The organism is Halobacterium jilantaiense (genome assembly GCF_900110535.1).
GTDB classification, from domain to species: Archaea; Halobacteriota; Halobacteria; order Halobacteriales; family Halobacteriaceae; genus Halobacterium; species Halobacterium jilantaiense.
In genome coordinates this window covers 57672-115342 of sequence record NZ_FOJA01000002.1, presented here as the reverse complement: position 1 = coordinate 115342, position 57671 = coordinate 57672, and the positions used below count along the sequence as shown (strand labels likewise).

Below are 57671 nucleotides of genomic sequence, written 5' to 3'. Positions count from 1 at the left end.
CAATATCTTCGAGAGTCCGGTCGAGTTCGTCTTTCGCTGAGGAGATATCCGAATCTGAGAGCCCCTTGTTGGAGAGATATTCGTCGACATCGTAGTCAGATTTGAGGTAACGAGAACGAAGGAGAATCGATGTGTACCGAGTTGAGGCATCTTTGAGCTGCCGAAGGTCATTGCTTCCGAGCGCGGTAATGAGTTTGTTTGGATTATCAGTAGCCTGTGAGGTAGCAGGGTTGACTGATTCCTCTGTATCGCTATTCAATTTCTCATCTACCCACTCGTCATCTTCAGCCTCAACGCAATAGATAGAACCGTACAAGCGGGAATCAACGCGGCCGACCCGTCCGACGAGGTTCTGGAAGTCGAGTTCTGACAGCTCATCGTCTCCGCGATATGCACTGGTCAAAAAGATTTTCTCCGCGGGGAGGTTCACCCCCTCCAGTAGAGTGGAGGTACATACGATTGTGTCTAAACCCACTTTCGAGCGATAGAGATCTTCTATCTCTTCCCTTGCAATCTTTGGAACTCGACCATGGTGGAAGGCCACTCCTTTTTTAAGATGATCGATAAGTGGGTAGTTTTCGTGGATCGTATTCTTCAGGAATTCGGTGAGTTCATCGATTCTCGCAGACGTTATTTCGCGGTCCCGGTTGTTCGCGATTGCGTCGGCCCGATCCTCAGCTAGATTAGTTTTACTGGCATATACTAGATTCTGGCTATTCTGCCCATATTCATCGATTATAGTGGTCAATGCTCTAGTCTTGCTTTTGTTGACCGTCGTATACGTGAGATCGTCCGGTTCGGCTATCGTGAACTCTAATTTGTCTCCAGAAGGACTGTAGAGGACGACATCGACCATCCGCCTGGATCCGGATTGGTTTTTTGCGCTCTTGAACCGCATAATCGCCTTCATCTGAAGGACCGGTGTAAATGCGGTTTTGATCTGTACGACCTCTCGGTCAGTCAGATTGCTCAGAGTATCCTGTGGCTCCTCAAGATAGGGGCCGGCAGCGACGATTTGAGTTTCCGGCCAAGATTCGCTGAGTAGCTGGATGATATCTTCGAATAAGACACCTCTCTGCCCATCTTGGATATTCTGGATTTCGTCGAAGAATATCAGGTCTGGGTCAATTCTCGCCCTAGTGTCCTCATCAATGAGCCGCAGACACCGCTCAGGTGTAACTACCAAGAACGAGTTTGAATCTGTATCTGGGTCCTCCGATTCCTCCTCAAAATATGCGCCGGTTCTGACCTCAATCTCTTGCTCTCCCTCTAGATAGTCGTTAAGACTGGAGAGTTTCTCACTCACCTCCGCAATGAGTGCTCTAGTCGGGACGACGTAGATTGCTTCAAAACCATCCTGGTTTTCAAGCTCTCTCTGGATATATTTCCGGAGTATGAATGACTTCCCGGAAGATGTCGGACCGGATATCGCGATATCCTTCCCTGCCTGAAGGGCATTTAGGATATCCTTCTGAAAGGAGGACAGTACAGTCCCATCACCGAGCTCGTGCTGCTGGAGGTCAGAGCTCAGCTCAAGGCCCAACGCAGAATCAAGCGATGAAATGAGCCTCTCCTCAAAGCTTACATCTGCTTGTTCTCGCCGAACAGTATTGAACGTTTGAAGATTTCCGATGCGAGAGAGAACAATATAGAGGTACCGTTCGTACATCTCCTCGTCATCAGTCCCTCGCTTCTCAATATATGCGAGAATCGCAAAAGAAAGAGCCTTGGACTGGTGTTCCTCGTCATCGCTGGACGCGAGAAGTGATGCTACCCAAGCACTCTTTTGGAGTTTACTCTCCGAATTGTGATCCCAACGATAATCAGTAACGCCGAGATCATTATAGAGCAGATCTTTTATCAGTGTATCGAGACATTCATTAAAGAATTCTAGGTCCGCTGCGTTTTCGTATGTAGTAGACATTAGTGGTTCGTCGTCCAGGGGTAGATAGCCGTTTTGACGTTCTCTACAAACCGATCTTTGTCCTCTAGAGGGAGGAAAAAGAAGGTCAGCCAGTGCTTTCGAAGATGACTGTAGTCATCCTCCAGAGAGTCCGTTACCTTGGAGAGTAAGTCAGTATCCTCAACATGGTCTTGGAGCTGGTCTACTAGTTCCTGATCGTCCTCAACCGGCTTTGTCTGGAATTCCTCCAGCTCCTCATCTTCATACCCAACGAAGATGGGATGCAACATTTGATAATCTTGAGATTCACCTGTGAAAAGAGATGAAAGCAGTTCGATCTTCTCTTTCGAGAGATTGTCGCTCGGATTACCCATAGCAACCGTTAGCTCGTGCTGATTTCGGAGTTGACTATCTTCTCCGTGGAATCGATCTGTGCTGTCAAGAGCTTCCTCAATTCCACTATCCAAATCGGTGTACATTTTTGCCTCACCAATTCCCAACGTAGGAGTTCCTTCGTATTCCCCGAAGAAGAGACCGTCAGACCCCTTTACTTGGTCAGTTGGGTTCTGTTTCCATCCAAGCTTGTGTGACATCATAGGGATGTCAAGGAAACCTTCAACCATCGTAAATAGAATCAGCTCCCCCCACTTGCCATCCATCTTAGCATCATCCTTGTAATCTGAGAGCTGCTGCGCTTCAAGATGGGGGCGTTCAGACTCCTGAATCTCTTCTTCCGACAGCGCAAAGAACATGAATTTGTTCCGAAGAAAACTCACGAAGCCGTCATAATCCAAGGTTCCGTAACTTGGGCTGACGATGAAAGAGGACGCCTTGATTTTGTCTTCACCCCATTCACCAGCATCAGAGAGGTTATCCAGTAATTCTGACTCCTCGATTACGGTGTGCTCTGACCAAGGAACTTCTATTTCATTCTCCATTTGGGATTCTGTTTAGTTGCAAGAAGATTCAGCCCCTGGGGCAAAAACCTATTCCAGAACGACATATGGGATATGAGGGATAGGCATTAGGACATTTAGAACTGATCTCGTGGACTCTTCCCAACCTCCAGCCAGTGAACACCGATAAGCTCCGTTTCAACCTCCTCGCGCTTGTGCTGAGCGTCGTGCTCCCCAAGTTCCGAGTAAGAGAACAGCAACGTCTCATCCCGGTTCCGCCGGTGGCGATACAGCCGTGACTTGAGATTCGAGCTCTGCCCGATGTACTCCAGAGGTGGTGCCTCGTCCTCGCGCCAAATTCGGTATAGCCCGTCATCCGTCGGAATCGACGTATCCGCCTTTGCCAGCGGTCGCGGCGACGCCCACCAAAGGCCCATCCAGTCTTCCGATAGCACGTCGTCGCTCCTGCTCCAATCAAGCGGCCCAACGCCATCCTCTGTGTTGGACTCCGTCTCACCCGGTTCAAGCGGGCCGCCGCGTTCCTCTCCGCTGCGATACGTCGACTGCCGGTAGCCGTTGATGATCCGACCGAAATTCGCTGTCGGACTCTCACCCGTTTCGCGTCGGTATACTGCAATCAGCGCGTCCTCGAACGCCTTTCGGGCCTGCTTGTCCTCTGCGAGTGTCGGCGTCGCACCCGATACCTCCAGCTTCTCGCCGTCCTCCTGCTGGACAGCCCAGATACACGGTGCCGCGGTGTGTGGATCGCGATACGGCATTTCGTCAGCGAACGCCCCGTGGGCGAGCGAACGAACACGCCCGCGAAGGCTCCGCCCAGTCTCACCGATGTACTCCAGTCCGGCACGGGCGGGGTGGCGAATACGGTAGAGACCCTCGTCAGTGGAGAACGTAGATAGATGGTCACCATCGGGATCGAGAGTCCCCCAGTTCGACCAGTTGACACCGAGCCAATCGGCGGCGTGGAACCTAGATTCGTTCATTATACCACGACAGCGTCTCTCCCATCCGTAGTCCCTCGGTCGGAATCTTGACGTCGACGGGCTTGTCGTCGAGCAGCGGCAGGAGTTCCTCGTAGTACGACTTCCCGGCATGAATGACGAGCGTGTTCCCCCCTGCAAGCAAGTCGCGCTCTCGTAGCTGTTTGAGGACGTTTTGACTCCACTCCCGCCGCTCTTCAACGCTAGCGTTGTTCAGCGTCTTGTCGTAGGGCTCGATCGGCGAGCCGTCTGGATCGAGAACATGGTACTTCGCCGAAAGCACGTACCACCCGTCATGATTCTCCTCAGCGTAGCTTCGAGCCTTCCGGAACAACGCAGAGGGCTCGTAGAGTTTCCTCGGCGTCGACGATGAATCCACCTTTGCTTTCGTACAGCTCACCAAGCCGATCTCCATACCCTGTCCGTCCATCGTCACGCGAAAATACGTTCCGCCTGATGAACAGAATTCGCTAGTTACAGCCAAGTGACTTTTGCACAGCCCTCACTTCGCTGACTGCGTGCAGAATGTCCACGTCTCGCCGGTGTGACTTTGCGTTCTGTTTTTCGTGCCCCCTGAGAGGGCGAGGGCTCCTTCGAAAGCTCTCAGAGGTGACTTCCAGTGAGTCAACAACAGAGTCCCGACAACGTCTCGATCGACGAGATCCCGGTCGATATCGATACCACGCAATCAGCAGAAGTCGATTCCGCTGACGTCCCCGACGAATCAGCTGGTCGTGCTGAAAGCGGCCCGGTGGTGGTACATTCACGGCAAGGGCGGCTCGGATCCCGCCTTCCAGTGGGCCATCGAATGGGCGCGTCACCTTGCGACCGACACGCCCAGCGACGTCGAGCGGTTCGACGAGTTCCTCGAGTATCTCGTCACGGTCGGCTTCGCTGACGAACGCCACGAGCTCCGCTGACCGACAGCTCGGTTTTTTGAACGCCCCGGAGGGGTGCGGCGCGGTCTGAACAGACGCAGTCGCCGTGAATTCGATTCGGTGAACACAATGGCTACGACCAGTGACTCGTCGGTCTCCTTCGACCAGACCGACACGCGATCAGACGAGATGAACAGCACTATCGAACAGTGGATCGACGACCTCGTCGCCGGCGTCGACGACGCGCAGACCAGCGCGGAGTTCCAGAAGTGGCTTGACGTTCAGAGTCGCTTCCATGACTACTCCTACCGGAACACGCTCCTCATCAAGCGGCAGTACCCCGAGGCGATCCGGGTGGCGGGCTACCGGACGTGGCAGGAGGAGTTCGACAGGCATGTCTAGAAGGGTGAGTCGGCCATTTGGATCTGGGCGCCGATCATCACCACGCAGTGCCCGGAGTGCGAGAACTCGCCGAGCTACCACGAGGACAGTGACTGTGAGTACGACGAGACGCCGCCCGAAGAGTGGTCCGAAGGGCTGGTCGGGCTCAAGCCTGCGCCAGTGTTCGATGTCTCCCAGACGGAGGGCGAGCCGCTTCCCGACTTGGACACGGAAGCCACCGGGGACGCCGGCGACCTCGTCGACCAGTTGACTGCCGCCGCTGATGGGGTCGGCGTGACGGTGCGAATTGTTCCAGCCGAGGAGTAGACCCACGGCGAGGCGAAAGGCATCTGCGAGCAGCTGAGTCTCGTCAATATGCAACCGCGTGTCGAGGTACGTGATCGCGAGAACGAGGCCAATCTTGCCCGGACGCTGATCCACGAGTACGCCCACGCCCTGCTCCACTTCGACGTCGACGACGACACCGAGCGGGCCAAACGCGAAGTCGAGGCCGAAGCCGTCGCGTACGTCGTCGGGCGTTACTGCGGGCTCGACACCAGCGGGTCGGCGTTCTACCTCGCTGCGTGGGAGTCCGACGATCCCGAGGTCGTTCGCGAGCGCCTCGTCCGAATCAGTTCCACAGCAGAAGAGCTCATCGACGTGCTCAAAGACGGCGCTTGGGTCCTTAACCAACGCTTGGTTCTACGCCTCGATTTCGTTGGTTAAGCCTGCTCATCTCGGTCGTCGGTAGCAGTCGCAAGGGTAAAGCGGGTCCGTGTTGATACTCTATGTAGGAAACGCAGGTATGAGTACAATAGAGCAGTCACAAAATATACGTCAAGGCCTCTCGACTCGAGAAAGTCGACTCCTTGTACGGCTCGCTGGCGCGGGTCACCAGATTATCTCCGTCGACGACATCGAGACGACGCTGGAGGTCCCCCCGAACACCGCCCGCGAGATCGCCTCCCGGCTCACCGAGAAGGGCTGGCTCGACCGGCTCTTCCCGGGCACGTATCTCATCGTGCCACTCTCAGCCGGCGAGGAGGCCGTGTACACAACCCACGAGTATCTCATCGCCGCCCACGTTGCCGAGCCGATGTACATCGGCTACTACAGCGCCCTCAGCCACCACGGGCTGACCGAACAGGTCCCCCAGACGGTGTACGTCGTCACGCCGACCCGGGCGCAAAGACGAGAGATCCACGGCGTCCCGTACCGCGTCACGACAGTCACCGAGCGGAAATTCTTCGGCTTTGAGCCGACATCTATCGAGGGCACGACCGTTCAGGTCAGCGACCTGGAAAAGACGCTGGTCGACTGTGCGGACCATCCCGAATTCTGTGGTGGTCTTCAGGAACTCGCGAGAGCAATGCGAACTGCCGACGAACGGGGCTGCGACTGGGAGACCGTCGGCGAGTACCTCAAACGCCTCGACAACGGCGCTGCGACCAAGCGGATCGTCTACCTCGCCGACCAGCTCGGCATCGACCTCCCCGCCCACGACGAACTCGTCGCGTCGTTCACGAGTGGGTACTCGCTGCTGGATCCGACGCAACCTGAAACGGGCTCGACCGACAGCACGTATCGCCTCCGAATCAACGTCGAACCAGCGCAACTGGAGAGGGTGGAGTCCTAACCGGATCACTCGAGGACCAGAGCGTCCGCCTGCGTGACGCCGCCATCTATTTATATGTCGTTGCACAAAATCAGATAGTGTCTGAAATGGCGAAACAGGATATAACGGTCTGCATCGATGCGTATCCCGACCCGGATACCGATATCTTTCGTATCGGTGCCGCAGACGACATCCTCCGACTGCTCGCCGACGCCCACGATACGGAGTTTACGATCCCCGAACTCGTCGACGCCACGGGTGTCACCCGGTCGACGGTCTGGCGGGCTGTCGACCTCCTCGACGGTATCGGAGCCATCCGAATTCGAGAGACGCCACAACGAAACCACATCGCGATCGACCCCAACCGACTCCAGAAGGGCGATCCGATACTTGCCATTCCGCAGTCGGAGTTCTATGCACCGATCCGGGCATTCGTTGACCGCGTGCAAGCCACGCTCACTGACGCCGACGACGTCGGCGCTCTCCTCGGCATCGTTATTTTCGGGAGCGTCGCTCGGGGCGAAGCTGACCGCCAGAGCGACATCGACTGTTTCGTGGTCGTCGAGGGGAACCGGACGACAGCCCGCCGGCGGATTACCGATGTCGTTGCAGATCTCCAATCGGACCGATTCGACGGTGACCGGTTCGCGTTCGAACCGTATGTTGAATCTGCCGAAAGCGCACGCAGAGCCGGGTCAAAACTCCGAGAAATCTTCGATGAAGGAATTACCGTCTACGGCAGCGGCCACCTTGACTCGCTCCGAAAGGAGGTCATCGCCGATGAGTAGTACTCGAATCGAGCAACTCATCGACAACGTGCAAGCCGCGTTCGACCGCCGCCCAACAGATATCGAAGCCGGACTCAACGTCGAGGATTCCGCCCTCCTCCAGCTGCGGAAGGCCTGTCGCTTGCTCGCCGGTGCTGAGGCACTGCAGGATGCCAGCTACTACACGCTCGTCATCGAAGCGTCGTTCGTCGCCATCGAACGAACCGTGGAATTTCGCCTCCTCGAACGCGGCACGATGCAGCCGGACGATCTTCCCGGCACGCATCCTGGGGTTTATCGGGAGGCGGCAGCGGCCGGCGTTTTCGGTGAATCGATGGCGGCTGATCTCGCAGATCTCTGGCGCGACCACCGAGCAAAAACGTACTATCAGGATGGCCTCGCCTCAGCAGCGCGTGCCGAAGCGATGTACGAACTCGCCACCGAGATTCATACCTACGTTACTGGGCGGTCTCGCCAGGGGCACGAGTGTATCTGCGGGGAGACAACGTAACGAATGTGTCTCTATCAGTCGAGAGGAGATAGCGACTTTATTAACCAACATAAGATGCGATAAGACGGAGTTTTGTTGGTTAAAATAGATCGGGATCTTCGTAGTTTACTCTTGGGTAAACTGCTTTGCCACTCTCAGTCGAACACACAGCTATGGGCGTCAGTTTGGACGATAATGACACGTAGCGAGCGGAAGCCCACCCCTTTAGCGTAACTCCCGAAATTCGTTCCAAATTGGCACTCGATCAGGATTCGATTTTGTAATCAGCCGCCAGCTCCTGGAACTTGTCCCACTCCGGGAGCCAGTCATCGTCGATCTCGCCACGCGTCTTGAGGTAGCGGAGCAAGACGTCGATTTCGTCTTCGAGATCATACTTTTCCGCCTGCTCTCGAAGGTCGTCCTCGTCGACGTCGACGTGACTGAGCAAGAGAAGACAGTACGAGCGGTGGCGGCTGCCGTCGTCGATTACCAGCGTGTGACAGCAGAGCGCCGCCGGCGAAACGGCATCGAGCTCCTCGGAGTAGACGTAGTAGCGGTGGTCAGTGAGCAAGAATTGGAGATCAAAGGCCGCGAATCGAGCGAGGCCGGTTTCGTGGAACCCCTCCGCGTCGATCTCCGTCTCGGCCTGGGCGAGGAATTCGTCGTAGTCCTCCCAGAGAATCGTCCCCTTCGGCGCAACGGCTTCGAGGCGGTGACGATGCAGATGGTGTGCGAGTTCCCGGGCGAACTCGTGGAGGCGGTCAAAGTCGGCATTGAACTCGTAGTGGCCGTCGGCCGTCCCGACGAGACCGCGGTCGCGAAACCGCTTGAGGACGCGGTTGACCGTGTTGCGGTAGTTGTCGCTTCGATCGGCGATCTCGGAGACGGTTCGCGGCTGGTCGAGGTAGGACAGCACCTCGAGTGCTTTCCCGGTCAGCAGCTCGGGGAAGGCGATGTGGGAGTGCTGGCGGACGTGGTCCCGGTAGAGTTCGACGGCGCGAGCATCCGACGGGACGACTCGTTTTCGACGGCCATCGCGTTCCGTGTAGATGAGCCCCTTTTCGACGAGGTCGCCGACGGCACGAGAGAGGTAGCTCTCGCTGTGGTCGAGCTTCGTCGCGAGTTCGGAGATCGTGTCGCCGCGGTCGACCGTGGCGAGGACCTCGAGTTCGATGCGCCGGAGCACAATGTAACACAGTACGAAATTACTATATAAAGAAGTTTCGGGTAGTGTTACAGACAGCAGGCGCGGCAACCGTTTCCACCGACTTAACCAACAAAACTATGGATTCGCGGGTCGTGTTGGTTAACACGAGAGGAGCCGATGTCCGACGAACCCCCGACCCCACCGGCGACCCTCCCGACGGAGATCGTCAACACGCTCAACGAATCGGATCCGGAACGGCTCCGAGACGTTGCTTCGTACGCTGAAGCGCTCGCCGAGCACAAGGAACGAGAGGCCCGTCTCGAGGAGTCGGCAGATCAAGATGAGGTCGAACAGCGTCCAGATGTTCTTCCGGACGACGTCCCTGCCAAAGCGACGATCACGATCAAGGAGATCAACGACAATCGCTACTACTACTGGCAGTGGCGGGAGGGTGATACAGTTACCTCCAAATACAAGGGGCCGGTCAATCCTGATGACTAGGTTTCAGTGAGATGGTTGTCGTTGACGTTGGAAGCTTAGGAGATTGTGAAGAGGGGTATATCGAGTATCAACTCGAGGCAGACCTATGCGTAAAACTAACCATACCAGTTTCATAACCCGCGTTTCCTGAGCTTTTAGACCGGACACCAGGTTCCCCGATTGTCCGCAACCCAGACCGTCCCATCCCGCACGGACGCCGACCTGACAATCTTCCCAGATGAGAGATGCCACCGCTGTTCACCATCGAGATCGTGGCCGTAGATGCCACCCCACCCATTGACGTTCTCTGTGCTGTAGACGCGCCTGTTGTCGAGTGGTCCCCACCATCAACGCTCCACAAGCGATCTTCCGTCCGCACATCGATAGCACGCAGAGACGGCCCCGCGAGGAAGATCGTCTCATCACGCGACGCAACGGACGTCGCCTCTCGACTCCCAGAACTAACACGCCAATACCGCTCACCAGTCCCCTGATCTACCGCAGCTAGGCGATTCAGCCCGGGCACGAGCACAACCCCACACGTACTCAGTGGCACCGCCTCGATCTGCTCGTCGAGGTCGTACGTCCAGTGCGCCCCATCCCTCAGGGGCTCAAGATTGACCGCAATGAGCCCACTCGTCACCGGCACGTATGCTGTCCCGTCTGCGACGACTGGTAGTGCGGCCGCAACTTGCTGTCGTCCATCCTCGTGGATGCCAGCAAGCAGATCGACAGCGTCGGCGTCAGTAGCCGGAGGAGCAGTATCAGTGTGGCCGGTGCGACCGGAATCACCACCAGCGGTTGGCCACGCACCAGGGGAACCATCACAAGCGCCCTCCACAGTGGTCTCGTCCTCGAAGTACTCACGAACGCCACCCATACAGCCAGCCAAACCAACAGAGCCGTCAGTACCAATGGTAGTCAGGAAGCGGCGTCTAGAGGGCATCAGACCAACGTGGGGCGACCAGTCAAACTACAATTTGGCTGGCTCAAATTATCACTTGAGAACTGCTGGCCTAGGGGAGCCGGGCTGCAGAATACACCTTCTGTACTGGCTGGCTATTTCAGCTCTAAACAGTACTGTTTTGCAATCCGTCTCACAAACGCAAGCCATGACGGCACAGGCCCCCTCGGAGACAGAAGACCGAAAAGATGACCACCTTCAAATTGTTCAGGAGCGTGACGTCGAAACGACAGGCACGGGCTTCGATGACGTCCGACTAATCCATAACGCGCTTCCCGAACTCGATTATGACGCTATCGACACTTCCATCGACTTCTTGAGCCACACCCTATCCGCCCCAATTGTCATCGAGAGCATGACCGGTGGGCACCACAACACTACGGAGATTAATCGGGCGCTAGCCCAAGCCGCCAGCGAGACCGGTATCGCCATGGGTCTCGGTAGTCAGCGAGCAGGCCTCGAACTTGACGACGAAGGCGTCCTCGAATCGTACACTGTCGTCCGCGATGCTGCGCCCGACGCGTTCATCTACGGGAACCTTGGCGCTGCACAGCTCCGAGAGTACGACCTCGAAATGGTCGAGCGGGCAGTCAAGATGGTCGACGCCGACGCGCTGGCGGTCCATCTAAACTTCCTCCAAGAAGCCACACAACCCGAAGGCGACGTTGATGGCCGGAACTGTCTAGCTGCAATCGAACGAGTTTCTGACGCACTGTCGGTGCCGATTATCGTTAAAGAAACGGGTAACGGGATCTCCAGGAAAACTGCCCGGCAACTGACTGCAGCAGGCGTTGACGTGATCGACGTCGCTGGGAAAGGCGGGACGACCTGGTCTGGAATCGAAGCCTATCGAGCAGCGGCCGCGAACGCGCCGCGACAGAAACGCATCGGCACCCTGTTCCGGGAATGGGGCATCCCGACCGCTGCAAGCACGATCGAGTGTGTTGCTGAACACGACTGCGTAATTGCAAGTGGTGGTGTACGAACAGGATTGGACGTAGCAAAAGCAATCGCTCTTGGTGCCCACGCCGGCGGGTTGGCGAAACCGTTCCTGAAACCAGCCACAGACGGGCCAGACGCGGTCATCGAACGAGTCGAGGACCTGATTGCCGAGTTGCAGACCGCAATGTTCGTCACCGGTTCGGGTTCGATTGATGAGCTTCAACAGGTTGATTACGTGTTGCAGGCAGAAACCCGCGAGTACATGGAACAGCGGATTAGCAGCCAGTAGTACCGTATTTCATAGCTTGCACGAAGATACTATGGAAGCGTTGAGGTATGTGGCGTTTTATTCTGAGAACTACCCAGCATGTACGTATGGCCCTGAGACGAGTGATACACCGGTCCTACGACACCTCATTCTGACTGCGTAGTGCGGTAGTGTTTTTGAGTAGCTACGAAGACCACCCAAAGACTGAGTATGTCTTGAAAAGGACTATTTCGTATGAGTGGGGGGAACCCCCGGGTCGGGATGCTCACAAAACGCCGATAAATACCCCGTTATTTAGCGGGTAAGAAAACTTACCAATATGTAGAGGATTTGGAAGAGAAGTACTTCGCGGGGGTTGAGGATCTTTCAACGCTCTCCGGTAGTGAGTTAAAGAATCTGCAGATGGAACTCGTGGGGAGCCATCTCTGGGAGGAGGTGGAGAGTGAGCTTAGGACCAGAACAGCGGACCAAATCGGCCCGCCAATCGAGCAAAAGTGACCTCATCGACGGGGTGACGCCGTAATACGCCCTTGAGGCAGACTCGGAGCGGTTCGAGGACCCAATGCGAGTGAACCCCGCACCGTTCGCGGACCAAGAAGACGCCGTCGCCTACGTCGACGCGTCCGACGAACTCGACGAGTCTGACATCGTCGAGCTGTCGGCGTTCGACCGCGAACTGGCCAGCGAGTACCGCGGCGCTCTTCTGGAGTGAGACGGCCGCCGGCTGTCGTCTCAGTCCACGAGCGTGTCGTCAACGAGCCGCGTGAAGCGGTCGACCAGCCGGTCCGGGAGCGACGGCGTCACCTCGCCTAGCAGCTGGCGGGTCTCCGCTGGTCGCGTCAGCGTGATGTGGCTCCGTCCTTTCTGGTCGTAGGTCTTCTCAGCGACATCGGCTTCGATAAGCGTCGAGACGTGCCAGGAGATCGTGCTGCGCGCGACGTCCAGGTCTGCTGCCAAGTCCGCCGCGGACGGCTCCGGCTCCTCGAGGGCCGCGACAATGATACTACGGACTGTCTCACGGCGGAGCAACGCAATGGTTCGTTGCTCCCATGGGTCGTATCCCGGTGGGAAGTAATGCGTGCGTCCGCGGACCTCCTCAACGTCGAGACTGCCAGCTTTTCGGAGGTTCCGGAGATGGTACTGGGCCTGCCCCGTCGCGATGTCGAGGTTCCGCGCGAGCTCGTTGAAGTGGACGCCCGGGTTCGACTCGACGTGCTCGTCGACTGCCCGTCGCACGTCCATCATGTATCGCGTGCTAGTCTCGTCTGGCACAAATGCGCACGTTCGGTTCTCGGGCAGTGAGAATCTACAGCTCACTCCACTGACGATGAAGAGTCACCGTTATAGAGCGCGTACAGTATCAGCGTCGCGACTCCGAAGTCCGATCCGTGCTCGACGAGGTGGTGGACGGGCATTGGGACGAGGTCCAGGACGGTCCCGAACCCCATGATGGACCGGGCGAGGAGCAGCCCAAGTGCACTCACGACCAACAGGTACACCTTCGACTGTCGTCGCCGATACCCGGCCAACCCTGTCAGGAACAGCACTGCTGTTCCGAGCGTCGCCAGCCCGAGCACGGCGAGCAGGACGGCCGCCTCACCGCCACTCAGCCAGTCGCTGACCGACTGCAACATTGTCTACGTCGCTCCTACACACCCGGGCGGAGAGTGTGTTACGACCGCGGTCGGTGGCCTCATCCCCCGTAGCCTTCTCTCTCGATTGGACCGCTGAACACGCCGTAGAGGAACTTGAAGTACCACAGCACCACCACCAGCACCGGGAAACCGAGGACTGTCACGAGGTTCAGCGCCAGCGGTGACACGACCGCTTCCCTAACCAGCAGGCCGGTCGGCGGGTAGATAGCCGGATACAGCAGAAGTGCTATCAGGACAGTCAACAGCGTGGGGAGCGCCAGCGCGCTTACCAGCCAGGCCCGGTACTGGCCGCGCCTGGCAAGCAGACTCCCGCCTACTCCGGCGGCGACTGAGAGAGCGACCACTGCTGCTACGGGGCCCGAGAGAATCGTGTCGGCGACGCCGCCTGCGTCGGTCAGGACGACCGTTCCCAGCAGCACAACCACCCCACCGAGATACGCCACTGTCGCGCCGATGCCGTACGTACGCAACTCCGCTGCCAGGCCGGGCTCGGTTTTAGCCGCGAGGAACGCCGCACCCGTGACGACCGAGACGGCAACCAGGCCGACGCCAGTCAACACCATGGGCAGCGTCGCCCCGTCGAACAGCCAGCGCCCGGCGAGCATCCCGAACAGCAGTGGGGCGAACACACTGCCGCCGACGAAGGCGTAGTCGGCGTACCGCTGCCACTGTTCGTCGTCGCGCTGCTCGCGCAGTTCCGGACCGAGCCCGCGGAACAGCAGTGCGAGGACGAACCCAATTGTGAGCAGATAGTTGTCCGCGAGTAGCCGAGAGTACACTCGCGGGAACGCCGCCAGCAGCATCGTCCCGAAGGCGACCAGCCACACCTCGTTGGCGTCCCAGACTGGGCCAAACCCCGCGAGGAACGTCTCTCGCTCGTGCTCGTCCGTCCGGGTCGCGTACAGCATCCCGATACCGAAGTCGAAGCCGTCGAGGACGACGTACATCCCGAGTGCGAACAGCACGGCGCCGAACCAGATCTCCGGCAGCGACTCAACGAGGTAGGCGTCGACGGGCAACAACGACTCAGTCATCGTCGCTCACCCCCGGAACCGGGCCGTGCCAGCGGCCGTCGCTAGACTCCCGGACGCCGAGCGCCTGGAGTTCCTCGCGGACCAGCCACTTCAGGATGTACAGAGCTGTCAGAATCAACCCCACGTAAACGACGACAAATCCAACCAGCGTTAGTGTTGCTTCTGTCCCGGTGAGTGTCGGTGAGACCGCCTCGCTAGTCTTGAGTTCACCCTGGATAACCCACGGTTGCCGACCGATTTCGGTGACATACCAGCCGGTGAGAAGTGCGGCGTAGCCGAGTGGCGACGCCGCGATCATCGCCTTCAGGTAGCGTGTGCTGTCGGACAACCGTCCTCGGTACGTGAGGTAGCCGCCCCAGAGCGCCAGCCCGATGAACAGGAACCCAAGCCCGACCATGAAACGGAACGACCAGAACACGAGCGCGACGGGTGGGTTCTCTTCGTACTCGTTCAATCCGATGACCTCGGCATCGAAGTCCCCGCCACTGGCGAGGAATGACCCGACTGCGGGGAGACTCACGGTGACGAGATTCTCAGCACGCGGGTCAGTGAGTGCCGAGGCAGACTTCGGGAACGCGAGTAGGTGCAGATCAGCCTGACCGGTCTCGTAGTGTGCCTCCATCGCGGCGAACTTCTGTGGCTGGGTGTCCTCGACGTGCCGGCCGTAGGCGTCGCCGTGAATTGCTTGGAACGGTGCGGAAACGACTAGAAGCACGACAGCAAGCTTGAGTGCGGTGTTCCAAGCGTTGGTGTCGGGCTTCTTCCAGATGACGTACGCGGAGACGCCCGCGACCAGCAGTGCGACTGAGATTACTGACGCATTCATCATGTGGACGTACATCCAGGTCATTCGCGGGGTGAGGAACGCGGCGAGCGGGTCGGTCAGTTTCGCGACCTCCATCCCGTTTCGGGTGATCATCTCGTAGCCCCGTGGCGTCTGCATCCAGGCGTTGACGACCAGAATCCAGAATCCGGATAGCCAGGCTCCGACGCCGACGAGTACCGACGAGAGGACGTACGTTCGGTCTCGGACGCGCTCACGGCCGTACAGAAGCACGCCGAGGAACACGGCCTCGAGGAAGAACGCCATCTTCGCCTCGAATGTCAGCGGGCCGCCGATCAGTTCACCGGCCACTTCGGAGAACTGCGGGAAGTTCGTACCGAACTGGAAGCTCATCGGAATTCCAGTGACTGTCCCCATCACGAAGCCGGCGGCAAACACTTTCACCCAGAACGAGCGCAGTCGCGCGTACCGGTCGTCGTTCGTCCGGACATCTTTCCAGGTGAAGTAGACGATGAACGGTGCGAGGCCGATAGAGAGGGACGCGAAGATAATGTGAACGGAGATGGTCCACCCGAACTGCATGCGACTAGCGAGTTCCGCAGAGAGGAACGGCATTACCCCGGGGCCGAGGGTTGTCAGCACTGGAGTCGGGCTCATATATGTCATTACGACCTATTGAGTTATGAGTGAGGTTACGATTCTTGCATTCGAGTACTGCACCAGACAACGTTTATTTGTAGGTCTCTAATCTGGCTGCCCACTGCCCAAAGATATCTTTCCATATCGCGGCCAGACTATCTAATCGGACCAAGAACACGACTGGTTTAAGATGGTTGGCGTGACGGTAATTCGGTTTCAGTGTGAGGAAGAATACAGAAGTCGGCGTACAGCTGGGTGGGGAGTCTTCGCACGAGTCGGGGAAGTGGCCAGTCCCCCGGCAGCCATGTTTTTCCATCCTCCCCGCCCTGAGGGGGGAGGCTTTCTGCTTGTTTCCCCGTAATCATTTATTGTGACTGAAGAGTGTGAATATTTCTGCCAACAGGGATGAATATGGGGCACAGTGGCGACTTGCACGAGCGGGTCAAAGAGGACGCTTGAAGCCCCACTTCCCCCACCGACAGCACATAAAGAGCGGACGCTGTGTGACCTGCTTGAAACCTACCGTGCGGGGCTACACGAAGCATTCGACGCCGGGTGCGACACGATGAGCGCAACTAGCGACCTGGTGACGCCCTACGACCTGCCATATTAGACGAAAGCCACTATGCAACTACGTTTCAAACTCGCTCACGGCTGGCGCCGTTCGCGCGTTGAGGGAGGGGTCCCTTTTTCCACGACGCACTTTGTAGATACCGAATTGGTGCCAGAGGAAGCGCAGTCTCCACAGACATTGGTTCGGAGGGGCCACTCCGCTCTCTTCGAGGCTGTGAGAACTGTCGAAACACTCCCTCACCACAAGATAACGGGTGTATTCGTCATAAATCCGTATTAACGAGCCGATTGCACTGAATCCCGGCCGGTCCACCCCCGCCAGGATCCGTCAACCGAAGTTGTTCCCAGATAGTGGAACCGGGCTAACTGGGTAAGTAGTCTGGGTGGGATTACTAGGTATATGGATTCAGGACCGAACAACCAGCAGTCGAGGATTTCGACTGGCGTTCCTGGCTTCGACAGTATCCTCAACGGTGGGTATCTCTCTGAGACTGCCACGCTCGTCCGCGGGCCGCCTGGTTCCGGTAAGTCGATTTTCTCGTTGCACTTTCTCGCGGCGGGGCTCGATGCCGGCGAGACGGGTCTGTACATCAACCTCGGCGAACCCGAACACTACATCGAGGAGACGGCCCGCGGTTTCGGCCTCGATATCGATCGCCTCGATTTCCTCAATCTCTCTGCCTCTGGCGACCAGTTTCAGGGTGAGGAGACGTACACTCTCTTCGAATCCAGTGAGGTCGAGACGCCGTCGCTTGTCGAAAACATCCGCACGGAGATTCAGGAGATCAATCCGGACCGCGTGGTCATCGACCCGGTCACTGAATTCCGGTACCTGACGCCCGATCAACACCAGTTCCGCTCCCAAATTCTAAGCCTCGTCAAACTCCTCAAAAACACCGGCTCAACCGTCCTACTTACGTCACAGGCCGCTGATTCGATGCCGGACGATGACCTGCAATTTCTTGTCGATGCTGTCGTCAACATCGACGAAAATGAAGACCGCCGAACCGTACGCGTCTCCAAGTTCCGCGGGTCATCGGTTCGGTCTGGTCATCACACGCTCCAGATCAGCGACGAGGGACTGCAGGTGTGGCCGCAACTCGACCCAAACCGCCACGAACGGGAGCACACCTCGACGAAACTCTCCGCAGGGGTTCCCGAATTAGACTCGCTGCTGTCCGGTGGAATTACTACGGGGACAATCACGTTCCTGAGCGGGCCGACCGGTGTCGGGAAAACCACGACCGGTCTCCAGTTCATGAAAGAGGCCGCGGGGCGAGGCCAACGCTCCGTTCTGTACAGCTTCGAGGAGGACCGACACACCCTCTTCGAGCGTGCGGAAGCCGTCAACATTCCCATCACCGACATGATCGACCAGGGAACGCTCACCGTGGAAATAATCGGGCCGGAGGAACTCTCTGTCGACGAATTCACCCATCGCATTCGAGCAGAAGTTGAGGATAACGGCGCGGAGATTGTGATGATCGACGGCACCAGCGGCTTCGAACAGTCGCTGCGTGGTGTCAGCGCAGACCCAATGCGTGATCTCGTCAAAATCGGTCGGTATCTCCGTAACATGGGGGTGACCGGCCTCATCACGAACGAGGTGCATCAGATAACTGGCGAGTTCCGTGCGACCGACCAGCGAATGAGCTTTCTTGCCGACAGCATCATCGTCCTGCGACACGTCGAATACAAGGGCTCGCTGCGGAAGGTCATCGGCGTGCTCAAGATGCGGACCAGTAACTACGAGAACCAACTCCGGGAACTAGAGATCACCGAACACGGGCTCCGCGTCGGCGAATCGTTACCAGAGCTCCGGGGCATCCTCACTGGAACACCGACGTGGAACGGCCATGATGAGTGACGCATCAACCGGTGGCAGTACTGACCGCTGGGGGTCCCCGGGATCACCAGCCCGCATCTTGTCACTCCTCTCGCACTCCGGCAATCAGCGCGTCCTGACTGACTGGATACACCAACAGGACCGGTACGAAGTCGTCCCGGATGCCGACGCTGACCCCGCAGCCGATACCTTTGACGTCTGTATTATCGACGAGCACTCCCTCCACAAGTACGCCACCGAGCTCCGGAGCAGAACGGCGGCTGCCGACGCGTTTCTCCCGGTTCTCCTCGTGAGTCCTCGCGGTGCCAGTGATTCACCGGAGACGTCCCCTGATGGCGAGGCGGACTCGAGTGCCTGGCAGCTCGTTGATGAACTGCTACTGACACCGATCGATACGAGCGAGTTGCGGCGGCGGCTTGATACACTCACGCGTGTTCGAGCCCAATCAATCGCACTGGAGCAAAAGACAGCCCAGCTACTGCTGTTGAACCGTATCACGCGTCACGATATTCGAAACGACATGAACGTCATCAGCGGCTGGACTGAGCAACTCGCAGACCACACAGACGACGCGGGTGAGGAGATCCGCAAGCGAATCCTGGACAGCAGCCAGCATGTCGTTGATCTAACGAAAGCGGTCCGGGAATTCGTCGACACGCTCCAATCAGCCGGTGACCCGGATCTGCAACCGGTCGATCTCAACCGTGTGGTGTCCGAGGAACTCACGAAGCGACGCTCAACGTTCGAGGACGCCGACTTCTCAGTTCAGGGAGACATTCCAGACGTGCACGTCCGTGCAGACGACCTCTTGGCGTCGGTATACAGGAATCTCCTAAACAACGCTGTACAGCACAACCGCAGTGACACCCCGCGGGTAGAGGTCACTGTCAGCGAACACGCCGACACGGTCGTAACTACGGTCACAGACAACGGCCCGGGGATCCCACAGGCCCAGCGAGACGCTGTTTTGGGCCGAACCGAGCAGGGGCTTGACCATCCCGCTGCGGGACTCGGCCTGTATCTCGTTGATACACTCGTCACGCAGTACGGCGGAACAGTCCAGATTACGGATGCCGACCTGGGCGGCACAAGGATCGGCGTCGAACTCCAGAACGAAGCAGTAACCGAGGCGAATACCAGTGACAACGACACCTGACAGAGCACCCGACGCTCACAGCCGCGTGCTACCGCTCGTCGCGGACTCGGGCAACCGCCAGTTGCTCGAAGAGTGGCTCGACGGCCATCCCACGTACGAGGTCGTCGAGTTAGCCGACAGCATTCACGAGACCGACTTCGATATCTGCATCATCGACCGCGGAGCCTTCGAGGAGCACCTCGACGCGCTCCAAACAAAGAAATCAGCAGCAGCCCCCGTCTTGCTACCGTATCTCCTGTTGGTTCCCAAGTCCGAACAAGAGATCATTGATACAGACGCTGGCCAGTTGGCGGACAACGTGGTGGTGGATACAATCGACGAGGTTGTCACCTTGCCGATGCAGCAGGCCGAACTCCACTGGCGGCTGTCAGCGTTACTTCGGCTCCGAGAGAACTCACTCACGTTACGGGAACGTGAACAGGAACTTGAACGGCAAGTCGACCTGTTTCAGAAAGCCCAGGACATCGCTGACGTTGGAGCGTGGGAATACGACGCTCGCGCTGACAAGTTATGGTGGACCGAAGAGGTGTATCGGATTCACGGACTCTCGGAAGACACGGACGTGTCTCCGGATCTGAGCCTCCAGCAGTACCACCCTGAAGACCGACCAGTCATCGAGGACGCCTTCGAAGCGGCCGTCGAGGAGGGTGAACAGTATGACGTCGAAGTCCGGCTTATTGATGCGGATGACAATCAGCGGTGGGTTCGTACCCGGGGCGAACCACAGTTCCGCGACGGGGACCTGGCTCGCGTTCGCGGGACGATTCAGGATATCACCGAGCGCAAAGAGCGGGAACACGACCTCCAGCGGATCAAGCAAGCGGTCGAATCCGCGGGTCACTCGATTTTCATCACTGATACAGACGGGACAATCGAGTACGCCAACCCCGCGTTCGAGGAGCTGACCGGGTTCACTCCCGCGGACGTCGAGGGTGAAACACCACACGTGTTGAACTCGGGGGAAATGCCGGCGGGATATTTCGACGACCTCTGGAGTACTATTCAGGCCGGCGATGTGTGGGAAGAGGAGATCGTTAACCGACGGAAGAATGGCGAGACGTACACGGCGATCCAGACGATTGCGCCGGTCACCGACGGTGACGATATCCACGCGTTCGTGGCAGTCCAAGACGACATCACGGAACGTAAAGAGCGGGAAGAGACACTTACACGACGGACAGAGGCAATCGATGAAGCCCCGGTTGGCATCGGTATTGCTGACCCCAATCGGCCGGACAATCCACTCATATATGTGAATAATGCGTTTGTGGAAATGACGGGGTACCAACGCGAGGAGGTTTTGGACGAGAACTGTCGATTTCTTCAGGGTGAGGACACAGACCCGGGTCGCGTTGCCGACATCCGTGAGGCGATTGATTCTCAGAGACCGGTCTCAGCCGAGCTTCGGAACTACCGGAAAGACGGGTCGGAGTTCTGGAACCGCCTCGATATTGCGCCCGTGAAGGACAGTAATGGAGACGTTGTGAACTGGATTGGCTTCCAGCAGGACGTAACCGAACGGAAGCAACGCCAAGAGCAGTTAGCCGTGCTAGACCGAGTGTTGCGTCATAACCTCCGGAATGATATGAACCTCGTCCGAGGGCTCGCTGAGACGATCCAGTCGAAAGCTGAGGGCGAGATTATGACGTTTGCGGGCGAGATTATAGACACGAGCGATGAGCTCCTCGAGCTGACCGAGAAGGAACGACAGATAACGACCTTGTTGCGCGAGGAGCCATCGCATGAAGAGCTCGATATCTGCGAGTGCCTGCAGCAAGTTGTTTCAGAGCTAACATCGGAGTACCCGGATGCAGTAATCACTCTTGACTGCCCAGACGCAGTCACGGCTCAAGCGACAGTACGGTTAAACCAGGCAATCGGAGAACTCGTCACGAATGCCATCATCCACAATGATTCCGCAACACCTGATGTCACAGTCACGGCAACCCAGGTAGATGGGACAGTCCGAATCGAAATCAGCGACGACGGCCCAGAGATTCCTGAGATGGAACAGCAATTATTGACGGGTGAATCAGCCCAAACACCGCTATCCCACGGGAGTGGACTCGGGTTGTGGCTTGTCAAACTGATCATTGCTCGGTCGAATGGCACCATCCTAGTTTCAGGGAACCCCCAAGCCGGGAACACCGTCGGCATAGAATTACAGCGTTAACCGTGTTTGTCTGCCTCGAACAGTGTAGTAGCCGAAAATGTCTAGTGTAACCTCTTCGCGCCGTGAACGGCGGGGATTCTCTCGCTGAGTCAAGATGGGGGACCGGGGAATGCGGAACAAATCGATGATTGACCGCAACTCGGACCGAGACGTATACGATATGAAGAAGACATAACGAGCTGGTCTCAGTTACGAAAGGGCGTCCATGATTTCATCGCGTCGAAGGACCCCCCACGCAGAGAATCCAAGCACCACGATAAGGAGCGCTACAGTCAGTGAGAGGTTGTTATCAGCGAGGCTTGCCCCCGAGACATTGACCAGCACATAAGCGGGCGCTCGGCCAAGGAACATCACCGTAATGAGTTTCCAGAGCGGGATATCGGTCAATCCACTCACAAAGCAAAGGATGTCGTCGGGTAGTCCAGGGACGAGAAACAACGCGAACAGGCTCGGGAGTCCAGCCTTATCGACGAACGCATCGAAGCGTTTCATTATGTCGTCTTGGATTACGCTCTCGACGAAGGGGCGTCCGTACCGACGGGACAACCAGAATGCGATCGCGCTCCCGATTGTAACGCCAATCAAACTATAAATCGTCCCGAGGACGCCTCCGAAGAGATAGCCACTCACGAATGCCGTTATCTGCCCTGGGACTGGCGCGATAAGTACTTGTGCGGCCTGAAGGCCGATAAATACGAGCGGGGCGAGGACACCGTAGCCAGCGACAAACGCTCGGAGTTCGTCACCGTTGGTAAGGAACGGCAGGTGTTGCCGCACGAGTAGGTACAGGCCAGCAAAAACGACTACCACCCCAACGCTTGCCACTATGAACCGTCGTCGACTTCTGGAGGAATCAAAAATATCCATGAATCCTAAGGCGAATCTCGGTCTGAAGCCACATATACTCTATACTGTGCTGTTATCTTGTGAGACGTCCCCGTTCAATTGTCTCGTCATCGGATACTAACGGATGTTGGAACTGCATCCCAATTGGGGTGAGCGATAGTTCACACGGATTCCCTGGCACGTTCTGAGCGTTATGGAGACTCTCACTCACCCGATACTTCAAGTATCCGCTATGCTATGCAGCGGATAATGCGTGGGCAACGTACCTCTAAACCTACGTCTGATCAACGGGCAACTGGAACGCTGATTGCGACCAAAGAGGGGGAAATCAAATTCTGCGACGAGGCGGTCTGCGACGAACTCGGGTATGATAGTCTTCGCGGCGCGAATCTCTTTGAAACACTCGTCCCAGCAGACAGGCGGACGGACGCCCGCCAGATGTTCGATCAGCGGGTCACGGAGACCCAAGAATCCGGAGAGTGGGAGACGACGGTTCGGACTGCCGAGAATCGAGACTGCACAATTTTGTGGGCTGATATCATCGATGGCGCCGATCGCACGGCCATCATCGGACGCCTCACGGAACAGCGCTCCTCTTCTGATGATAGATTCTTCGAGCACGACATTAACCCGTACCAGGCTCTCGTAGACCATTTTCCGAACGGGCTGATTACGCTCTTTGACGCCGACCTTCGGTTCCGCATCGTCGGTGGCCCAGTCTTCGACGACATCGACCTTTCGCCCGACTGCGTCCGGGGAGAGCGGCTCCGGGATGTATTCCCAACGGAGAATGCAGACGAGCTTCGCCCCCTCTTTCGTGGGGCACTCAGCGGCGAAGTTGGCTCCACCACGCTTTCGCTCGAGGACCGATTCTTCAATGTGCAGGTGCTCCCCATCAGGAACGACGATGGAGCCATCGTCGCCGGGATGACAGTTTCACAGGACGTGACAGCCCAGCGAGCGCGCGAACAAGAACTGCAGATGGCCCGGAATCGGTACGAGTCGCTCATCGAAAACGCCCCGGTCCCGATTTTTGTCACTAACGAGAAGGGGGGGATTGAAGAATTGAACGAGAGCGCAGAGGCCCTGACTGGACGAGCACGGGATGAACTGGTCGGCGATTCCGTACTCGCTTTCGCCCCGAATGGACAAGAAGACCGGTACAAAGAGAGTATCCGGAGTCACGTCTCGGAAGGCGGGACGAGGAGATACCTTCCGAACGGAGACCAGATGTACCTTGTCGACGCCGAGGGCACCCACGTTCCTGTCGAAGTCAGCCTCGCGGTTATCGACGAAGACGGCGAGAAGCGCGTTCACGCGTCGTTCAAGAACATCTCGAACTACGTCTGGTACGAGACGGCGCTGGAGGAACTCCACGAGAGTGCCGGGGAACTCGTCCACTCGGAGACTGAAGCAGAGGTCGCCCAGGCGATCGTCGATACAGCTATCGACAGTCTCGGACTAGAACTCGTCTCCGTCAACCTTGTCGACACCGACGCAGGTTTGCTGTCGCCAATCGCGTATTCCGACGATGTCCCAGACGTCGTTGGCGACCTGCCGTCATACCCGCTCACGAAGAGTGTGGCCGGCGAGGCGTTCCTCGGCAACGAGACGGTCTGCGTCGGCGATGTCCGGGCCCACGAAGCGGTCTACAACCCTGACACACCGATTCGTAGTCAGCTCGCCGTCCCGATCGGTGAGTTCGGGGTCATCATCTGTGGTGCAACGACCGTAGACACGTTCGACCAGGAGGACCGTCGTCTGCTCGAACTGCTCTCGCGGAATGCCGAGTCCGTGTTTACACGAGTAAATCGCGAGCAACAGCTCCGTCGCCGTGAGATGGAGTTAGAAGCACAAACGGAGACGCTTCAGCGTGTCGAGGACCTCAACTCGCAGATTCGGAACCTCACTCAGAGTGCAACGGAATCCGAGACGCGAGCGGAACTCGAACAAAGGGTTTGTGATGCACTCTGCAGCCAGGGCCCGTTCGCGTTCGGCTGGATCGCGGAGTTGTCACCCGAGCGTGACGAACTCCAGCCACGGGCCTGGTCCGGTCGGAACGAGGGGTATCTCGATGCTTGTTCGCTATCACTGGACGACGGGTCGTCGGAGCCGGCTGTTCGGGCCGCTAAGACCAACGAGTCGGTTATGGTCGATAATACTGCGAGAGACATCCAGCAGGAACCCTGGCGGCGTGAAGCGACCCGCCGGAACTTCTTGTCGGTAATTTCGGTTCCGATCGTGTTTCAGGGTGTCTTCTACGGTGTGCTGACGCTTTATGCTGAGACGCGTGATGGGTTCTCGCACCGATTACAGGAGGCCCTCGAGGACTGGGGTGGGTTCATGGGGTACGCTATAAAGGAGAGTGAACGAACGAACGCCCTCCTGTCCCAGCAGGGAACCGCTTTGCGGTTCAGTATCGAATCCGAAGCGTGCCCTCTCCTGCGCATCGCGCGAGATAGCGGCTGCACAATCATATTCGAGGGGCTTCGTGGGAAGGACGGTGACGAAGCGACGGTCTTCGTTCGAGTACTTGGGTGTTCGACGAAGGCCTTCCTCGAGGAGACGCAGCAAGCCTTAGTCATCTCGTCAGTCACGAAGGTCAGGGAGTCTGAGGATGATGTCCTGTTCCAGATTACGATCTCGGACACGTTTATCGCCAGTACCCTCGCGAAGTATGGAATTCGTCTCGAAAATATCATCGGTGACGACCAGTCCAGCGTTCGCGTTCGGGTCGTGACCCCGCCGACGATTCCGGTGCATCGGGCGGTCGAAATTGTCTCTACTGAGTACCCGAATGCAACACTGCTCGGCTCCGAAAAGCTGACGGATGACTTCTGGAGTGGAAACCAATTCGCCGAACGGGCACTGCTGCGGTTAACTGACCGTCAACGGGAGGTGGTCGAGCTCGCGTATCACGGCGGCTACTTCGAGTCGCCAAAAGAGCTCAGCGGGCAGGAACTGGCGGAACAGATGGGAATCTCCTCGTCCTCGTTCAACACGCATCTTCGTTCGGCAGAACGAAAGCTCCTAGGTGCACTTATTGGGGGGCGTCACCGGCCGGGGTCAACGGAGTATCCAGAGTAAAATAAAATACTACTTAAAAATCTGGATATATCAGCCCTTTCCAGAACGCTCCAAGGATATATCAGCCAATATATTATGTCGGTGTATTGAGTGAGAGAGCATACCTATCATGTCCCCACCTTCGGATCCCCCGAAGCAAACAGTAGTGCTCGTTCTCGAGGATGATGAAGGGCTTGCCGACTTGTACACGGTCTGGCTTTCTGAAGCGTACGACGTCCGAACCGCATACACGGCAGCGGAAGCATACGAAAAGTTCGACGAGGATGTCGACGTCGCGCTCCTCGACCGACGACTCCCGGAAGAATCCGGTGACGAAGTCTTGGACTGGATTGCCCAGGATTACCCGCAATGTCGCCGGGTGATGGTAACCGCAGTCAATCCTGACGTCGACATCGTCGACATGCCCTTCGACGACTACTTTCTCAAGCCAATCGACAAAGACAGTCTCCTTGACGCAGTTCAGCGACTCGAGAAGCAGAGAGACTACGAGGAACGGGTCCAGGACCTGTATGCACTCGTCAGGAAGCGGTCGATCCTACAGTCAGAGCTCAGCGAAGTCGAACGCTCAGAGAGCGAAGAATACGCGCGACTCGAATCTGAGATCTCTGACCTCAAGGCGGCATTGGCAGAGACGAACGAGGGCTTCGATTATGAGGACTTCCGCGGAATCCTTCGCTGCCTTGGGAACCGGCAGCGAGGTGATTAACCACATGGGCAAGAACACACTAGCCGACAGTAATGAAGAGTTCGGGTTGTTAGAGACAGAAACAACGATATCGGTCGGCTCAAGGACCGTTACGCTCCAATCCAACCCGACGACTGGGACCTATCTTGTAGTCCACGATTGGCAAGCAGACGAGCCGCTCAGTACGACGCTCGTGACTACAGTCGCGGCTATACTAGAGGCTGACATCAGCGAGCTACCCCCACTTTTCGACCGTGTGGATTCCGACGCATTGGACCAGATTTTCGGCCCTGTTGAATCAACTGGCCTCGACCGAGAGTCGGGCTGTGTCACGTTTCCGTACAGTGGCTGCCTCTTAACGGTCCACGGGGACGGCGAGATATGGATTCAGACCCAGCCAGACACTCCAGCGAGTACATGAACGACACCACCGGCTTACCGACCGCCGCCGAAGAGCAAGCTACTCGAATATCGATACAGTCGAAGCTCTCTGCTCGATTCGGACGATGCGGAGGACACTCAATGAGCTGTTCACGAACCCTGACCAGAACGCCAGGGAGCATAACAACCCACCAGTGAGGGTGACACCGGATATTCTCCCTGACGAGTTCTACGTCGCGGCCGATGAAGCAGGAACCCCCTATTTAGCGCGCGCCGACATCTTTGAGTCAGGGTATAGTACGCACGTAGATGGAACTGGTCTCTGGTTGCCGATTGTCGAGTACATCGCGAGCTCATATGTTCAGAACATTACCATGACGAAGAGTGAGACGGATGGTGGGCGTTTCGAGGTGTGGAACGTCAGCCTCAAGCAGACCGCTTCCGAGTCACCGGCAACGACCGACCGCCCATAAGATGGACAACGACCAGATCCACACGGTGGGCTCGAACTCAGCCAGTGATACGGACCTCGTCGGGCTCTTGGTCGAAAACGACGAAAACTGCCGCCAGCTTGCGACGTGGTTCCGGAAGCAACCTGAGTTTACGTCGCGTGAACTCTCGCCGTCCGCTTCCCCTCCGGAAACCGACTTGGTCGTCGTCGACGAGCCGTCTGTAGCACGTTATCAGGATTGGCTCCAGTCCCGGAAAGATCAGGCGGACTCACAGTTCTACCCCATTCTCCTCGTTTACACCACGGATGACCCCTCGTTCACCGACAGTGTGTGGGAGATTATTGATGACACAGTCTCCGCCCCCGTCGATCCACCGACGCTCGAACACCGCCTCGAGAATCTCATGGAGCGACGACGCCTCTCGGAGAATCGGTCGACCACGTTAGAGCGTACCGAGGCACGCTACAGCGCGGTCTTCGAAGCGGTCAACGACGCGATACTCGTCATCGACGCCGAGGAAGATAGTGTCCTCAACTGTAACTCCCGTGCAACGGACGTCCTCGGGTACGCAGAGTCAGAACTCGTAGCACTGTCTCCCGCGGAAGATCTCTATCCCACGAACGCGGACGCCTACGAGTGTTTCATCGACCGTGTGATCGATGAGGGAAAGAGCCAGACGGTGGAGCTCGTCTGTAAGACTGGCTACGGCTCTGAAATCGAAGTGGAGGCCTCAGCGAGCCCCTTAGATTGCCAAGCGGGTTCGAGAGTCGTGTTCAGCATCTGTGACGTGACGGAGCACCCCGAGCGGGCTCGTCGAATCGAGAGTCAACGGGACCGCCCCGCACAATTGAACCGCATCAATCGAACGCTCCACGAGACGACGAGAGCAGTCGTGCAGGCAGCGAACAGAGACGACCTCGAAACGGCTGTCTGCCGGAACCTATCGGAGTCAGGTGCGTACCAGTTCGCCTGGATCGGTGAACGATCAGACGACGACACCATTGTCCCACGGGCCATGAGCGACGATGCAGCAGACTACCTCGACGATGCCGGGATAACAACCGACGATACACCGACAGGCCGTGGGCCTTCTGGGCGGGCACTCGAAACCACGTCGGTCTGCACGGTCCAGAACGTCTCCACGGCCCCAGAGATGGAGCCATGGCGGGAATCCCTGTCGAGGTTTGGCGTCAAATCGACTGCTGCGATACCGATTCACTACGACGACGAGGTGTTCAGCATCCTGAACCTGTACACTCACCGCAAGGATGCGTTCGTCGGTGACGAACGAGACGTCCTCGCCAATCTCGGGAAGACAATCGGCCGCGCAATCGCGGACATTCGAGCGAGAGAAGACGCCCAGATATTCCAGCACGCGGTCGAACACGCCGGTCAAGCGATTTATATCACTGACCCCGACGGAACGATCCAGTACGTCAACTCAGCGTTCGTCGAGATGACGGGGTACAGTAGAGAGGCAGTGCTCGGCCGGAATCAACGGATTCTGGAATCGGGAGCACACGACCAGGAGTTCTACCGCGACCTCTGGCAGACGGTGCTGTCTGGGGAAACGTGGCGGAGCGAAATTATCAACCGCCACAAGAGCGGGCGACGCCAGCACGTCGATCAGACGATTGCCCCCGTCAAAATGGGAACCGACAGCATCGATTACCTGGTCGCGATCAACGCCGAGATTACGGACAAACGCCGACGCCAGCAACAACTCCAAGTATTGTACCGTGTCCTCCGGCACAACGTGCGGAATCGACTGAATGTCATCGAGGGGTACGCTGACCTGCTCGCAGACTCGGGAACGAGTGGACCGCGGTCCGCACTCGAACAGATCTCTCAGGCAGTCGACGACCTCCTCCAGATAAGCCGGCAGGCACGGCGTATCGAGAGGACGTTCACTGAGGACTCTGGGGAGCGAACAATGCGCACCCTCGATGCGGTCGTTCAGGACGCGGTGGCCGACGCCACCGCACCGGATAGTGTTATTACGACGACAATCCCAGACACCTCCCTCAAAGTCGAAGGGGACCTGGAGAGAGCGATTCGAGAACTTACTACGAACGGATTCAAGCACAACGATGCAGAGGACGCCGCGGTGGCGGTGACCGTGGCAACGACGGGTCGTGAAGCCACTCCGCGGGGAACGGTGACGATTCGAGATAACGGACCAGGAATCCCCGAACAGGAACGAGCAGTCTTACGCGAGGGCGAAGAGACGCCGTTGCTTCACGGGAACGGGCTTGGGTTGTGGCTTGTCAACTGGGTCGTGACTGAACTCGGCGGAACCATCGACATCAGGGACGCCGACCCACAGGGGAGCATCGTTACGATTAGTGTGCCACTCATTGATTGACATTCAGTTCAACACAGACCACGTCTACTAGGTTCACTGGTAAGGTAGATGTGACCAGAACCGGTTCTATCTGGAGATGCCACAAATCATCAGTACCCTCATCGTCTTCACCGACGTACTCTGAAACAGGCCATTCACACCTGGCTCACCGTGTTGCTAAACGAGATCGCTCAGATATCTTCGACCCTACGCGCCCCATCTCCTACCGTCTGAATATCTGGCTGATGCTTGACGCTCACCGTACGCTCTTCCAAGAACCCGACTCAAGTACCGGGTGGAGTCCCATCTCGTGGCACAGTGGGACTACGGGAAGACAGTCAGTTAGTCTGCTTCACCGATTGCCATCTGTTGGGCCCGGTCAACGATCTCTTCGTTCATATCACGCATGAATTCGTCGACAGTGTTCCCCATCAGCATCACCGGGTACTCCCCCGCAAGCATCTCGTCGAGGACCGCCCCCGCATCTTCGCTGCGGTCGTGTGTAGTCACGGGCACATCAACCCAAGAGGCGAACACGTCGGTGAACGCACCACCGGCACGTGCTTCGGTGATTAGGTCCCGGTCCGCGAGCGTGTTGAGGTACGATGCGAACGACGCAGTGCGGCTTCGCCGGTCGGCTCGAAGATACACGAACGGCAAAATGTACCTATCACCGGCTAACGCACGCCGAATTGCTTCCGTACTCTCGATATCATTGATTTCCGCGCCGTTGAACACCTGCCCACCGGACACACGACTCCAGCGAGGTTGAATTGCGTTCAGGTACTCGTTGAGCTGCTCCTCAGGGACGGGATCCATATTCAGATACCGAAGAACGTCGTTTACCGCATACACCGTTTCGGCCCCAAGCCGGCCGCGCTGATCTTCCGGAATCGTGACTTGCGTCAGTGTCCCGCCAGCCTGCTCAATTTCCTCGGCTAAGTACTCGTGGAGAACTGGATGGAACTCTCCACTCACAACATGTGTTCCGCGTGGAATCGTCCGAGCGAACGCACGAGCGATTCTCGACGAGTCTTCCCGAGCGTATCTTGGTGGTTCTGCCGAATATTTGCGATAACAACGACGTGTGGCTTTACAAACCGTTGATTGAACAGACGTGTCGTGTATTCGGTGATGCCTTGATTCTCGAAGATAGTGACATTCTCTGGTGAGTACGACTCGAAGACGGGAATGAACTCCCGGAGGACGTTGATGTTCTCGTACAGTGTCGTGTATGGGCCCGGTCGGTCGATCGGGATGACGTCCCCCCCGAACCCGAGAGTCACCACCGATTCAGTGTCTTGCGTGAGGCGGATGACTGCTTCGGCCCCTGGAGGCGATTGCCCGTACGCGAGTGAGATACTCAGAGTGGGATGTCCGGAGCCACGCAGACCGCTCAACTGGCAGTTCGAACTTTCCGTTCCCGTCGCTTCGTCGCTCCTCGCCAGTGTGGTCCGGCATCCTCACCACCTCCACTCGTGCATCCTCAATCGGGTTCCCACTCAGATCGGTGACCCTCCCACGAACGAACGTGTTCTCTTCCCCCTCTGGCCCTGGCGACCCGCAGCCAGCCAGACAGGCCAGCCCACCAGCTCCCGCCGACTTGAGGACGCGCCGACGGGAAATCCCAAATTCCATGCCTCATACTGTCGCCGTGCTATCAAAGATGTTGCCAACGCCGGCGGCCGTAGACGACGATGAAGTCCGAAGCGGGTGACATCCTCCCCGCGGTAAACGGCGCGGCTTTCCACAAGGGTAGCCCTTGTTGCGTTGGGAACCTTGGGTTTGTATCTCGTCGTGATACAGGGCGTGCCACGCCCCCGTTATCCCTATCCTTGCTGGATTCGGGCGTATCTTGGTTGTTTTCTGACGGTATCCGCAGCGGACGATTCGATGGGGTACCGTCGAACGACTGGGTGGAACTCCCGATACCGTCTCATTACAGTGGTTCGAGGAGAAAGCCCACGACTTGAGTCGTGGGGTGAATCCGATACTGGCCGAAACATCTATGCTGGTTCTGTCGACAGGTCTGGGTGTGATACCGAGTCCGAGGTAAGGATATGCACGCCAGCGGGGCGGTAGATGAAGCTCGCTATCTCGGTCGGGGGCCGTACTGGCACGGCCCACAACCCAACCGCGCGGTGCATCGAGTTGGGAACCACTCCACCGTGGGCACGATCTGTGACCGTGGGAGGATGTCAGAAACGTCTTGTCATAAACCAACTTGCACCGATGATGAGGGCACCAGAGCCCGAAATCAACAGCGTCCGTCGATAGCCGATCACCGATGCAGCCCCAACACTGAGCGGCGGGCCGATGGTCGTACCGAGTCTAAGAACACTCGTCCGAATACTCATGATACTCCCCCGAAATTCGTCCGGTGCACGCTCGTTAAGTGCCGTATCCGTAATCGGCTCTGCGAGCCCCTGGCCGAGACCGAACAGGAGGAGTGCTCCAGCAACCACATAGATAGAGTCTGTAATGGCTACAACGGCGAGTCCGATCCCGTAACTCACGAACCCGAGTGCGATTGATTGGAAACTCGTGAATACTTGAAGCACTCGATCACCCTGCAATGCGGTCATTCCCATCGTAACCGCAGGCAATCCCACGAGAAGGCCGATACCTGCCGATGAGAGCTGATATTCGTTGGCGAGCAGGAACGGAACAGCAGTGAGCTGTGCGCCGTAGAGGATGACGAATATCCCGAAGATCGCGAGATAAAGAACAACGAAGGGAGTCATCGAAGTTGGTCCAGTAAGGAACTCGCGAATGCTTGAATTCGAATTGATTCCGTCCCGATTTGGCTCTTCCAGCAGAGTTATCCCGGGGATCGCAACCAGCAGGGCGAGGAGGAAGCATACGAATGGAGCCCACCAAGCGAGTGTTGCAAGTGCTCCACCGAGCAGCGGATAGCCGGCGGCACCAACCGCGAGAATCGCCGCATTAGTTCCGATCAACACGCGTCGCTGTTCACCGGTGAAGAGATCGCCAAGAAGTGTGACCGTGAGCATCACGACCGCACTACTCGCCGCACCCTGGATCGCTCGAAGAACGAGAATCAGCGTAAAATCGGAAACGACGATAATGGCGCCCCCACTGAGTCCGAAGACGCTGAGTGCCGGGATTAAAACCGGTTTCCGACCGATTCGGTCGGCCAGCAGTCCGATGGGAAGTGTGAGAAATATCCCGGGAAGCGTGAACGCGGATAGCAAGAGACTGGCCTGGGACTCAGAGATATTCCACGCATCCTGCACCGCTGGGAGTGCAGGGCTGATGAGTGAGACGCCCATGACAGCGACGAGCGTGCTTGCAAAGATCACTGCTACTGCCGGTGTGTTCCAAAGTGTCCGTATCCATTTCATTTGTTCTACTCATATCTCGGAAACTGTCCTGTGTAAGTCATCCGCTATTGGGTAGTGGTTCCACTGACTCAGAGAAAAGAGAGTCCTCACAGATTATTCGATGGTGAGGGAAGCCGACCCTGCCAACTTCGACCGTTATGTATAGGATGAACGCTAGGGGAATGGTAAGAAATCATAGCATAGTCTGACACCGGCTGTTACCTATAATTTTCATCGGTGAAAGCGACCGGCACCGACGCCTGGAATCACTCACTGTCTCTGGACTCCGCACGCGATTCGTGGACTTCGACGTCGCTGACCTCGGCCTCGAATCCGTCGTCGATGTGTCGAAGGAGCCGAGCCTTCTTGATGAACGGCGCGCCGACGCGATTGTCTGGTTCCCGGAGCCAATCACGAACCCGAACCGGTTTTTCGGCGACGTCGACCCCGATAACTCACGGCCAGACGGCCATTATCTGTGATTCGCGGACAATGAATGGCACTACATCCCTGACGAGTTAGCACAGACTATCTCGCTGGGCCAGCCGGCGACGGTGAGGAAGGCCAGGACTGGGTGTTGACCTATATACACCCGAGTGGAAAAACGAGGCAGACCGAGAGAAGATACTGGTGGGGCTAATACCAGGAGTGCTTCATGAGCTCTATATCGAAACGCAAGGTCTGTCGACGGACCGGTGGATGCACGGCCATAGCGCCGAGTGTGATCTCTGCGGCGAGCAAGCTGATCTTGATGAGGGGATCCCCAACCAACGTGGGAAGCCCTGCTAAAAGCGCTGCTGGGCCGAGTACACTGGCGCCCCAGACCGGTTCAGTGACTACGTATAGCAGTAGTTGCCATACGGTTTCTTTATTCAGTGGTAGGAGTGAAACGCCCGCTCAGTACAGATGCGAATATAACTCTATGTTGGAAAATAGCAGCTACGGTTGGGCGCGGAGCAGGCCGAGTGCTTCGGGGCTTGACCCCGAGGCGGTTCACTAAGAGGATTCGTTCGTCGAATTTGTCTCGATGTCACAAGCCATAAGCGTCGAAACAGTGTTCGCCGTGAGTTCTCCCGCAGCGTTAATCTCTGCCCGCGTCGAGGATTCGTTACAGTCGAAGTTCTCGGGCAGAACTTGTTCAGTTTCCATCGCCTCTGTTTCGAGTACACTCATCGATAAGGAGTATGTTCCACTTTCACTGAGGGTGATTAGTACTGTCCCTTCAGGTTCGACCGTGTAGATTCCATCAAACTGTGCTACCGATTCTTCCTCCACGAGAATTCGGGTCGTCCACGTCTTGTCCGACGGGTTTCGAAGTCTGAGCGAGTGGCTAAAGTTTCCTGTATCTGCGGGAATGGGATTGTCACCAACCGTGTGCGACGCTAGTCCATCAGCGGAAGCGGTTTCGGTGACAACACCGGGACACGCCATACGCGTCGAGATACCCATCGAGTCGAGTGTGTCGTCGTCCTGAATGCTGACCGTCGTCCTAGTCACATTACAGGAGAATTGGCTTGGAGCTATCGTAATCTCTTCAGCCGCATTCAATTCGGGAACCGCCACACGAGCGGTATACGTGTCGAGGTCAGTGAGTGACGCAACGATGCTCGCGTTCGCTTCGAGCTCCACGGATTCCTCAAACACGGTCTCGCCAGCCTTCGAAACCGTAATATTTCCTTGATGTGGCTCTTCCGTTGGGTTCCCGAACGTGACGTGGTGAGGGGTTCTGAGGCCACGCTCTTCGAGTGATTCAGTCCCGATAGTCCGCTCAGCGGTATCACCAGCTCCAACCAGTGTCCACTCAGACGTTCGTGTAGTCTCAGTCTGCGAACCCTCAGAAGTGGTAGTTGTTGTTTCTGAGTTCGTCTCAGACGCTCCACTCGAAGTTCCTTGAGAGGTGCAGCCCGCTGCTGCAGTTGTGAGACCAATTCCAGCACTTGCTAGAAACGTTCTCCGTTTCATATGCTATCATTGGAGGGGTCAAGCATTGCCCTATCTCAGATTCAAAGATGTCTTTCAGTCCCGAAAACCGCTTACATCGATTGGGTGCGACTCCGCGCAGGATGATACGTCCGCCAGTACCATACCACAAAGAGTGACAGGATCAGGAAGATGCCGATCCCCAGAACGAACCCACCGGGGCCAGTTCCAAACGTAACGAGCGTCTCCCACATGGTTGGGTCAGGTTGCTGTACAGGCGGTCCAGGAACTCGGGGCGACGGTGAGGGTGTCACCACTGACCAGCGTGTATGGACGATTGCACTGACAACTCCCAGAATACCTACTGCACCGAAGACACGACTCAACGCGGTCGTAAGTGACGGGGTTATTCTCTCCGCTCCCGCAAAGAGGACGAGTGCACTATTGGTCGGAGCGTATACATCCATTTCACGCCCCTGCTCGGAATACCACGTTTCGATGACTTCTACGAGACCTGCGTCTTGGAGTCGGTTGAGATGATAGCTGACGTTCTGTACTGAAGAGTCAAGTTCAGTAGCAATATCCGACACGGTGGTCGGTTCTAGATATAGCTGATTAAGAATACGGCGTGCCGTTGTTGAGGTGACTGCTGACAAAATCTGTTCAGCAGATTCGTCTTCAAATCCAACGAGTCTGGGCTCTAATTCACGGTCCGAAACTGTATCGGGAGCAGGTTTCAACGGTAATAGTGAAGACATAGTTATCTTGTCTGTTTGCGGTATTATGTGACTGCGGCAGACTCAAAGAGGTGTTTGAATCCGATTCGAGCACTACGTAATCACCCAACTGAGCATCTTCTTGGATAGCTATTCAGTGATATTTGCATCGCCTCTATGTACCGCTTCGGTTGCTTCAGTTTCGGTGACGCGTCTGAATAAAGAAATCGCGCCAGCAACTACTGATAGCCAGAGACAGCAACCCATCGGAAGACGGTAGGGAAGAACTCGGTTTGTGGTCTGCTAAGGTGGTTGAGGGCGAGAAATCACGATTCTAGACCTAGTTTCACGGTGCAGTGGCAGCCGTATAGTCAGTCTTGGGATCGGACGGGAGAGAGATGACGAGTTCGTCGAACCAGACGACCGGACGCTTCCGCTGGCCGTCTTCCTCCAAGAAGATAATACCCAACTGGCGAGCCGACTGAACTCTTCATGGACGTTCTTCATGTCCCGGTCAACGACTCGTGCGGTCTCGTTGATGCTGGCCGGTTCCTCTTGACGGATGGCCCCGATGACCTCAAGAACACGCGGAGTCAGTGTTTCCATCAGCTCGTCGTAGCTGGTGAACGAGAGCGTCGGCGTTGAGTCTATCGCCTCGCCTACTTCGAGGGCCGCGACGCTGTCGGTGACGTCGTCGTGGAATTCGTTGGATGGAGTCACGGTCACGAAGAGGGTTGATTCGGCGCGAAGCTGTTCGCGCTCCATCGGGTGCAGCGCCGGGGTTGAGACAGTCATAGGTATCACCGTGATGTGATGGGGCCATGCGAGTTCGAATTCGGGTTTTGGGATTCCGCTCCAGAACTGCACCCAGAGTTGGCCCTCCCGGGGGAACTCGATGATGTCTGGGTTCGAGTCTGCTGCGACGTGACGTTCGTGTCCTTTCGTGTCTTCGTGCGAGTTGCCGTACTAGCGAATCGTCCTATCGGCAAGCCTGTGGGGTGGATTTGATTCCGTGGCGCCGTGGTAGAGTTTGTATCCGCACCCAGACGGGTATGCGTCGCGGTTGGCCCGCATGTGGAACACGTGGACGACGGAACCATCTGGGTACTTTTGTGCTTCGTTCATACCATCTAGGTTGTCGTCGGTCGGTGAGGCCGTTCTCGTCTATCGATTCGCCGGCCAATGTGATAGACTATTGGTGAATAGACTAACGTGTTCCATAGCTCTCGTTTGAGGGCACGAATGCCGTAGATATCGTGGTATTAGCAATGGAGGAGGCCACGCATCAGTTCCGGTTGCTCGTGGTCTCGCGTTCGCTCCGTTTCCGCCGGGAGAAACACTTCGACCCCTTCGAGAAAATCGAGGGAGAAATACTCAGACAACGCTAGTACCTCGGTCTCCTTGACATTGAACATAGCTCTACCGAAGATATCTTGCAGGATCGCTGAACTCACTCCACCTCAGCGTTCACTCTGCTTACCATGCCGCCTACGAGGCGAACGCGTTCATCGTCGACTTCGAGGCCGATTACGCGTCGGATGACGGGATGACCACTGTCGAACGGGTGGGAGTGGCCTGAGGCTCGGCTGTCGCGAAATGGGATTTTCGAGCGCCGTTGATGGGTGCTGGCGCACACGCACCGGCGTTGACCGATGTCGACACGAACTCAACTCTGAACCATCCAATTGAGCGAGCCCGCAGACGAACAGGCCGAAACCAACCGCATCACACCAATCTACCAACACTCGAACGGCTATCTCGACAGCGTCCTCCGTGATCTTAACCAGCTGAAGCAGTTGCTCGATGAAGCACGAACAGAGCCTGGGCCTGCGTATGCCGCTGCCAGTTCCTGAAACCCGTTGCACTCCGGGAGCCGGCCATCGTCGACTTCGCCATTCGATTGCTCGGTGATTCTCTTTCTGGTTGCCCTCTCGGCGGGGATTGGGGGTTTTCTGCACTGAGCTTGTGCACTCCAAAACCACTAGTTTAAATACTGAATAGATGTTCAGTATGATGTAGAGCAATGCCAGAAACACCCACCACAAACCAAACGAATACCCGACGGTACCTCATTCTCGGGACAATCAGCGCAATCATTTCTGTCGTACTGATTCCAGTCGCTGGACTCGTCTCGGTCTACAGCAGTTACAAAATCCACGGCAGAGTACGAAAGCTCTACACCTACATCATGGGTGGCGTCGGAGCCGCCTCCGTCCTCCTCTGGATTACATACCTGACGACCCTCTAGGCAACAACGTCCGCCAACAAACACTAAGCAGTCATCAACTCAAGACAATCCAGCTACGGGAACCCAGTACGTACTGTCGAACGAACCGCGTGTCTAGTGTCTTCTACTTGAAACGATGGTGATGAATTACCGTCGGGATGGCGGGATATCAGCCGATTCGGACGTAATCAAAAGGAACAGGCCGCTTGAAACGACAAGTACGACCAATGAGTCTCGAGAACTATGGCGAGGACATGAGCCCGGGGAAACGGGATATCATGGAAGCCACCCACAGTGCCGTTAAAAAGCACGGCTACGGTGATCTCACCATCCAGGATATCGCCGACGAGTTTGACCGTAGCAAATCTCTCCTCTACTATCACTACGACGGTCGAGACGACCTGCTCGTCGATTTCCTCGAGTACATACTCGGCGGATTTCTCGCGAACCTCCCCGAAGAAGGAACTGCCCCCAGAGAAGAACTCAACGATCTCATCGACCTCCTCCTCCCAACGACGGTCGACGAAGAACCCTATCGCCTGATGCTGGCGATGTTCGAACTTAGAATGAATGCACCCCATGACCAGGCTGTTCGTGAGCAGTACCTCGAGGTCGAAGAGGAGCTTAGGACAATCCTGGAGGGCATCCTCCGGCGGGGAATCAAAGCGAACGAATTCATTGATGTCGACGTCCAGGTCGAAGCAGAGGCGCTGCTTTCACTGCTCGTGGGGACTCGTGCCCGCCGACTCACCGTCTATGACCCGGATCAGTCGATTGAGACGTTGAAAGCAGCTATTGACGCTCATATCGACCGGATTTCAACAGCGAGCACATAGACTTAGATTTTGTATGTGTCCGTGGTTCCGTGATACGCGAGACATCACAGCTCATTCTGCATCGGTGACGTGCTGAAGACCTGTTCTCTGAGGGAATTACTCTGCGAACTCCTGCGGGGCGGCTTCAAGCGGGCTATCAGCAATCCGTTCCTGTAGGACACCGAGATACTGGCGGTCAGTCGCACACATGGTATTCATGATTGTTTGAACCTCCTGCCGAGACACCTTCACTTCCGCTGTAGAAAACGCGGCCTCGGGGTCTGCGCGGAGTTCTCGGAGCGTGCCGACGGCTAACAGATACGGAACAGCCCATGCAGCAGCGGTGTTCCCATCGCCAAGGGGCATCTTCTCGATGTAGGATTGCGCAGGGTCGAGATGTTGCTGTGCCCGATCGAGCGTCCGAGAGAGGACTGAGATAGCGCCAGAACGATAGTCTGGGTGAATGAGTTCGTCCTGTGGAACGCCTTCGGCTGCCAGCCACTCATTCGGGAGGTACACGTTGTCCTCGGTCACGTAGTCGTCGCGGACGTCCTTCGCGATATTTACTAGTTGGAGGAGTCGACCGAAGTGTTCGGCGTTCTTCCGCAGGGTGGCCTCACGAGAGTGACCAAGCGACTGTCTGGCGAGGAGGTTTGTGATGAGCGTCCCGACAGTCCCTGCAACATAGTGGCAGTAGCTGCGCAGTTCAGTGGTGGTCTGGATTCGGATTCCAAGTTCACCGGTGTATCGCTGGACGAATCGGAGCATACCCTGAATCATCTCACGGATAGGAGACCGCATTGCCTCCCGAGTCCGCTGTGAGAATTGGTCAAATGCGGCCATCACGGTCGGTGTGTTCTCGACGAGCGTCCAATCCGCGGAGGGAGACTGAGTTGGGGTCCACTGTCTGGCGTGTCGTGTGAACGCTTCAGTTGATGTCGGTGAATCAGGGCTAAGAGCCTCGTAGTACGTCTGGAGGAGTGTTTGCTGTGCCGTTGCTGGAAGGTGGGTGGCGTCCTCAATTGTGTCTGGAATCCGGCAAAGTAGGTAGCCGACGCAAATCTGATCGTCCAGTGGGGCGTCAAGTGCGTCGATTGTTAGAGCGAACGTACGCGAGACGTCGGTGACTGTGTTGTGGCAGTACGTGAGGGGCGACTCGGAGGGGTCTGTGTGGTGTCGCGTCATGTGTTCTGGGTGGGGCGCGGAGTCGCGCTTTCGAGGGGCAATCCCCGCGTGTTTGACTAAATAGTTAGTATTTATATTTACCGTCTTTATCAGACAACAGAGTTGGTTCAATGAGTCCCAAAATTGCCCCTGGCCCCATATACCGGAAGGTACTTGACTAAATATTCAACATAAGTAATTGACGTACGACTTCGAGAACACGGTCGCACTCGTTACTGGCGCAGGCTCCGGAATCGGTCGCGCAACCGCAAAGCGCTTCGCTGCCGACGGCGCGACCGTCGTCGTCGCGGATATCGATACGAAGGCCGGGCAAGAGACTGCCAACCAAATCGAAGAAGACAAAGACGGAGAGGCGACCTTCATGGAGGTCGACACCAGCCGCAGTGAATCCGTTTCCGCTCTTGTTGGTGCTACGCTAAACAAACACGGTCGACTCGACTACGCAGTCAACAACGCCGCAATCGGAAACACCCCAGCACAAGTCCCAGAAATCGACGAAGACGAATGGAACCGCGTACTCGACGTCAATCAGACTGGCGTCTGGGTCGGCATGAAATACGAACTCCCCGCGATGTACGACTCCGGTGGCGGTGCCATCGTTAACGTATCATCGAAGGCTGGTATCCGTGGAAGCCCTGGTCGAGCCCCGTATGCAGCGAGCAAACACGGCGTCGTTGGCCTGACACGGACGGCAGCCCTAGAGACTGCAGCGAGGGACGTTCGCGTCAATGCGGTCTGTCCGACAATCGTAGAAACGACGGCACTGGAGTCGATGTCTGAGTCAGAACGCAGTTCAATTATCGACGAAGTTCCGATGAAGCGGGCCGCGTCACCAGATGAGGTGGCCAGCGCGATCGTCTGGCTGTGTTCTGACGAAGCGTCGTACATCACCGGCCACTCACTCCCAGTCGACGGTGGCGAAACGCAAAAGTGAGGGTACTATCCGATCGACCGCAAGTCAGCTGACCACGATGACGGAGTGAGCTCCGTGGGTACAGTTAGGCGAGTTTTCCGCCTTCGACCGGAAGGGCGTGGCCGTTGACGAACGACGACTCGTCGGAAGCCAACCAAGCGACAGTTTTGGCGATTTCTTCGGGTTCAGCCATTCGGCCGAGTGGCTGGTCTTCGGTCATCGCATCGACGGCGTCCGGATGTTCTTCGATCGTTCGTTCGACCATCGGTGTCCGGACGACGCCCGGACAGACCGCGTTCACGCGAACTCCATCCTCGGCGTGACGGACTGCGGCAGCTTTCGTAAGACCGACCACCCCGTGCTTGCTGGCCGTATATGGTTCACTTCCGTCAGCTGCGAGGCCAGCGATCGAAGCCGTGTTCACGATTGTTCCCCCATCGCCGTTAGTGAGCGCGGGGAGTTCGTGTTTCATGCACAGCCAGACACCGGTCAGGTTCACTTCGAGCACCTGGTGCCAGTCTTCGATTGATTGCTCGGAGAGAGGAGCGTTAGTCCCCTCAATGCCGGCGTTGTTGTGCGCGATGTCGAGGCTGCCGTAGGTGTCAACTGCAGTTTCGACCATCGCCTCGACGTCTGCTTCCTTGGTGACGTCGACCTCGACGTAAATCGCGTCGCCATCAGCGGATTCGATTTGACGGACGGTCTCTCGACCGCCTTCTGCGTCGACGTCGGCGACGACGACATTTGCGCCGTCAGCTGCGAGTTCCTGTGCGGTTGCGCGACCGATGCCTGATCCCGCGCCGGTGACGACTGCGGTGTGCTTGTTGAGTTGGGCTACCATCGTTACTGACTATTTATTCAATACTAAAGTATTCTCCGTTGGCCACCGTCTTCGAAATGCTGAATATACATTCAATATATACTGTATGGTGGGCAAAACACATATGCAACGGTCCGTATCCAACCTCCGAACAGATGTCTCGAACACACAGATGACAGCCGCTGGACGACTCATATTCGCCGCCCTCCTCGTACTGATAGTCCCCCTGCTGCCATTCCTCGGCCTGCTTTGGATTGGCGATAAAATAACGGCTTCCTGAGGACGTCTGGAGCGCGGTGACGGAGGCTGTGGTTCTCGAAGCAGCCCTCACGATTCGGAGTTACCTCATTCACCGACCGTGATTAGGAACGACCCAACAAAGGAGATGGACAGCGATTGGCCTACGGTTCCGAGCACTGCGGTGTGGCGCAGTTCAAGAGAGACAGAACGTCGACTCCTCGACGCCCTCGTAGAGCCCATCAGAGAGGTACTTGAGCCCCGTATCGCAAGCCACCGTCACAACAGTCGCATCCGGGTCCCGTGTCGCGGCAATTCGTCGAGCGGCAGCAACGTTCATTCCGGTGCTCGTGCCGACGAGCATCCCCTCTTGGCGTGCTATTTCGCGGACGTACTCGATGCCCTCCGCATTCGGAATCGTGTACACCTGGTCGTAGGCGTCATCATCCACCAGTGGCGGGGAGCCAACGATTGCCGTTCCCTGAACGCTGTGTTCCCCGGTCGTACCTTCGGTGAGGACGGGCGACTCTGCGGGCTCGACGACTGAGATGCGGACCTCAGTGTCGGCAGCACGGAGTGCCCGAGCGGTCCCCATCGCACAGCCACCGGTGCCAGCGATCATGACGAACTCGTCGACGTCAGGACACTGGTCGAGAATTTCCTCCCCAAAAGCCTCGTATCCGTCGAGCTGGTCGTCATTCTCGAACTGGTTTGTGAAGTACGCACCTGTCTGGTCGCGGACCGTGAGGGCTCTTTCACGGAGGTCATCGAATAGCCCGTCGTATGTGGTCCCGTTTGGTGTTTCGAGCAGTTCTACTTCGGCGCCGAGCGCCTGCATCGAGGCGATTTTCTCGTCAGCGACGCAGTCTGCCGTGACGACGTGGAACGGGTGGTCGAGAACGGCGCAGACGAACGCAAGACTCGTCCCCGTGCTGCCGCCGGTGAACTCGACGATAGGGTCACCGGAAGCGATGTCCCCTCGTTCCCGGGCGGCTTCGATCATGGCGAGTGCCATCCGGTCTTTCAGACTACCTGTTGGGTTGGCTCCTTCCCACTTGACCGAGACCGACGCGCCCTCCTCGGGGCGAAGTGACGGGAGGTCGATCATCGGTGTTTCTCCGATTGCCGCTAGCGTGTTCGGGTAATTCTGGGCGGGCATACTGGAGGGGGGCCAGCCATGACGTTAGGCGTATCGGTAAATCGCTCTGCAGTGGGGGACCTGTATCCGGCTAGCGTTCTGTGCAGCTAGTTGTTGAGCAAGCTATCGAGGAATGGACGGCAACCCCCGCTAATTCTAGGATTTGCCCGAGCCAACACTTCGGCCCATCACCAGTCGTAGTCCTGATGGAGTTGGCGACCGGCCTCATTCAAGACGCCTCCAACAACATCGCTGACCCCCTCTAGAATTGCTGCAGACCGAACAGACGGCGCAGTTCCTGTGAAGTCCGCGAGCTCGTCGCTCCCGACACTGTAGACAACACGCCCGAATCCTGCTGTCGTCATCCCGCCTGCACACATCGGACACGGCTCAGTGCTTGTGTACATCACCATCTCCGCCCGTTCTTCGGCATCGTACTCTCTGCACGCACGGTACGCAAGATGGAGTTCTGGATGGCGGCGAATGTCGTCCTCGGTACGTTCTTGATTCGACTCTTTCATGATGACTGTATTGTCGCGAACGAGGACAGACCCGAACGGTTCGTCACCACGGTCGACAGCCGCACGCGCAAGTTCGAGGGCTTCCCGCATGTGCGAGTCGTGGTCAAATTCGTCGAATTCGGATTCCATAGGCGTACTATGGCCGTTTGGGCAGTATACTTGTTTGGAACGTCGATTGCAGATGTCGAACTACCCAAAAACCACTCCCACTCTGGAGAGTTGGCTCAAATGGTTCTCGGGCACTCCCTTTTCGACGGAGAGGATTCCCGCCGTTTACCGCGGGGAGGATCTCACCTGAGTGAGAGCGAATTGAGCTCGCCGCCAATGCTCGATCCGAGCCGTCTGAATCAGCGCAGCTAAAAGGAAAAGAGCACATTTAAATATTGAATCAAAAGTACATATTTGTGTGGGTGATCCCGCTGACCCACAGCCGTCCGTTCCCCGCTCTGCAGTCGACAAAAACGACAACGGAGGCATTGTCCACCACGAGATCTCCCCTCCAACTACGCATAGGTTCGCACTCAATGTGCATGGCGAAGTTGCGGGCGAGATGGGCACCAAAGCGACCACAGACTTGGAATCTAGAAAAAGACCGTGCACGAGGGTGATGAATGCCAGTCACCACCTCAGACTGAAACGCTAAGCATGAACCTGAACCGATTCACACAATAGGCGGCGACGGAAACCTGACTGTGAAGATGTCGCCGCGAGTCAAGACCTCTGTCCCAGACACAGAGTCACCGGCACATCGCTGTCCGTACTGTTCGCGGCCGTTTCCGGCCAGCGAGCGACTGGCCCTTCACAAAGGGTTGCAGCACCACGAAGATATCGAGGATGCGGAAGAAGATGCGTTCGAATCCGCGTACCTTGCGGAAGAAGATGATCTCCAGACGTATCGCTTGAAAGCACTGGCAGCGCTCATTCTCGTATATTTTGGATTTCTTATCGTATATGCCCTTGAGATCTAACCGTCGAGAATTCCGCGGCGCCTCTCTTCCAGAAACAGACCACACCAAGACGCCACGCACCCAATGACTAGAAACCGCTCTCCACCACTCCGATTTGTCGGCCAATTCATCGCCTGGGCCCTCGTGATCGTCATGTGTGTCGATACAGTTACCGCGGCAAATGGTCTCACGCTTTCACAGGAACCCAGGAAAACCCTGACCGTCCCACGCTGGCTCTACCTCGCAACCGGTGGGGCCACAATCGGCGCATCAGCACTTCTCGCCAGTTTCGTCACTGACCGCGCATTCGTCCGCCATCTCCACACCTGGTCGTGGCCTGCGGTCCAGTCCGCCCGTTGGCACCAGCCCGCAATCTGGCTCGGTCGCGGACTCGGCGTCGCTATCCTCGGATTTGCCCTATACCTCGGTACCGCCGGGCCAGAACTACCGACCGCAAACTTCGCGATTCTAATCGCGTTTGCTGGCGTTCGAGGCGCCCTCCCAATGCTGACGTATCTGCTGGGGAACGCCTGGCCGGTCTTGAACCCATGGCGGACGCTCGCACGTGCGGTGCCATCTGGATTCCGCGATTATCCGGCTTCACTACACCGCTGGCCGGCTGTCGCTGGACTGTTGGCGCTTGTCTGGACAGAAGTAGTGTTCCCCGTCAGCACCGTGCCGTCGGTCTTGGCCAATGTGATTCTGCTCTACTCTGTGCTCACCCTTACTGGCGCAGTCGTCTTCGGTCCCAGATCGTGGTTTGCTAATGCTGACCCGCTGTCCGTACTGTTCCGGTTCTATGGGTCTATGAGTCCGATTCAGCGCGAGTCGGATACGCTCGTTTTGAAACTTCCAGGGAGTGACTTGCGAAAGTCGTCGGCCGTGACCCACGCCTCCGACGTTGCGTTCGTAGTTGCTCTCGTGTGGGAGCTTACGTACAGCGGGTTCATCACGACGGAAGCTGGCGCAGGCGTAATCAAGGGGGTCGTAACCGCCTTGCCAGCTGGGTTTGCTGGTGAGACCGTGCGTGCGCTGCTCGCGTACACGCTGCTATTCATTGGTGGGTATCTCGTCTTCCTTGGCGGCTATCGGCTTGCCAGCCACCTCTCTCGTCGTATCGTTGGCACGTACATCACGCCGGAGTCGCTGGCGATACAGTTTGCACCACCACTAGTAGCGATCGCTGCCGGCTACCACTTAGCTCACTACGTGGGCTTGACGGTGTCACTCAGCCCAGCGATGTTATCGGCACTCACTTCGCCGCTGTCGCCACCAGCCAACCCACTGGTACTCTCGCCACCGGCTTGGTTCGACGCATTGGGGATCGTATTCGTCCTTGTCGGCCATCTGGTGTCGATTTGGATAGCCCACGCGGTTGCATTCCGACTCTTCTCCAGTCGCACCGTCGCGATTCGGAGCCAGATTCCGTTCGTTGTCGTGATGATTGGATACACGGTCATCAGCCTCTGGATTCTCGCCTTACCGGGCGCAGTTCCGCCATACCTAGGGTGAAAGATAAGATATCTAAAATTTCAGGGAGTGTATCGGTGAGTACGGTAGAAAGATATTCTGAACGAGGGTATTGGAGAGAGAGCGGCAAACCCACAGGCTTGTGGCGGAGCTGGCTGCGAAACAATGCTTGTGACGGCGTTCCTGCTAGTTGGTTTGAAAACTAGCTTAGTACGTCAACTCGACCGGAGGCATATTCATAAACGCAGTTTCATATCCGTCGTGCCGAGCTAGTTGGGGTGGCGCATTCACCGTGACCGTAATTGTATCCCCAGGCTGTAGTTCCGGGACAGGAACGCCATAATGGTGGCCGATATCGGAGTCCAGAGTCGCTTGCAACGACTCCTCGATGAAGCGTTCGCCATCTCTGGTGATTGTGGCGCTGAGTCCCATGTTCGGTAGCATGACGCGATTGTATGGCGTTCGGGGAGACACCAATAGATACGGCTGGCCACTTTCGGTAAACGGATTTCCTGCTGAGACGAGTGTAGTCGGAAGTTCTGCGTCACCTGAAGAGGGCGCACCAAGTAATCGACCCGGCAGCTCATCGACTAGTGGAGCAACTGGCTTGGGGACCATACCCATCTCCATTAGCCCAACAGTCCCAGGGGTTCCAGCCTTCTCTGACAATCGCCGATATTCAAGTTCATACGTCTCACGTGTATCGAATGTGAACGGGATTGTAGCCTTACGGGAACTAGTTACTCGGTTCTCGAAGCCACGTGCCCGGTTAGCTTGTAGTCCTCCGACCTGGAGTGTTGCTTCGTAACGTCCCTCACTGGGAAGATCAATGTTGTCCCCGTAGTGAAAGCCCATGTTTGGGGAGACCATGGGCCACAAGTTCGTCGTCCTAGTCGTCCCGTCTTCCATACTCAGTTCCAAGGAAACGTCAAGTGGAAGCACAGCACCCGTCTGTGTGTCCCACACGCTAGCCATGAGATGAAGTGAATCGGTATCAGTGACGACAACTTTCGTGCGGTCGTCTCCTGTAAGCGTCCAGAACCGGTGTGGAAACGAATGCATCAGGGCAAACCCAACGTCACCGGCTGTTGTTGTCCCATACATCCCCATCCCTTCGACAATACTAGGATAGTAGACGGCATCTGGACGGTTTTCAACGAGGGGCGGGTCACGCCACGCAGACTGTGTTTCGAAGCCGAGCGGTTCTAAACAGCCAGCTAGTACTGTGCCGCCAGTCACTCCTGCGGCGGTTTTCAGGAACGCTCGACGATCCATGAGTACTGGTCAGGCGTGAATTGGAGTATGGATTCTGGTTCATCGCTCGAATGTCGATGACTAGGGGTTAGCAGCCGAAACAGGTGAGGCGATTCTTAACCAACAAAACTACGGGCCCAAGGGTTATGTTGGTTAACACGAGAGCAGCCGATGTCCGACGAACCCCCGACCCCACCGGCGACCCTCCCGACGGAGATCGTCAACACGCTCAACGAGTCAGACCCGGAACGGCTCCGAGACGTTGCTTCGTACGCTGAAGCGCTAGCCGAACACAAGGAACGTGAGGCCCGCCTCGAGGAGTCAGCAGATCAAGAGGAGGTCGAAGAGCGACCAGACGATCTTCCGGACGACGTCCCTGCCAAAGCGACGATCACGATCAAGGAGATCAACGACAATCGCTACTACTACTGGCAGTGGCGAGAGGGAGAGAAGATTCGGTCTCAGTACAAGGGCCCGGTCAACCCGGACGAGTAAAACTCGATGCAGGAAGACACCCACCCCACGTTTCCGACGTGTCGAGAGATACACTCGTGATCGGGGGTGTGGTGAACTGCTGAACCGAGAGCTAAGCCAGGTCTTCCAACCGGCTGTCCCGGAGGACAGATTTCAACACGATACCGGTGTCCTGAACCAACCGATGCTCGAGAAAACTGCCTTCACCCCGGCCACCACCGGTCCGAGTTGATTCGACGACACCGAGGAACGCCTGCTCTTTCAACAGCTCATAGACGCGGTGCTCGCTGAGAGTCTTCGCATCAGCTTTCTCTGTCGTCGCTTCATATCGTTCGTAAATCCGGTTAGTCGAAAACCCGTCCTCATTCGGATTCTCTTCGGTGAGCAGCGCGAGAGAATACAGAATGAATTTGACCTGGGTCGTCGAGCCGCGTAGTAGCTCCTCGAAGCGGTCAATTTCAGCCCACTCCTGGGCATCGCGAACGTGTTCCTCGATGACTGTATCGACATTTTCTCGCTCGGCTAGCTCGCCGGCGTGACGAAGAATCTCGATTGCCTTTCTGGCGTCACCGTGTTCTTGCGCGGCTAATGCCGCCGTCAGTGGGATCACATCGTCCGAGAGAACGCCATCGTGGAACGCGTCCCGTCGGTGCTTCATAATCTCGCGCAGCTGATTCGCGTCGTAAGGTTGGAAAACGAACTCTTCCTCGCGAAGACTGGACTTGACGCGTTCGTTCAGCTGGTCGCGATACTCGATCTTGTTGCTGACTGCGATGACGCCCAAGTGGCAATCTGCTTTCCCCGATTCGCGAGCCCGCGACAGCTGCATCAGTATATCATCGTCATCGAGTCGGTCCACCTCGTCGAGAATAATGATGACTGACTCGTAGGCGGTATCCAGAATCTCCCAGAGATAGTCGTAGTATTCACCGCTCCCGATCCCGGCGCGTGGAATATCGAAGTCAGTCTCGTCCGTCTCGTTGAGTGACCGAGTTACCGTTCTGGCAACACGCGTCTGTGTATTGTGCTGCGCGCAGTCGACGTAGACCGTGCCCACAGACACACCGTTCGACTCCGCGGCTCGTCGAGCTCGTTCGGTGACGTGACGGGCGACCAGTGACTTCCCCGTTCCCGTTTTGCCGTAAATAATCACGTTGTTGGGTGGATCACCACGAACGATCGGCCTGAGTTCAGCGGCAACGGCCTTGATCTCGTCATCTCGGCCGACGATACGCCCGCTTTCAGGGACGTGACCCACCTTCAGCAGTTCCTTTCGAGCGAAAATGTTGGCTCGGTCGGGGTCGTCTTCATCAAAGTCGAAGAGGGGATCGTCGGCAGGGTCCTCGTATCGGCCGTCGAAGTCAGAAAGTTGGGACGGTTCCTCAGCCATCAATATCAGACATCGCGGATGGAACCCACTTAATGATTTGGCTACCTCGACCAGAGTGTAAATCGGGCTGTGGTCGTCTTCTGATGTTTTGTCGCTGCCGTATCATCCTCACAAAGAGTCGAGTCGGTCCCGAGTGAAATCGGATCCGGAGCGATAGTTCCCAACTCGGACCGGCACCCCTAATCCAGAGTGAAAACGCCGGACTGTAGAGGGTTTGTCACACCCCTGGTCAAGAGTGAATAGCTCTCCAGCCGGGACCGGAACACTTGGTTGAGACCACACCCCCCATCCAGAGTGTATCTCCCGAACGAAGGAATCAGTCAGTTCTATGAGAGAACATAACGGCACTTGGCGTCTGACGCACGGCAGACACCCCTCGTCCAGAGTGTAAACGCCGGCGTGACGAACTGGCTTCGAATGGGAACATCGAGGGATGATGACGAGCATTCGTCGGCACCCCTGGTCAAGAGTGAATAACGAGACAGTAGAAGACCCACAGATACAGGCCGCATCTCCAGCTGAAGCAATGCAGGGTGAAATCTGATCAGTCGGAATCGGGTATCTTGATGCCGTACTGACGGGGAGATCAGGAGATACCCGTCCCGACACTGGCTTAGAGGACGGGTTGCTGGCCGAAGAATAGTCAAAACGACGATTGTTCCTTTAACGTTTCACAATACACGGACAACGAGATTGGACCCACACACCCCTCGTCCAGAGTGAAACGGTGAAAAGAGTACCTCGGTGGGACCGACGGAAACCACACGACAGGTCGGCAGGAAAGCACTGAAATCACAAGACGTGGGACGAGTACACCTATTACAGCAGTCGTCTAACAGTCGATGACCAACCGAACATACCAATCTCCAAAGTATTACCTAGGGGTTTTATTACTACCTGCCTCCTACCACTCGTCAAGTGTATTCAGCACAGTAAAAAGGACGAAGGCGGCATTCATTCTGGTGGTTCTGAACCGCTGCTCGTGTTCGTTATTCCATTTCTCTCGTGTTTTCCCGTCTCAGGCTGTCTTCCCGTGGTTCTCGTTGATCTCTTCCCACGAGAACCCTCGTTTCCCGTGGACCTTCCCCCACACACCTGATTGGTTTTCACTCTGGACGAGGGGTGTGTGGGTGACGTATCCTCTCCGGCTTCCAATCCGTCTCCCAGTTCGTCATTAACCAACACCTCTCCTGAAACCCCTGATACTGTTGGTTAATTTCCTTCAACCTCGGTGAGGCGGCCAAGTTCGTTTCACGGGTTTCCGAAATTTCGCGTTGAATCTCCGTCCGATCCCAGCCGAGCGGTGACAGCACGCTCTCGACAGCTCTGACGAGTTGTATCTCGTAGTACGACGCATCGTACGACTCGATCTCCTCGTGAGCCAACGCGACCCGCTCTCGTGAGTTTTCTCGTTGTCGACGACGACGTACTCGGGGTCCTGTCCTGGGTGGACAGCGAGGTTCTGCTCTCGAGCCCGCATTAGCGCCGCCACGTTCTGGGTGTTCTGCGTGAACCCTCTAGCGGCTTGGAAACATGATTTCTATTGAGTAAATGGGGCCTGAGAAAGGAACTCTATTGATAGCGCCGGACGTGTAGTGGTATGGGGTGGGGTTGGATCGCAGACAAGTCACCGAATGTATCGAGGGGCAAGTCAGTCGCCAGATCCAAAGCTCACGTAGAACTCTCCACCCCGCAGCTTCTCCCAGAGGGGTTCATCATCCTCTTCAAATTTCCCGTAGTCAATGAAGTCCTGAATGTCTCTAACCGTGATGCCATTCGCACTGTTACTGCGCCACGCACGCGGGAGACTCACTAAGCGGAGCAGGTAGCGGTCTGTTGATTCACGGATTTGCTTCGGTAACTCACCCGCCAATGGATCGGGACCTCGCCGGCGGGCCATCCGGAACTCGTTTCCGGTCAATTTGACGCGGCCATTAGTCGCTCGATCCGGTGTAACGGCCTTGACTTCGACCCGTCTCATATGTTCCGGACGCCAGTCCGAGTTCGCTTTTTCGTCCGTGCCGGCGAAGGGGTCGATATAATCGAATCCGGGCCCACGCTCGTCAGAGACGTCGAACAACAGGCGGAATGCAGTCCGATACGCTGATTCATCGGGGATTGTTGCCTGTCGAAGGACCACTTCCGGCCGTTCGCCCACGATTGCTGGCTCATCTGTCTCGATATCGGCGATGGCTTCAACCGGTTTCATTCGCCAGATATCGGCGCTCCGCCATCGAGTGAGTTCCTCGAGGATTTGCTCTCGTGTTGATTGGTCTTGCGTCCGGAACTGGTTCCACGTACGCGCCAGACACAGCAGTTCGGCTTCACGCCCTCGGTCATCAGCAATCTCTGCGTTTGATGTCGGGGTGCTAGATGAAGTCGATCCAATACTGGGAGCGCCCCCATCTTCAGGTGCATCCTCCAGTGTGAGAGATGAGTTAACCGCGTCATCCAGCTCGGCATCCGACGCTGACACCCACTGCATGGTGAGCTCCCGTCGCTTGGCGTGGCTCGTAGTGCCGCCACCGCCACCAGTGTCCTCACGATACCTGTTCAGTGCGTCAATAACAGTCGCGAGCGACTCGGTGGGGTTCTCGAGCGCCGTTGTGAACGCCTTGAGGAGCTTGCTGGTGTCATCGTCCTCACTTAGTGAGGCGGCGAACGTATCGTGGCGGGTTGCGTGCCATTCGGCGACGGTCGTTATAATGGACTCGGGAATGGGCCCGTCACTCTGTTTTGGGAGTTCGATCAGTAAGCGGTCCCTGAGCGCTGTCGCCACGCGGTCGCCTGCGGGAATGCCCTCTATGACTGGTGTCAGTGGCGCCGGTGGCGCTGTTGGGTTGGCAGCTGTTTCGACGGCTAGGGCGAAGGCGGTTTCTGCATCTGATTCGCTATCGGTGTACGTCGCCCAGAAGGCGTCAATTTTGGCGACGGCAGTGAGGTACTTTCGGAGGGACTCGACGTCGCTGTTGGTCGGCCACGAATCGAGTTCATCCCAAACTTGGTGGTCTCTTAAGTCATCGCGATGAAGCTCTGAGGCGTTCTGGAGTGCTGTAGCAACATGTTGGAGTCGTGCGTAGAACTCCTCCGTCGCTGCGGCCGCAATACAATACCGGGTGACCGGTTCGGCAAGCCCTGCAGTCGTGAATGCCCCCACCCACGCATTGACGACCGTGTCCTCAGTCCCGTTCGGTGCGTTCGCCATTTTCTCCAGCGTCGATTCGACATCGTCGTCCGGATCGATATGCAACTCCGGTGGGCTTGCCGTCTCGTCGATATTCGAAAGCAGTGTTCTTAGTGCCGCTTGAACCAGCTTGAATCGCTGTTCTCGGAGCTCAGAGAGTTCTTTGCGGACATTCTCTTTCTGTTCGGCGTAATCGTAATCGAGCGCGTAATCCGGCTTGATGAGGATGTTCTCGAAGACATCCCTAAGCGAATATTGGTCGATAACTTGGGCAAGGCCATCTGCTACGAGGTATAGCGGGATCTGTGTCGAATCGTCACTGTGCTCGTCGATTGCGCTCCGATAGATGGCGATCTGATTAGGCTTTTCCTCAGCAGTGGTTGGCGGTGACCACTGCGTTGATCGTCTCGAACTCGTACCTTCTGGGTTCTCAATGATCCCGATTGGATTGTTGATGATCGCATTAAGCTGGTTGTAGACGGCTCTATGGTCGGGCTCAGATACATCTGCATCGTATGCGGCTAGCAGATAGATTATCCGGGGCTCCAGTGTCGATTTGAGATCCTCTATCGCATCTTGTTCTTGCGCTGTTGGCTCGGACTCGTCTTCGGGAACTCCGAGGTCCGGTTGTTCCGTCTCTGTTTGAATTCCAAACGGAGGTATTGGCCCATCGGGGGCACCCCCGAGCAGGTATGCAATGGCTCGTGCCTCTCGACTGGGCCGTTCGACGATCGCAATGGACTCGTCATTAGCGAACTGCTCGCGTGCATGCTGTGGGATTTGCTGCGTGTAGATTCGTAACTCAGGCTCCTCGACTTGTGGGATGTCCTCCTCAACGTGGAGGATGAGCGAGTCGTCGGCCCATCGGACTGGGAGTCGAACGCCAGTATGCCAGATATCTCGGCGAATCCACTGGCGCTTGGGTTCCTCATCAGTGAGTTTTCGACTGACTTGCGAGGTCGCCGTGAGCCGCCGTAGCAATCCATAGGTGGGCACTGTATTCGACTGGGAATCCCATGAGGATTCCATCGCCGAAAGCGCTTGATGGTCGTATGTGCGATGTGTATCGGCAACCGCACGGTTGGCTAAGAACTCGTTGAGTCGATCGGCCGCTTGGGCCGGGGTTAGTCCATCAAGCGGCCGTGCACCAAGCATTCTCGGCAGCGATGCGATGTCGACGCTCGGAAGTTCTCCATCCGAATCGAACCGCGACTCGATGCTTGCGATAATTTCGTCGAGATCGAGTCGTGGTAGATAGCTGGCCGCACCGCGTTGCTCGTCGGCGGTGATCAGTGGCCTTGCTGTGTGGAGGTCCTCTGGCATCAACCCACCGGGCGGTTCCGCAGGATCGTCATCTGTATCTGGTTCCGTGACCGGCCAGAGTGCCGCATCCTGTAGTTGGACGACCCCGAGCGCCGGAATCGTGGCGTCGTGTGTATTCGGTTGGTGGCTGTAATGCGTACCGTCACAGTACCACGCAGTGTCTGTGATGGTCGCCGTGAGTTCTGGCCAGATGAGCGCCGTCGCATCCCGAACTGCCTCCCGATGACCCCGGTCAGCGTCTGGATTGAGTTCCGTGAGATGCCACCACGTTGGGATCGCCAAGTCCTTGTTGTACTCCCACTCCTCGATATCACAGTCTAACCAATCTTTTTGACAGCTACCCGAGTGGCCGGCACTGAACGCTGGATGGTGTTCTGAGCGCCAACTAATCGTTTGGTACCGCTCCAGCAGGTCTTCAGATGGGGAAATCGGTGGATTGGCTTCGAACTCGGGGTCGGCATCCGCGAGGGACTGCACTTCCGAGAGTGATAGCGCGCCCGTACGACGGTCGTCGGTACCTCGGCCAGGGAAGAGCCACCCCCAATCGATGTGGGGGCCGACCTGGACGCCTAGATGCAACAAGAAGTAGAGTTCCCACCGCTTGCGTTCCGCCTCTGAGAGGTCCATCTGTGCATGGATGGCCTCCCACTGCTCGTCACTGGGCGGCGCGAGGGTTGGGGTGTCCGTGGGTTCGAAGTCCTGGCGGCACTCGATTGCTGCGGCCCAGCGTCGGAACTTCGCGGCCGGCTCGGCCTCACCGTCATCAGTCCCGGCAAATGGATACTCGACGCCATTTTCACTTGCGAGCGAATCCGCAACGGCGCTGAATCGCTCCGCCCATTCGGGGCCGAACACCAGTCGCTCGGCTGGGAGTTGGTTACCGTCGTCGGTCGGAAGCGGGATCGTCTGCACGTATCGTCGCTCGAGAAACGCATCGTAGTCCGTTGGGGTACCGGTGAGTGTATCATACGCGAAGACTTCCTCGACGTCGTCGAACTGCTTGTTGTGGAACGGCTGGGGGGTCACCCACTCGGCAGTTTGTCCGGCTGTGGATTGCTTGTATAGATCGGCTAGGTAGCCGACGACGTCTGGGTCGCCATTTTCGTCGCCCGAGAACCCACCCGCTTCAGCGCCGACACGGCGATAGAAAGCCGCTTGCCCTTCCAGATCTCGGGTCCCCCAGCGTCGGTTATGCCGCTTGAGCGGGCCGACCCACTCGTTTTGATACGGAATGATATAGACCGGTAATTGTTGGGGTGGAGTGGGGAGTTCCGCCATGGATTGTTGTGACTCACCGGGTTCCTGGCGGCGGAAGACGATGCGTTCACTCCGTTGGCGGGATCCATCATCGGATTGCCCCTCGCTGGGCCTCGCGCGAACTAATCTGGTTACGGTTGCCTCCTCCGACTCAGTCGTCGATGTGCCTTCCTTGTGTTTCTCTGCCGGCAATAGGGGGACACCATGTCTACCGAGGCGGGTCGCTGCATCGACTTCTGCATCGTTTTCATCGTCGTCATCTGCATCTGCGCCGTGGCCGGCTAGCGCCTCCGCTATGGCCTCGAAGTACAGCTCTGCGTGGGTTGGCTGCTCGACAGTCACATGCCACGCATCGAACCCACCATCCGGTGTGGTTGTACTGGCTCGCTTCCAGAAGTCACAGAGGACCGTCACGAGGTCATCCTCCGATGCATCTGCTGCAATCGTCTCGATAATCGTGGTCAACCCGATTTGGGAAAGGAACCCGTTGAACTGGGATTGGTCACTCGGTCCCGATTCGGGGAGGTCGGCTTTCCACGCTTTCCCATTCGCGATGACCTCTGCAGCAGGGATCGGCGGCGCGGCATCCCGCCCACGCAATGCCTCGAAGGCTTCCAACCGCGTCGGGTCGAGCAGTGTCGCCGTCGGCTGCAACGGTTCCTGGGAGTCAGTCGGGACGATCGCGGTGTCTTGGAGTCGACTGAGAGTGTCAGCGATTCCATTTGCGAGCGATGTCTCGGCGTCAGTCTCGGCGACGTCGACGGGGGCAACAAGCCACGGCATCCACGATCGATATCCCGACGGTGGTGCGTGAGTTGCCTCGTCGCTTTGGATGAGGTCTTCGCTTACGGTCGCGATGAGCGTCGGGAGCTCCTTGAGTAGCGTCTGGTTTTTTTTAGCAGTCGCGAGATGTTGGCGATCGAAACTCACCTCGAAGGGAGCATGAATTACGAATGGGAACGGCGTCGAAGCATCCGAAATCGGGTAGTAAAGGTGGAGAGGTTCTGGCGTTGGTTCCCAATCGGCTGCCTCGGGGCGCGGCTGTTCCAGCAGGATATCTATCGTTGCCGATTCGGCGTCGATGTCGCGGTCCTCATCCGTCAACCACTGATGGACCTCTGGGGTCAGTGTCTGTGAGTATCGAAGGAACTCTCGCTCATGGGTGGTTGTGCCGGCAGTAGTGGTCGTTTCCTCTGTGACTGTATGCGGAATTCGGGAGAGTTCGGGATCATCGCCGATGGACGACTGGTAGGTACTGTCGGTCTCGATAGTCACCTCCCGGCGGTCACTAATCTCAAGCGAACCGGTTTCCTCGGTGTCATCGCCCTCGAGTTTGAGAAAGTCGATTTCGTCGAGTTCCCCAAGGAGGACTAGCGTTGACGCAGAGAGGTCGGTACACTCATCCCAGAATTGCGCTTGGGGTGTCTTGTCGCTGGACAGTCCGCCAACGTTTGCGCTTCGCCGGTTAGTCTCAAAGGCGTCGACGATATCGCGACCACTTTCGGCGAGTGCGTTTTGAACAGAATCGAGCAACCCGGTCCATTCCGGGTCATCATAATCAAGCCGGACGACCGTCTGGTAAGTGTCGGCATGGTCCTCGAGCCATTTATTCTCCGGCGTTGCGGTTGATGAAGAGGATTGACCTGTCTTGAGGAGGGCGTCAACGAGCCGGCCTGTTGCATCCGACTCCTCGTGGTCGGTACTGATGAGGAATGGGTACCGGAATAAAGAGAGTCGAGGCAAATCGGTGAGGAATTCGCTTGGCGCTGGCGGCGCCTGCTCCTCGGTCGACTCCCGCTCAGCGATGGTGTCGATATCCGGCGTTGATGGGAGTCTCGACCATGCTTCTTCATCTAGGATATCGTCGAGAATAGACTGATACGACTCGATGACGGAACTCTCGACATCAAGCTCATTTCTGAGATCTGTCTTGAGGTAGTGGTCGTACCCTGCTAACAGCATCTGCCCCGCGTGATAGCGAGAGAACTGTGCCGAGAGCTGATCGTCACCGACGACCGAATGGACGGAAAACCGCTCACTCAGTTGGAGTAACGACTTGAGGCCAACTCCTTTCTCACCGATCGAGTCGCTGTTGTCGAGTTTTTCCGATCGGCCGAGTCCAGTGACCGCCTCGAACACATCATCATCGTGGAGTTCAAACGGCCGACCAGTGTTCGCGATGAGTAAGGATTCTGGGCCGACGATAACAGCCACTCGTCCGTCATCGTCGGATTCGTCGCGAATCGCGTCCCGCGAATTCTGGATGAGTTCCAAAACTGTCCGACTCTCGTGCGTGGAGGCGACGACTTGATTGCCGACACCAAGATCCGCCTCCTTGCTCCACCGGCTTTCATTCGTTAATGCACCGAGGAGGTCTTGGTGTTCAGTGCGACATAATTCTGCGACCGTCTGCTTTGGGGACCCTGAGCCACTCACTGAAACTCTAAACCTGTAGCCTGTGCGGTCTTTCCCCACTTAAATAAAAGGTAGGGTCGATACGCCTTGTTGTACGAGTCCGGCTCCTTCGCCTCGCCGTCAAAACTACAACCAGGAACGACCGAACCAAGCTCTCAACGGAGGAACTCCAGCTGAGGAGGTGCTGAACCAGACAGTAACTTTCCTCCTGTAGTTCAGGAGTCACAACGTTGATCTCTTTCGTTGAATCCAAGACTCAGTGATTCATTGATCACCGTCTTCTTTTGCCAGTTCGCGGATCTTTTCCTTCGTCTCTTCGCGGTGCTCCCCAAACGCTACTTCGAAAATCCCCCGGTAGAAGTGCTTGTTCTTCTCGAGCGTGATGTCCTCCCGCTTCAACTGCTTTTTCAGCCGCGTGAATGTGACCTCGATATCCTCACTCTGTTCTGGTTCAACGTATATCGTGGCTGAATCCCAGTCCTCCCGAATATTCAACGGTCCATCATCTGCTTCCGTTGCCTCCTCAGTGGCGGATTTAGTATCCGCAGAGCCAGCACCCCTATGCTGACCTGATTGCTCGTCTGTGGCGGCTGCAGGTTCGCGGTCTTGTCTCTCTGTTTCCGACGTCGCCTCCGTCGTTTCGTCGTCGTCCGCGACTTCCTCGTCTTCTGCTTCCTCTGACGGGTCCTCAAATCGTTCGTCCATTCCTCGGGGCATAGTTACACCTCCACCTGCGT

Annotated in this window: 48 protein-coding genes and 7 pseudogenes (2 of these 55 cut by a window edge); 26 read left to right on the top strand and 29 right to left on the bottom strand. The window is 56.9% G+C overall.

Annotated elements, in window-relative coordinates:
• The 4 genes from BMW35_RS15105 to BMW35_RS15090 all read right to left on the bottom strand — a co-directional run.
• A protein-coding gene (locus BMW35_RS15105; RefSeq protein ID WP_089670505.1) for a DEAD/DEAH box helicase crosses the window boundary here: on the bottom strand, positions 1–1924 show its 5' portion. 656 nt of this gene lie to the left of the window's left edge; 1924 of the gene's 2580 nt are visible here — the first part of the coding sequence; its start codon is at positions 1922–1924; its stop codon lies off the left edge, out of view.
• Positions 1924–2841: a HamA C-terminal domain-containing protein gene (locus BMW35_RS15100; protein WP_089670504.1), complete on the bottom strand. Its 918-nt coding sequence runs from the start codon at positions 2839–2841 to the stop codon at positions 1924–1926. The genes BMW35_RS15105 and BMW35_RS15100 overlap by 1 nt, the downstream gene beginning before the upstream one ends.
• A 95-nt stretch (positions 2842–2936) precedes the next feature.
• Positions 2937–3800: a GIY-YIG nuclease family protein gene (locus BMW35_RS15095; protein ID WP_089670503.1), complete on the bottom strand. Its 864-nt coding sequence runs from the start codon at positions 3798–3800 to the stop codon at positions 2937–2939.
• Positions 3787–4212: a DUF6884 domain-containing protein gene (locus BMW35_RS15090; protein ID WP_177170883.1), complete on the bottom strand. Its 426-nt coding sequence runs from the start codon at positions 4210–4212 to the stop codon at positions 3787–3789. The genes BMW35_RS15095 and BMW35_RS15090 overlap by 14 nt, the downstream gene beginning before the upstream one ends.
• A 204-nt stretch (positions 4213–4416) precedes the next feature.
• Between BMW35_RS15090 and BMW35_RS15085 the strand changes: the two are divergent.
• The 5 genes and pseudogenes from BMW35_RS15085 (at position 4417) to BMW35_RS15065 (ending at position 7949) form a co-directional block, all read left to right on the top strand.
• A pseudogene (locus tag BMW35_RS15085) lies at positions 4417–4717 on the top strand (hypothetical protein).
• Between the two features lie 87 nt (positions 4718–4804).
• Positions 4805–5782: pseudogene (locus BMW35_RS15080) on the top strand (ArdC-like ssDNA-binding domain-containing protein).
• Positions 5783–5861: 79 nt separating this feature from the next.
• Positions 5862–6692, top strand: a complete 831-nt coding sequence (locus BMW35_RS15075) for a type IV toxin-antitoxin system AbiEi family antitoxin domain-containing protein (protein WP_089670502.1) — start codon at positions 5862–5864, stop codon at positions 6690–6692.
• An 86-nt stretch (positions 6693–6778) separates the two neighbouring features.
• Positions 6779–7459, top strand: coding sequence for a nucleotidyltransferase domain-containing protein (locus BMW35_RS15070; RefSeq protein WP_089670519.1), 681 nt, complete (start codon positions 6779–6781; stop codon positions 7457–7459).
• Positions 7452–7949 carry a DUF8154 family protein gene (locus tag BMW35_RS15065; protein WP_089670501.1) on the top strand — a complete coding sequence of 166 codons (498 nt, stop codon included), beginning with the start codon at positions 7452–7454 and terminating at the stop codon, positions 7947–7949. Before BMW35_RS15070 ends, BMW35_RS15065 begins: the two co-directional genes overlap by 8 nt.
• A gap of 244 nt (positions 7950–8193) precedes the next feature.
• Here BMW35_RS15065 and BMW35_RS15060 read toward each other — a convergent pair whose 3' ends face one another.
• Entirely contained in the window at positions 8194–9114 is a 921-nt protein-coding gene (locus BMW35_RS15060) for a MarR family transcriptional regulator (RefSeq protein ID WP_089670500.1), read from the bottom strand.
• A 138-nt stretch (positions 9115–9252) separates the two neighbouring features.
• Here BMW35_RS15060 and BMW35_RS15055 point away from each other — a divergent pair, with 138 nt between their 5' ends.
• The gene (locus BMW35_RS15055) at positions 9253–9576 is read left to right on the top strand and encodes a DUF6788 family protein (protein ID WP_089670499.1); all 324 of its coding nucleotides are present in this window, start codon (positions 9253–9255) and stop codon (positions 9574–9576) included.
• Between the two features lie 67 nt (positions 9577–9643).
• Here the strand turns inward: BMW35_RS15055 and BMW35_RS16060 are convergent, their stop codons facing one another.
• The gene (locus BMW35_RS16060; RefSeq protein WP_394327265.1) at positions 9644–10435 is read right to left on the bottom strand and encodes an outer membrane protein assembly factor BamB family protein; all 792 of its coding nucleotides are present in this window, start codon (positions 10433–10435) and stop codon (positions 9644–9646) included.
• Positions 10436–10667: 232 nt separating this feature from the next.
• Here BMW35_RS16060 and fni point away from each other — a divergent pair, with 232 nt between their 5' ends.
• The 3 genes from fni to BMW35_RS15775 all read left to right on the top strand — a co-directional run bounded on the left by fni (position 10668) and on the right by BMW35_RS15775 (position 12441).
• Positions 10668–11750: a type 2 isopentenyl-diphosphate Delta-isomerase gene (fni, locus tag BMW35_RS15045; RefSeq protein WP_089670497.1), complete on the top strand. Its 1083-nt coding sequence runs from the start codon at positions 10668–10670 to the stop codon at positions 11748–11750.
• A gap of 309 nt (positions 11751–12059) precedes the next feature.
• The gene (locus tag BMW35_RS15780; protein ID WP_177170882.1) at positions 12060–12227 is read left to right on the top strand and encodes a hypothetical protein; all 168 of its coding nucleotides are present in this window, start codon (positions 12060–12062) and stop codon (positions 12225–12227) included.
• Between the two features lie 64 nt (positions 12228–12291).
• Complete coding sequence (locus tag BMW35_RS15775; protein WP_177170881.1) at positions 12292–12441, top strand: hypothetical protein; 150 nt, start codon at positions 12292–12294, stop codon at positions 12439–12441.
• 20 nt (positions 12442–12461) lie between these two features.
• Here BMW35_RS15775 and BMW35_RS15040 read toward each other — a convergent pair whose 3' ends face one another.
• From BMW35_RS15040 to BMW35_RS15025, 4 genes are all read right to left on the bottom strand, one after another.
• Positions 12462–12974, bottom strand: a complete 513-nt coding sequence (locus BMW35_RS15040; RefSeq protein ID WP_089670496.1) for a winged helix-turn-helix transcriptional regulator — start codon at positions 12972–12974, stop codon at positions 12462–12464.
• 68 nt (positions 12975–13042) lie between these two features.
• On the bottom strand, positions 13043–13363 hold the full coding sequence (locus tag BMW35_RS15035; protein WP_089670495.1) for a DUF7471 family protein: 321 nt from the start codon (positions 13361–13363) through the stop codon (positions 13043–13045).
• A gap of 59 nt (positions 13364–13422) precedes the next feature.
• Positions 13423–14418, bottom strand: coding sequence for a cytochrome d ubiquinol oxidase subunit II (locus BMW35_RS15030; RefSeq protein WP_089670494.1), 996 nt, complete (start codon positions 14416–14418; stop codon positions 13423–13425).
• Entirely contained in the window at positions 14411–15859 is a 1449-nt protein-coding gene (locus tag BMW35_RS15025) for a cytochrome ubiquinol oxidase subunit I (protein ID WP_089670493.1), read from the bottom strand. The genes BMW35_RS15030 and BMW35_RS15025 overlap by 8 nt, the downstream gene beginning before the upstream one ends.
• A gap of 403 nt (positions 15860–16262) precedes the next feature.
• On the opposite strand from BMW35_RS15025, the pseudogene BMW35_RS15960 reads away from it, so the two are divergent.
• The 4 genes and pseudogenes from BMW35_RS15960 to BMW35_RS15005 form a co-directional block, all read left to right on the top strand.
• Positions 16263–16479: pseudogene (locus BMW35_RS15960) on the top strand (RNA-guided endonuclease TnpB family protein); the annotation flags it as partial.
• A 335-nt stretch (positions 16480–16814) separates the two neighbouring features.
• Positions 16815–18281 carry an ATPase domain-containing protein gene (locus BMW35_RS15015; RefSeq protein WP_089670492.1) on the top strand — a complete coding sequence of 489 codons (1467 nt, stop codon included), beginning with the start codon at positions 16815–16817 and terminating at the stop codon, positions 18279–18281.
• Positions 18274–19416 carry a sensor histidine kinase gene (locus tag BMW35_RS15010; RefSeq protein ID WP_177170880.1) on the top strand — a complete coding sequence of 381 codons (1143 nt, stop codon included), beginning with the start codon at positions 18274–18276 and terminating at the stop codon, positions 19414–19416. The genes BMW35_RS15015 and BMW35_RS15010 overlap by 8 nt, the downstream gene beginning before the upstream one ends.
• Entirely contained in the window at positions 19400–21589 is a 2190-nt protein-coding gene (locus BMW35_RS15005; protein ID WP_143052221.1) for a PAS domain-containing protein, read from the top strand. The genes BMW35_RS15010 and BMW35_RS15005 overlap by 17 nt, the downstream gene beginning before the upstream one ends.
• Before the next feature lie 189 nt (positions 21590–21778).
• On the opposite strand, the gene BMW35_RS15000 is transcribed toward BMW35_RS15005, so the two are convergent.
• Positions 21779–22414 carry a TVP38/TMEM64 family protein gene (locus BMW35_RS15000; protein ID WP_245708203.1) on the bottom strand — a complete coding sequence of 212 codons (636 nt, stop codon included), beginning with the start codon at positions 22412–22414 and terminating at the stop codon, positions 21779–21781.
• A gap of 270 nt (positions 22415–22684) precedes the next feature.
• On the opposite strand from BMW35_RS15000, the gene BMW35_RS14995 reads away from it, so the two are divergent.
• The 5 genes from BMW35_RS14995 (at position 22685) to BMW35_RS14985 (ending at position 29405) form a co-directional block, all read left to right on the top strand.
• Positions 22685–25522 (top strand): GAF domain-containing protein, encoded by a 2838-nt coding sequence (locus BMW35_RS14995; protein ID WP_177170879.1) that lies wholly within the window; start codon positions 22685–22687, stop codon positions 25520–25522.
• Positions 25523–25667: 145 nt separating this feature from the next.
• Positions 25668–26228: a HalX domain-containing protein gene (locus BMW35_RS14990; protein ID WP_245708202.1), complete on the top strand. Its 561-nt coding sequence runs from the start codon at positions 25668–25670 to the stop codon at positions 26226–26228.
• Positions 26229–26232: 4 nt separating this feature from the next.
• Entirely contained in the window at positions 26233–26628 is a 396-nt protein-coding gene (locus tag BMW35_RS15410) for a HalOD1 output domain-containing protein (protein WP_143052220.1), read from the top strand.
• An 85-nt stretch (positions 26629–26713) separates the two neighbouring features.
• Positions 26714–27061, top strand: coding sequence for an ATP-binding protein (locus BMW35_RS15770; protein WP_177170878.1), 348 nt, complete (start codon positions 26714–26716; stop codon positions 27059–27061).
• A 1-nt stretch (position 27062) separates the two neighbouring features.
• A complete protein-coding gene (locus BMW35_RS14985; RefSeq protein ID WP_177170877.1) occupies positions 27063–29405 on the top strand; it encodes a PAS domain S-box protein in 2343 nt (780 codons plus the stop codon).
• 321 nt (positions 29406–29726) lie between these two features.
• On the opposite strand, the gene BMW35_RS14980 is transcribed toward BMW35_RS14985, so the two are convergent.
• The 4 genes from BMW35_RS14980 to BMW35_RS14965 form a co-directional block, all read right to left on the bottom strand.
• Complete coding sequence (locus tag BMW35_RS14980; RefSeq protein WP_089670485.1) at positions 29727–30362, bottom strand: hypothetical protein; 636 nt, start codon at positions 30360–30362, stop codon at positions 29727–29729.
• Positions 30359–30673: a hypothetical protein gene (locus BMW35_RS14975; RefSeq protein WP_089670484.1), complete on the bottom strand. Its 315-nt coding sequence runs from the start codon at positions 30671–30673 to the stop codon at positions 30359–30361. Before BMW35_RS14975 ends, BMW35_RS14980 begins: the two co-directional genes overlap by 4 nt.
• A 4-nt stretch (positions 30674–30677) precedes the next feature.
• The gene (locus tag BMW35_RS16055; protein WP_089670483.1) at positions 30678–31022 is read right to left on the bottom strand and encodes a carboxypeptidase-like regulatory domain-containing protein; all 345 of its coding nucleotides are present in this window, start codon (positions 31020–31022) and stop codon (positions 30678–30680) included.
• Positions 31023–31582: 560 nt separating this feature from the next.
• Positions 31583–32749, bottom strand: a complete 1167-nt coding sequence (locus BMW35_RS14965; RefSeq protein ID WP_089670482.1) for an MFS transporter — start codon at positions 32747–32749, stop codon at positions 31583–31585.
• Between the two features lie 389 nt (positions 32750–33138).
• On the opposite strand from BMW35_RS14965, the pseudogene BMW35_RS16050 reads away from it, so the two are divergent.
• Positions 33139–33517: pseudogene (locus BMW35_RS16050) on the top strand (hypothetical protein).
• 207 nt (positions 33518–33724) lie between these two features.
• On the opposite strand, the gene BMW35_RS14955 reads toward BMW35_RS16050, so the two are convergent.
• The 4 genes and pseudogenes from BMW35_RS14955 to BMW35_RS15950 form a co-directional block, all read right to left on the bottom strand.
• Positions 33725–34372: a hypothetical protein gene (locus BMW35_RS14955; protein WP_245708200.1), complete on the bottom strand. Its 648-nt coding sequence runs from the start codon at positions 34370–34372 to the stop codon at positions 33725–33727.
• A gap of 389 nt (positions 34373–34761) precedes the next feature.
• Positions 34762–35406 carry an ArsR/SmtB family transcription factor gene (locus BMW35_RS14950; RefSeq protein WP_089670480.1) on the bottom strand — a complete coding sequence of 215 codons (645 nt, stop codon included), beginning with the start codon at positions 35404–35406 and terminating at the stop codon, positions 34762–34764.
• A 304-nt stretch (positions 35407–35710) separates the two neighbouring features.
• Positions 35711–36129: pseudogene (locus BMW35_RS14945) on the bottom strand (HVO_A0114 family putative DNA-binding protein).
• Between the two features lie 437 nt (positions 36130–36566).
• Positions 36567–36818: pseudogene (locus tag BMW35_RS15950) on the bottom strand (IS5/IS1182 family transposase); the annotation flags it as partial.
• Positions 36819–37387: 569 nt separating this feature from the next.
• Here BMW35_RS15950 and BMW35_RS15405 point away from each other — a divergent pair.
• Positions 37388–37612, top strand: a complete 225-nt coding sequence (locus BMW35_RS15405) for a hypothetical protein (protein WP_143052218.1) — start codon at positions 37388–37390, stop codon at positions 37610–37612.
• A gap of 206 nt (positions 37613–37818) precedes the next feature.
• Complete coding sequence (locus tag BMW35_RS14930; protein WP_089670479.1) at positions 37819–38427, top strand: TetR/AcrR family transcriptional regulator; 609 nt, start codon at positions 37819–37821, stop codon at positions 38425–38427.
• Positions 38428–38523: 96 nt separating this feature from the next.
• Here BMW35_RS14930 and BMW35_RS14925 read toward each other — a convergent pair whose 3' ends face one another.
• Complete coding sequence (locus BMW35_RS14925) at positions 38524–39591, bottom strand: phytoene/squalene synthase family protein (protein ID WP_089670478.1); 1068 nt, start codon at positions 39589–39591, stop codon at positions 38524–38526.
• Between the two features lie 178 nt (positions 39592–39769).
• On the opposite strand from BMW35_RS14925, the gene BMW35_RS14920 reads away from it, so the two are divergent.
• Entirely contained in the window at positions 39770–40525 is a 756-nt protein-coding gene (locus tag BMW35_RS14920; protein WP_089670477.1) for an SDR family NAD(P)-dependent oxidoreductase, read from the top strand.
• Between the two features lie 64 nt (positions 40526–40589).
• Here the strand turns inward: BMW35_RS14920 and BMW35_RS14915 are convergent, their stop codons facing one another.
• Positions 40590–41345: a glucose 1-dehydrogenase gene (locus BMW35_RS14915; RefSeq protein ID WP_089670476.1), complete on the bottom strand. Its 756-nt coding sequence runs from the start codon at positions 41343–41345 to the stop codon at positions 40590–40592.
• Between BMW35_RS14915 and BMW35_RS16085 the strand changes: the two genes are divergently transcribed.
• Positions 41290–41604, top strand: a complete 315-nt coding sequence (locus BMW35_RS16085) for a DUF7535 family protein (RefSeq protein WP_449404984.1) — start codon at positions 41290–41292, stop codon at positions 41602–41604. The genes BMW35_RS14915 and BMW35_RS16085 overlap by 56 nt on opposite strands.
• A gap of 153 nt (positions 41605–41757) precedes the next feature.
• Here BMW35_RS16085 and BMW35_RS14910 read toward each other — a convergent pair whose 3' ends face one another.
• Entirely contained in the window at positions 41758–42720 is a 963-nt protein-coding gene (locus tag BMW35_RS14910; protein WP_089670475.1) for a PLP-dependent cysteine synthase family protein, read from the bottom strand.
• A gap of 167 nt (positions 42721–42887) precedes the next feature.
• Positions 42888–43349, bottom strand: coding sequence for a nucleoside deaminase (locus BMW35_RS14905; RefSeq protein WP_089670474.1), 462 nt, complete (start codon positions 43347–43349; stop codon positions 42888–42890).
• Between the two features lie 569 nt (positions 43350–43918).
• Between BMW35_RS14905 and BMW35_RS16080 the strand changes: the two genes are divergently transcribed.
• The gene (locus tag BMW35_RS16080; RefSeq protein WP_089670518.1) at positions 43919–44188 is read left to right on the top strand and encodes a DUF7410 domain-containing protein; all 270 of its coding nucleotides are present in this window, start codon (positions 43919–43921) and stop codon (positions 44186–44188) included.
• Positions 44189–44251: 63 nt separating this feature from the next.
• Positions 44252–45679 carry a hypothetical protein gene (locus BMW35_RS14895; RefSeq protein WP_089670473.1) on the top strand — a complete coding sequence of 476 codons (1428 nt, stop codon included), beginning with the start codon at positions 44252–44254 and terminating at the stop codon, positions 45677–45679.
• A 165-nt stretch (positions 45680–45844) separates the two neighbouring features.
• On the opposite strand, the gene BMW35_RS14890 is transcribed toward BMW35_RS14895, so the two are convergent.
• Complete coding sequence (locus BMW35_RS14890; RefSeq protein WP_089670472.1) at positions 45845–46912, bottom strand: iron transporter; 1068 nt, start codon at positions 46910–46912, stop codon at positions 45845–45847.
• Positions 46913–47062: 150 nt separating this feature from the next.
• Here BMW35_RS14890 and BMW35_RS14885 point away from each other — a divergent pair, with 150 nt between their 5' ends.
• The gene (locus BMW35_RS14885) at positions 47063–47386 is read left to right on the top strand and encodes a DUF6788 family protein (RefSeq protein WP_089670471.1); all 324 of its coding nucleotides are present in this window, start codon (positions 47063–47065) and stop codon (positions 47384–47386) included.
• 91 nt (positions 47387–47477) lie between these two features.
• Here the strand turns inward: BMW35_RS14885 and BMW35_RS14880 are convergent, their stop codons facing one another.
• The 5 genes and pseudogenes from BMW35_RS14880 to BMW35_RS14860 form a co-directional block, all read right to left on the bottom strand.
• Positions 47478–48755 carry a Cdc6/Cdc18 family protein gene (locus BMW35_RS14880; protein ID WP_089670470.1) on the bottom strand — a complete coding sequence of 426 codons (1278 nt, stop codon included), beginning with the start codon at positions 48753–48755 and terminating at the stop codon, positions 47478–47480.
• Between the two features lie 1235 nt (positions 48756–49990).
• Positions 49991–50306: pseudogene (locus tag BMW35_RS15945) on the bottom strand (type B DNA-directed DNA polymerase); the annotation flags it as partial.
• 100 nt (positions 50307–50406) lie between these two features.
• A complete protein-coding gene (locus BMW35_RS14870; protein ID WP_177170876.1) occupies positions 50407–56793 on the bottom strand; it encodes a sacsin N-terminal ATP-binding-like domain-containing protein in 6387 nt (2128 codons plus the stop codon).
• 405 nt (positions 56794–57198) lie between these two features.
• Entirely contained in the window at positions 57199–57639 is a 441-nt protein-coding gene (locus BMW35_RS14865) for a DUF8160 family protein (RefSeq protein WP_177170875.1), read from the bottom strand.
• A gap of 14 nt (positions 57640–57653) precedes the next feature.
• Positions 57654–57671, bottom strand: partial view of a ParA family protein gene (locus BMW35_RS14860; protein WP_089670467.1) — the 3' portion only. 894 nt of this gene lie beyond the right edge of the window; only the last 18 of its 912 coding nucleotides appear in the window; the start codon falls outside the window, past its right edge; the stop codon is at positions 57654–57656.

Bases quoted from the DNA above. Each gene is read 5' to 3' on its own strand.
- BMW35_RS15070 (WP_089670519.1), top strand. From the start codon at position 6,779: ATGGCGAAACAGGATATAACGGTCTGCATCGATGCGTATCCCGACCCG.
- BMW35_RS15010 (WP_177170880.1), top strand. From the start codon at position 18,274: ATGAGTGACGCATCAACCGGTGGCAGTACTGACCGCTGGGGGTCCCCG.
- BMW35_RS14930 (WP_089670479.1), top strand. From the start codon at position 37,819: ATGAGTCTCGAGAACTATGGCGAGGACATGAGCCCGGGGAAACGGGAT.
- BMW35_RS14880 (WP_089670470.1), bottom strand. From the start codon at position 48,755: ATGGCTGAGGAACCGTCCCAACTTTCTGACTTCGACGGCCGATACGAG.
- BMW35_RS14865 (WP_177170875.1), bottom strand. From the start codon at position 57,639: ATGGACGAACGATTTGAGGACCCGTCAGAGGAAGCAGAAGACGAGGAA.
- BMW35_RS15025 (WP_089670493.1), bottom strand. From the start codon at position 15,859: ATGAGCCCGACTCCAGTGCTGACAACCCTCGGCCCCGGGGTAATGCCG.
- BMW35_RS14995 (WP_177170879.1), top strand. From the start codon at position 22,685: ATGCGTGGGCAACGTACCTCTAAACCTACGTCTGATCAACGGGCAACT.
- BMW35_RS15065 (WP_089670501.1), top strand. From the start codon at position 7,452: ATGAGTAGTACTCGAATCGAGCAACTCATCGACAACGTGCAAGCCGCG.
- BMW35_RS15040 (WP_089670496.1), bottom strand. From the start codon at position 12,974: ATGATGGACGTGCGACGGGCAGTCGACGAGCACGTCGAGTCGAACCCG.
- BMW35_RS15075 (WP_089670502.1), top strand. From the start codon at position 5,862: ATGAGTACAATAGAGCAGTCACAAAATATACGTCAAGGCCTCTCGACT.
- BMW35_RS15775 (WP_177170881.1), top strand. From the start codon at position 12,292: ATGCGAGTGAACCCCGCACCGTTCGCGGACCAAGAAGACGCCGTCGCC.
- BMW35_RS14985 (WP_177170877.1), top strand. From the start codon at position 27,063: ATGGACAACGACCAGATCCACACGGTGGGCTCGAACTCAGCCAGTGAT.
- BMW35_RS14925 (WP_089670478.1), bottom strand. From the start codon at position 39,591: ATGACGCGACACCACACAGACCCCTCCGAGTCGCCCCTCACGTACTGC.
- BMW35_RS14890 (WP_089670472.1), bottom strand. From the start codon at position 46,912: ATGGATCGTCGAGCGTTCCTGAAAACCGCCGCAGGAGTGACTGGCGGC.
- BMW35_RS14965 (WP_089670482.1), bottom strand. From the start codon at position 32,749: ATGAAATGGATACGGACACTTTGGAACACACCGGCAGTAGCAGTGATC.
- BMW35_RS15030 (WP_089670494.1), bottom strand. From the start codon at position 14,418: ATGACTGAGTCGTTGTTGCCCGTCGACGCCTACCTCGTTGAGTCGCTG.
- fni (WP_089670497.1), top strand. From the start codon at position 10,668: ATGACGGCACAGGCCCCCTCGGAGACAGAAGACCGAAAAGATGACCAC.
- BMW35_RS16080 (WP_089670518.1), top strand. From the start codon at position 43,919: ATGTCGCCGCGAGTCAAGACCTCTGTCCCAGACACAGAGTCACCGGCA.
- BMW35_RS16055 (WP_089670483.1), bottom strand. From the start codon at position 31,022: ATGGAATTTGGGATTTCCCGTCGGCGCGTCCTCAAGTCGGCGGGAGCT.
- BMW35_RS15770 (WP_177170878.1), top strand. From the start codon at position 26,714: ATGCGGAGGACACTCAATGAGCTGTTCACGAACCCTGACCAGAACGCC.
- BMW35_RS15095 (WP_089670503.1), bottom strand. From the start codon at position 3,800: ATGAACGAATCTAGGTTCCACGCCGCCGATTGGCTCGGTGTCAACTGG.
- BMW35_RS14895 (WP_089670473.1), top strand. From the start codon at position 44,252: ATGACTAGAAACCGCTCTCCACCACTCCGATTTGTCGGCCAATTCATC.
- BMW35_RS15100 (WP_089670504.1), bottom strand. From the start codon at position 2,841: ATGGAGAATGAAATAGAAGTTCCTTGGTCAGAGCACACCGTAATCGAG.
- BMW35_RS15055 (WP_089670499.1), top strand. From the start codon at position 9,253: ATGTCCGACGAACCCCCGACCCCACCGGCGACCCTCCCGACGGAGATC.
- BMW35_RS14915 (WP_089670476.1), bottom strand. From the start codon at position 41,345: ATGGTAGCCCAACTCAACAAGCACACCGCAGTCGTCACCGGCGCGGGA.
- BMW35_RS14905 (WP_089670474.1), bottom strand. From the start codon at position 43,349: ATGGAATCCGAATTCGACGAATTTGACCACGACTCGCACATGCGGGAA.
- BMW35_RS16060 (WP_394327265.1), bottom strand. From the start codon at position 10,435: ATGGGTGGCGTTCGTGAGTACTTCGAGGACGAGACCACTGTGGAGGGC.
- BMW35_RS15090 (WP_177170883.1), bottom strand. From the start codon at position 4,212: ATGGAGATCGGCTTGGTGAGCTGTACGAAAGCAAAGGTGGATTCATCG.
- BMW35_RS15015 (WP_089670492.1), top strand. From the start codon at position 16,815: ATGGATTCAGGACCGAACAACCAGCAGTCGAGGATTTCGACTGGCGTT.
- BMW35_RS14910 (WP_089670475.1), bottom strand. From the start codon at position 42,720: ATGCCCGCCCAGAATTACCCGAACACGCTAGCGGCAATCGGAGAAACA.
- BMW35_RS15405 (WP_143052218.1), top strand. From the start codon at position 37,388: ATGCCAGAAACACCCACCACAAACCAAACGAATACCCGACGGTACCTC.
- BMW35_RS15035 (WP_089670495.1), bottom strand. From the start codon at position 13,363: ATGTTGCAGTCGGTCAGCGACTGGCTGAGTGGCGGTGAGGCGGCCGTC.
- BMW35_RS16085 (WP_449404984.1), top strand. From the start codon at position 41,290: ATGCCTGATCCCGCGCCGGTGACGACTGCGGTGTGCTTGTTGAGTTGG.
- BMW35_RS14885 (WP_089670471.1), top strand. From the start codon at position 47,063: ATGTCCGACGAACCCCCGACCCCACCGGCGACCCTCCCGACGGAGATC.
- BMW35_RS15410 (WP_143052220.1), top strand. From the start codon at position 26,233: ATGGGCAAGAACACACTAGCCGACAGTAATGAAGAGTTCGGGTTGTTA.
- BMW35_RS14950 (WP_089670480.1), bottom strand. From the start codon at position 35,406: ATGTCTTCACTATTACCGTTGAAACCTGCTCCCGATACAGTTTCGGAC.